Annotated in this window: 53 protein-coding genes, 2 tRNA genes and 1 other RNA gene (2 of these 56 running past the window's edge); 23 read left to right on the plus strand and 33 right to left on the minus strand. The window is 63.9% G+C overall.

All coding sequences use genetic code 11. From position 1 onward, the window contains the following. Positions 1-1,293 carry the 5' portion of an amidohydrolase family protein gene (locus OIK40_RS06725; protein WP_273677251.1) on the minus strand. 6 nt of this gene lie to the left of the window's left edge, so 1,293 of the gene's 1,299 nt are visible here — the first part of the coding sequence; it begins with the start codon at positions 1,291-1,293; the stop codon falls past the left edge of the window. A 329-nt stretch (positions 1,294-1,622) separates the two neighbouring features. Between OIK40_RS06725 and OIK40_RS06730 the strand changes: the two genes are divergently transcribed. Beyond that, entirely contained in the window at positions 1,623-2,357 is a 735-nt protein-coding gene (locus OIK40_RS06730) for a 7-carboxy-7-deazaguanine synthase QueE (RefSeq protein WP_273677253.1), read from the plus strand. Positions 2,358-2,414: 57 nt separating this feature from the next. Here OIK40_RS06730 and OIK40_RS06735 read toward each other — a convergent pair whose 3' ends face one another. From OIK40_RS06735 to OIK40_RS06760, 6 genes are all read right to left on the minus strand, one after another. Beyond that, on the minus strand, positions 2,415-4,109 hold the full coding sequence (locus OIK40_RS06735) for an ATP-binding protein (protein ID WP_374211791.1): 1,695 nt from the start codon (positions 4,107-4,109) through the stop codon (positions 2,415-2,417). An 84-nt stretch (positions 4,110-4,193) separates the two neighbouring features. Next, a complete protein-coding gene (locus tag OIK40_RS06740) occupies positions 4,194-4,952 on the minus strand; it encodes a TIGR02186 family protein (RefSeq protein WP_273677255.1) in 759 nt (252 codons plus the stop codon). Continuing rightward, positions 4,949-5,866 carry a sulfite exporter TauE/SafE family protein gene (locus OIK40_RS06745; RefSeq protein WP_273677257.1) on the minus strand — a complete coding sequence of 306 codons (918 nt, stop codon included), beginning with the start codon at positions 5,864-5,866 and terminating at the stop codon, positions 4,949-4,951. Before OIK40_RS06745 ends, OIK40_RS06740 begins: the two co-directional genes overlap by 4 nt. Positions 5,867-5,963: 97 nt before the next feature. Further along, complete coding sequence (locus OIK40_RS06750; RefSeq protein ID WP_273677258.1) at positions 5,964-7,076, minus strand: hypothetical protein; 1,113 nt, start codon at positions 7,074-7,076, stop codon at positions 5,964-5,966. A gap of 23 nt (positions 7,077-7,099) precedes the next feature. Beyond that, the gene (locus tag OIK40_RS06755) at positions 7,100-8,524 is read right to left on the minus strand and encodes a glycosyl transferase family protein (protein ID WP_273677259.1); all 1,425 of its coding nucleotides are present in this window, start codon (positions 8,522-8,524) and stop codon (positions 7,100-7,102) included. Positions 8,525-8,648: 124 nt separating this feature from the next. Next, positions 8,649-9,086 carry a VOC family protein gene (locus OIK40_RS06760; protein ID WP_273677429.1) on the minus strand — a complete coding sequence of 146 codons (438 nt, stop codon included), beginning with the start codon at positions 9,084-9,086 and terminating at the stop codon, positions 8,649-8,651. A 77-nt stretch (positions 9,087-9,163) separates the two neighbouring features. Between OIK40_RS06760 and OIK40_RS06765 the strand changes: the two genes are divergently transcribed. Beyond that, entirely contained in the window at positions 9,164-9,916 is a 753-nt protein-coding gene (locus OIK40_RS06765) for an SIMPL domain-containing protein (protein WP_273677261.1), read from the plus strand. Positions 9,917-9,958: 42 nt separating this feature from the next. On the opposite strand, the gene OIK40_RS06770 is transcribed toward OIK40_RS06765, so the two are convergent. Beyond that, entirely contained in the window at positions 9,959-10,942 is a 984-nt protein-coding gene (locus tag OIK40_RS06770) for a TorF family putative porin (protein WP_273677262.1), read from the minus strand. A gap of 309 nt (positions 10,943-11,251) precedes the next feature. Between OIK40_RS06770 and OIK40_RS06775 the strand changes: the two genes are divergently transcribed. Next, positions 11,252-12,058 carry a metallophosphoesterase family protein gene (locus OIK40_RS06775; RefSeq protein ID WP_273677431.1) on the plus strand — a complete coding sequence of 269 codons (807 nt, stop codon included), beginning with the start codon at positions 11,252-11,254 and terminating at the stop codon, positions 12,056-12,058. Positions 12,059-12,118: 60 nt separating this feature from the next. Next, entirely contained in the window at positions 12,119-13,429 is a 1,311-nt protein-coding gene (locus OIK40_RS06780; protein ID WP_273677263.1) for a UDP-glucose dehydrogenase family protein, read from the plus strand. Here the strand turns inward: OIK40_RS06780 and OIK40_RS06785 are convergent. The 5 genes from OIK40_RS06785 to OIK40_RS06805 all read right to left on the minus strand — a co-directional run bounded on the left by OIK40_RS06785 (position 13,426) and on the right by OIK40_RS06805 (position 16,519). Next, on the minus strand, positions 13,426-14,079 hold the full coding sequence (locus tag OIK40_RS06785) for a TspO-related membrane protein (RefSeq protein WP_273677264.1): 654 nt from the start codon (positions 14,077-14,079) through the stop codon (positions 13,426-13,428). The two genes, OIK40_RS06780 and OIK40_RS06785, sit on opposite strands and share 4 nt — an antisense overlap. Positions 14,080-14,265: 186 nt before the next feature. Further along, positions 14,266-14,693, minus strand: an RNA gene (rnpB, locus tag OIK40_RS06790) — RNase P RNA component class A. Positions 14,694-14,729: 36 nt separating this feature from the next. Further along, positions 14,730-15,461: an N-acetylmuramoyl-L-alanine amidase gene (locus tag OIK40_RS06795; RefSeq protein ID WP_273677266.1), complete on the minus strand. Its 732-nt coding sequence runs from the start codon at positions 15,459-15,461 to the stop codon at positions 14,730-14,732. Positions 15,462-15,472: 11 nt separating this feature from the next. Further along, positions 15,473-16,126: a histidine phosphotransferase family protein gene (locus OIK40_RS06800; protein WP_273677267.1), complete on the minus strand. Its 654-nt coding sequence runs from the start codon at positions 16,124-16,126 to the stop codon at positions 15,473-15,475. Between the two features lie 9 nt (positions 16,127-16,135). Next, positions 16,136-16,519: a M67 family metallopeptidase gene (locus OIK40_RS06805; protein ID WP_374211793.1), complete on the minus strand. Its 384-nt coding sequence runs from the start codon at positions 16,517-16,519 to the stop codon at positions 16,136-16,138. 28 nt (positions 16,520-16,547) lie between these two features. On the opposite strand from OIK40_RS06805, the gene OIK40_RS06810 reads away from it, so the two are divergent. From OIK40_RS06810 to OIK40_RS06840, 7 genes are all read left to right on the plus strand, one after another. Beyond that, on the plus strand, positions 16,548-17,501 hold the full coding sequence (locus OIK40_RS06810; protein WP_273677269.1) for an RluA family pseudouridine synthase: 954 nt from the start codon (positions 16,548-16,550) through the stop codon (positions 17,499-17,501). A 113-nt stretch (positions 17,502-17,614) separates the two neighbouring features. Beyond that, complete coding sequence (rpoH, locus tag OIK40_RS06815) at positions 17,615-18,520, plus strand: RNA polymerase sigma factor RpoH (protein WP_273677270.1); 906 nt, start codon at positions 17,615-17,617, stop codon at positions 18,518-18,520. A 96-nt stretch (positions 18,521-18,616) separates the two neighbouring features. After that, on the plus strand, positions 18,617-19,288 hold the full coding sequence (mtgA, locus tag OIK40_RS06820) for a monofunctional biosynthetic peptidoglycan transglycosylase (protein ID WP_273677272.1): 672 nt from the start codon (positions 18,617-18,619) through the stop codon (positions 19,286-19,288). A gap of 5 nt (positions 19,289-19,293) precedes the next feature. Further along, positions 19,294-20,244 (plus strand): cation diffusion facilitator family transporter, encoded by a 951-nt coding sequence (locus OIK40_RS06825; protein WP_273677273.1) that lies wholly within the window; start codon positions 19,294-19,296, stop codon positions 20,242-20,244. Then, complete coding sequence (locus tag OIK40_RS06830; protein ID WP_273677276.1) at positions 20,244-20,831, plus strand: sigma-70 family RNA polymerase sigma factor; 588 nt, start codon at positions 20,244-20,246, stop codon at positions 20,829-20,831. The genes OIK40_RS06825 and OIK40_RS06830 overlap by 1 nt, the downstream gene beginning before the upstream one ends. After that, on the plus strand, positions 20,828-21,604 hold the full coding sequence (locus OIK40_RS06835) for an anti-sigma factor (protein WP_273677277.1): 777 nt from the start codon (positions 20,828-20,830) through the stop codon (positions 21,602-21,604). Before OIK40_RS06830 ends, OIK40_RS06835 begins: the two co-directional genes overlap by 4 nt. Positions 21,605-21,745: 141 nt before the next feature. Continuing rightward, positions 21,746-22,300 (plus strand): fasciclin domain-containing protein, encoded by a 555-nt coding sequence (locus tag OIK40_RS06840; RefSeq protein WP_273677278.1) that lies wholly within the window; start codon positions 21,746-21,748, stop codon positions 22,298-22,300. A gap of 123 nt (positions 22,301-22,423) precedes the next feature. Here the strand turns inward: OIK40_RS06840 and OIK40_RS06845 are convergent, their stop codons facing one another. The 3 genes from OIK40_RS06845 to clpP form a co-directional block, all read right to left on the minus strand. Continuing rightward, positions 22,424-22,825 carry a hypothetical protein gene (locus OIK40_RS06845; RefSeq protein WP_273677280.1) on the minus strand — a complete coding sequence of 134 codons (402 nt, stop codon included), beginning with the start codon at positions 22,823-22,825 and terminating at the stop codon, positions 22,424-22,426. Between the two features lie 3 nt (positions 22,826-22,828). Next, the gene (clpX, locus tag OIK40_RS06850) at positions 22,829-24,094 is read right to left on the minus strand and encodes an ATP-dependent Clp protease ATP-binding subunit ClpX (protein WP_273677281.1); all 1,266 of its coding nucleotides are present in this window, start codon (positions 24,092-24,094) and stop codon (positions 22,829-22,831) included. Between the two features lie 210 nt (positions 24,095-24,304). Beyond that, on the minus strand, positions 24,305-25,009 hold the full coding sequence (gene clpP / locus OIK40_RS06855) for an ATP-dependent Clp endopeptidase proteolytic subunit ClpP (RefSeq protein ID WP_273677282.1): 705 nt from the start codon (positions 25,007-25,009) through the stop codon (positions 24,305-24,307). 153 nt (positions 25,010-25,162) lie between these two features. Here clpP and OIK40_RS06860 point away from each other — a divergent pair, with 153 nt between their 5' ends. Beyond that, positions 25,163-26,707 (plus strand): amidase, encoded by a 1,545-nt coding sequence (locus tag OIK40_RS06860; RefSeq protein WP_273677283.1) that lies wholly within the window; start codon positions 25,163-25,165, stop codon positions 26,705-26,707. 21 nt (positions 26,708-26,728) lie between these two features. Here the strand turns inward: OIK40_RS06860 and OIK40_RS06865 are convergent, their stop codons facing one another. The 3 genes from OIK40_RS06865 to OIK40_RS06875 form a co-directional block, all read right to left on the minus strand. Then, a complete protein-coding gene (locus OIK40_RS06865) occupies positions 26,729-27,994 on the minus strand; it encodes an acyltransferase family protein (protein WP_273677284.1) in 1,266 nt (421 codons plus the stop codon). A gap of 258 nt (positions 27,995-28,252) precedes the next feature. Next, positions 28,253-29,809 carry a trigger factor gene (tig, locus tag OIK40_RS06870; protein WP_273677286.1) on the minus strand — a complete coding sequence of 519 codons (1,557 nt, stop codon included), beginning with the start codon at positions 29,807-29,809 and terminating at the stop codon, positions 28,253-28,255. Between the two features lie 63 nt (positions 29,810-29,872). Next, a tRNA-Leu gene (locus OIK40_RS06875) sits at positions 29,873-29,957 on the minus strand. Between the two features lie 130 nt (positions 29,958-30,087). Between OIK40_RS06875 and OIK40_RS06880 the strand changes: the two genes are divergently transcribed. Genes OIK40_RS06880 through OIK40_RS06890 form a run of 3 tightly spaced genes read left to right on the plus strand, consistent with a single transcriptional unit; the run spans position 30,088 to position 32,363 of the window. Continuing rightward, on the plus strand, positions 30,088-30,396 hold the full coding sequence (locus OIK40_RS06880) for a DUF3297 family protein (protein WP_273677287.1): 309 nt from the start codon (positions 30,088-30,090) through the stop codon (positions 30,394-30,396). Positions 30,397-30,447: 51 nt separating this feature from the next. Next, positions 30,448-31,860 (plus strand): ribosome biogenesis GTPase Der, encoded by a 1,413-nt coding sequence (gene der, locus OIK40_RS06885; protein ID WP_273677288.1) that lies wholly within the window; start codon positions 30,448-30,450, stop codon positions 31,858-31,860. Further along, complete coding sequence (locus OIK40_RS06890; protein WP_273677290.1) at positions 31,860-32,363, plus strand: DUF2721 domain-containing protein; 504 nt, start codon at positions 31,860-31,862, stop codon at positions 32,361-32,363. The genes der and OIK40_RS06890 overlap by 1 nt, the downstream gene beginning before the upstream one ends. A gap of 67 nt (positions 32,364-32,430) precedes the next feature. Here OIK40_RS06890 and OIK40_RS06895 read toward each other — a convergent pair whose 3' ends face one another. From OIK40_RS06895 to OIK40_RS06915, 5 genes are all read right to left on the minus strand, one after another. Beyond that, on the minus strand, positions 32,431-32,895 hold the full coding sequence (locus OIK40_RS06895) for a hypothetical protein (protein ID WP_273677292.1): 465 nt from the start codon (positions 32,893-32,895) through the stop codon (positions 32,431-32,433). Between the two features lie 280 nt (positions 32,896-33,175). Continuing rightward, complete coding sequence (gene bfr, locus OIK40_RS06900) at positions 33,176-33,658, minus strand: bacterioferritin (protein ID WP_273677293.1); 483 nt, start codon at positions 33,656-33,658, stop codon at positions 33,176-33,178. A gap of 150 nt (positions 33,659-33,808) precedes the next feature. Further along, positions 33,809-34,000, minus strand: coding sequence for a (2Fe-2S)-binding protein (locus OIK40_RS06905; RefSeq protein WP_273677295.1), 192 nt, complete (start codon positions 33,998-34,000; stop codon positions 33,809-33,811). Between the two features lie 76 nt (positions 34,001-34,076). Then, a complete protein-coding gene (locus tag OIK40_RS06910) occupies positions 34,077-35,372 on the minus strand; it encodes a DUF418 domain-containing protein (RefSeq protein ID WP_273677296.1) in 1,296 nt (431 codons plus the stop codon). Positions 35,373-35,468: 96 nt separating this feature from the next. After that, positions 35,469-36,464, minus strand: a complete 996-nt coding sequence (locus OIK40_RS06915; RefSeq protein WP_273677298.1) for an SPOR domain-containing protein — start codon at positions 36,462-36,464, stop codon at positions 35,469-35,471. 274 nt (positions 36,465-36,738) lie between these two features. On the opposite strand from OIK40_RS06915, the gene OIK40_RS06920 reads away from it, so the two are divergent. Genes OIK40_RS06920 through OIK40_RS06930 form a run of 3 tightly spaced genes read left to right on the plus strand, consistent with a single transcriptional unit; the run spans position 36,739 to position 39,566 of the window. Next, positions 36,739-37,458 (plus strand): AAA family ATPase, encoded by a 720-nt coding sequence (locus OIK40_RS06920; RefSeq protein ID WP_273677300.1) that lies wholly within the window; start codon positions 36,739-36,741, stop codon positions 37,456-37,458. 24 nt (positions 37,459-37,482) lie between these two features. Continuing rightward, on the plus strand, positions 37,483-38,154 hold the full coding sequence (locus OIK40_RS06925; RefSeq protein ID WP_273677302.1) for a hypothetical protein: 672 nt from the start codon (positions 37,483-37,485) through the stop codon (positions 38,152-38,154). Positions 38,155-38,210: 56 nt separating this feature from the next. After that, positions 38,211-39,566 (plus strand): tetratricopeptide repeat protein, encoded by a 1,356-nt coding sequence (locus OIK40_RS06930; protein WP_273677304.1) that lies wholly within the window; start codon positions 38,211-38,213, stop codon positions 39,564-39,566. A 59-nt stretch (positions 39,567-39,625) separates the two neighbouring features. Here OIK40_RS06930 and OIK40_RS06935 read toward each other — a convergent pair whose 3' ends face one another. Further along, positions 39,626-40,861: a dihydroorotase gene (locus OIK40_RS06935; protein WP_273677306.1), complete on the minus strand. Its 1,236-nt coding sequence runs from the start codon at positions 40,859-40,861 to the stop codon at positions 39,626-39,628. Further along, complete coding sequence (locus OIK40_RS06940) at positions 40,858-41,874, minus strand: aspartate carbamoyltransferase catalytic subunit (protein ID WP_273677308.1); 1,017 nt, start codon at positions 41,872-41,874, stop codon at positions 40,858-40,860. Before OIK40_RS06940 ends, OIK40_RS06935 begins: the two co-directional genes overlap by 4 nt. Positions 41,875-41,982: 108 nt before the next feature. Here OIK40_RS06940 and sppA point away from each other — a divergent pair, with 108 nt between their 5' ends. Together sppA and OIK40_RS06950 are read left to right on the plus strand one after the other, a co-directional pair. Further along, the gene (sppA, locus tag OIK40_RS06945) at positions 41,983-43,875 is read left to right on the plus strand and encodes a signal peptide peptidase SppA (protein WP_273677310.1); all 1,893 of its coding nucleotides are present in this window, start codon (positions 41,983-41,985) and stop codon (positions 43,873-43,875) included. A 106-nt stretch (positions 43,876-43,981) separates the two neighbouring features. Then, positions 43,982-44,056, plus strand: a tRNA-Val gene (locus OIK40_RS06950). 472 nt (positions 44,057-44,528) lie between these two features. On the opposite strand, the gene OIK40_RS06955 is transcribed toward OIK40_RS06950, so the two are convergent. From OIK40_RS06955 to OIK40_RS06965, 3 genes are all read right to left on the minus strand, one after another. Further along, positions 44,529-45,286 (minus strand): IS5 family transposase gene (locus OIK40_RS06955; protein WP_273677311.1). Its coding sequence is split into 2 segments (ribosomal slippage): positions 44,529-44,950 and positions 44,950-45,286, totalling 759 coding nucleotides; the frame shifts between segments, so codons are not numbered across the junction. Positions 45,287-45,439: 153 nt separating this feature from the next. Further along, positions 45,440-46,282 (minus strand): 23S rRNA (adenine(2030)-N(6))-methyltransferase RlmJ, encoded by an 843-nt coding sequence (locus OIK40_RS06960; protein ID WP_273677313.1) that lies wholly within the window; start codon positions 46,280-46,282, stop codon positions 45,440-45,442. Positions 46,283-46,332: 50 nt separating this feature from the next. Further along, positions 46,333-46,881 (minus strand): pseudouridine synthase, encoded by a 549-nt coding sequence (locus OIK40_RS06965; protein WP_273677315.1) that lies wholly within the window; start codon positions 46,879-46,881, stop codon positions 46,333-46,335. Between the two features lie 226 nt (positions 46,882-47,107). Between OIK40_RS06965 and OIK40_RS06970 the strand changes: the two genes are divergently transcribed. Next, positions 47,108-49,735 (plus strand): M14 family metallopeptidase, encoded by a 2,628-nt coding sequence (locus tag OIK40_RS06970; RefSeq protein ID WP_273677316.1) that lies wholly within the window; start codon positions 47,108-47,110, stop codon positions 49,733-49,735. A gap of 39 nt (positions 49,736-49,774) precedes the next feature. Then, positions 49,775-50,545, plus strand: coding sequence for a hypothetical protein (locus OIK40_RS06975; RefSeq protein WP_273677318.1), 771 nt, complete (start codon positions 49,775-49,777; stop codon positions 50,543-50,545). Here OIK40_RS06975 and OIK40_RS06980 read toward each other — a convergent pair. The 4 genes from OIK40_RS06980 to OIK40_RS06995 form a co-directional block, all read right to left on the minus strand. Continuing rightward, on the minus strand, positions 50,489-51,166 hold the full coding sequence (locus OIK40_RS06980) for a Fe2+-dependent dioxygenase (RefSeq protein ID WP_273677320.1): 678 nt from the start codon (positions 51,164-51,166) through the stop codon (positions 50,489-50,491). The genes OIK40_RS06975 and OIK40_RS06980 overlap by 57 nt on opposite strands. A gap of 62 nt (positions 51,167-51,228) precedes the next feature. Next, a complete protein-coding gene (locus OIK40_RS06985; RefSeq protein ID WP_273677323.1) occupies positions 51,229-52,239 on the minus strand; it encodes a DUF6607 family protein in 1,011 nt (336 codons plus the stop codon). 18 nt (positions 52,240-52,257) lie between these two features. Then, entirely contained in the window at positions 52,258-54,531 is a 2,274-nt protein-coding gene (locus OIK40_RS06990; RefSeq protein WP_273677325.1) for a TonB-dependent hemoglobin/transferrin/lactoferrin family receptor, read from the minus strand. 200 nt (positions 54,532-54,731) lie between these two features. After that, positions 54,732-55,391 (minus strand): TetR/AcrR family transcriptional regulator, encoded by a 660-nt coding sequence (locus OIK40_RS06995; RefSeq protein ID WP_273677327.1) that lies wholly within the window; start codon positions 55,389-55,391, stop codon positions 54,732-54,734. 120 nt (positions 55,392-55,511) lie between these two features. Between OIK40_RS06995 and OIK40_RS07000 the strand changes: the two genes are divergently transcribed. Next, on the plus strand, positions 55,512-56,867 hold the 5' portion of the coding sequence (locus OIK40_RS07000; RefSeq protein ID WP_273677329.1) for a TonB-dependent receptor. It continues 966 nt past the right edge of the window; only the first 1,356 of its 2,322 coding nucleotides appear in the window; the start codon lies at positions 55,512-55,514; its stop codon lies beyond the right edge, outside the window.

The following is a 56,867-nucleotide window of genomic DNA, read 5'->3' on the forward strand; positions in this document are numbered from 1 at the left end:
CAGATCGATAACCTTGCCGCGCGCCATGACAAACTGGACATCCTTGTAAACCGAAACATCCGTCAAAGGATCACCGGCAACCGCGATGATGTCCGCGCTTTTGCCCGGTGCGATCGTGCCGATCTCTTCAGACAGGCCAAGCAGATCAGCGGCGTTGATTGTGGCTGCGATCAGGGCGCTTTCGGGCGTCATCCCGTTTTCGACCATCAGTTCAAATTCGTCGGCGTTGCGGCCATGTTTCGACACGCCGGCGTCGGTGCCGAAGGCAATCCGGACACCGCGCGGGACCAGCACCTGAAGCGTTTTGCCGGTGATGCCGATACGCCATTGGATCTTGGCAAGGACATCCGGCTCATAGGCAGCAGAATTGGCCGCCAGCCTTTCCTTGTACCCGTTCACTGTCGACAGCGTCGGGACATAGTAGGTCTTGCTCTTCGCCCACAAGGCGATGACGTCGTCGGTCAGCATCGTGCCGTGTTCGATCGAATCGACACCGAGTTTCAGTGCCTGAAGAGTCCCGTCTGCGCCATGCGAATGGACCGCCACCTTGCGCCCGAACATCCGCGCGGTGGCCACGATCGCCGCCGCCTCGTCATCGAACATCTGGCTGCCCAGGCCTGCGCCTATTCGGCTGTTGACCCCGCCGGTTATGGTCATCTTGATGACGTCAGCGCCGCGCCCGATCTGTTGCCGCGTCGCGCGGCGGCAGTCTTCTGCCCCGTCACAGGTATTCGCCGCTCCCGCAAAGAACGGGCGCAGTTCGTCACGATAGCCAAGCGCGTCGTCGGAGTGGCCGGCTGTGCCCGACAGGCTGCTGCCGGCATCGATGATCCGCGGCCCCATCGCCTTGCCGGCGTTGACCGCATCGCGCAGCGCGAAGACCGCGCCGTCGCCGTCGCCCAGATTCCGCACCGTGGTAAAGCCTGCGCGCAGCGTCTTGATCCCGTTCGCCTGCGCATTGAAGGCCTGCGCAGCGGGAGACAGGGTGACGGCCTCAAGCTGTCCGGCCAGCCCGCCGGCATCACTGGTCAAATGCACATGGCTGTCGATCAGTCCGGGCAGCACGGTGTGATCGCGCAGGTCGATGACCCGGGCGTCCGCGGGAACGTCCGAATGCCCGTCTGTCACCGACAGGATCCGGCCATCCTCCACGATAATCGTTGCTGGTCCACGCGGCGCTTCGCCGGGCACGTCGATCAAGCGGCCTGCGTGAATGACGGTTGTCTGCGCCACCACCATCGACGGCAAAAGGGCTGATATGGCAACAGCAGCCGCAAAAATTCCCGCTTTCATAGATTTTCCCCGTTCCCTGAAGACCGTCTAGCTCCTGCCCCGGTTTCGCTCAAGCGGCATTGTCCGGCCGCACCCTGCGGCGAACGGTCCCCAACCATTCTCGATGCAATCGGCCACCCCGCGCCAGCCAAGGCGCCGGAAATTTCCTACCGGCGGGATTCGTGGCATAGGCCGGGGATGATCCGGCGCTGCGACACCCGAAATGCCTCTTGCCCCCGTGTTCGTCCGCATCGGAAGGAGAAGTCTATCCCAATGATTATAAGCCATTTTTTCTTATCTGCAGAAGTATACACCGTGTATACTTCGTCACCTTTGGCAGATAAGCCGGCATGAACCTTGTCCTTGCCACGGACGATGCGGGCGGGCCGGAGATTTTCGCCAGCTTGCAGGGCGAAGGGCCGAGCGCCGGGATGCCGGTCGCCTTCGTGCGCGTCAGCCGCTGCAATCTCGCCTGCACATGGTGCGACACGGCCTATACTTGGCGGTTCGAGGGCGACAATCGCCCGCATCGCGACGGGGTGGCCTATGACCGCAAGGCCAACCAGTTGACGCTCTCGCCTGCCGAGACTGCCGAACGGATTGCGATGCTGGGCCAGAAGCGCCTCGTCATCACCGGGGGCGAGCCGCTGTTGCAGGCGGGCGCGCTGGCCGAGATGCTCGGGCATCTGCCGGATATCGCCGTGGAGATCGAGACCAACGGCACCGTGGCCCCTCCGGCGCGGCTCGACGTGCGGGTCGATCAGTACAATGTCAGCCCCAAGCTGGCGCATAGCGGCAATCCGGCCGATCTGGCGCTGATCCCCGAACGGCTCGACGCATGGGCGGGCGATCCGCGCGCCTTCCTGAAGTTCGTGGTTGCTTCGCCCGACGATGTGGCCGAGGTGGCGGCGCTGCAAGAACGCTACCGCTTCCGGCCCGAGCGCATTTTCCTGATGCCCGAAGGCACCGACAGCGCAACGCTGCGCGTGCGCGAGGCGTGGCTATCGCAGCTGTGCCTTGCGCACGGCTTCAGGATGAGCGACCGGCTGCATATCCATCTGTACGGGGATACGCGGGGAACATGACTGTTTGCGGGCCCGCCTCTGCGGGTCCGAACCAAAGCGAGAAGGAGACCCTACCCCTTAACCCTGGCTTCTCCAGCGCATCACCACGCGCTCGACCAGTTCTTCCTCGCCGCCGTCCTTGCTCCACAGATCGACGAAGCTCGGGTCTTCCGAAGCGGGGCGGCGGTGTTCCTCGAGCGTGTCGAAAGTGACGCGGACCGGGATCGCCACGCCTTCGCCGCAGATGATGCATTCGCGGTTTCTGAGCGCCGGGATCGAATCGAGGAACCCGCGCGAGCCTTCGGGCATGGCCGAGCGCACGAAGGCCTGGTCGCGATCGTTGTTGAGGCGCATCGCGATGATCGTGCCGCACTGCGACAGCACGCCTTCGGCAAGGTCCGAGGGACGCTGGGTAATGAGGCCAAGGCTGATGCCGTATTTACGCCCTTCCTTGGCGATACGGCTGAGAATCTTGGCGACCGAGGAACCGTCCGAGTTCTTCTCGTTCGGAACATAGCGGTGCGCCTCTTCGCACACCAGCAGGATCGGCCGGGTCTTTTCCTCGCGTCCCCAGATCGCGAAGTCGAACACGAGGCGGCTGAGCACCGCCACCACCGTCGAGGTAATGTCCGAAGGCACGCCCGACACGTCGATGATCGAGATCGGCTTGCCTTGGCCGGGCATGCGGAAGATTTTGCTGATGAAGGCGGTCATGGTGTCGCCGACCAGCATGCCGGAGAACATGAACTGGTAACGCGGATCGGCCTTCAGTTCGTCGAGCTTGCCCTTGATCCGCATGTAAGGTGCGGACGAGGTCGCCTTGTCGAGCTTGCCCATCTCGTCCTGCAGGATGTTGCTGAGGTCCGACAGCAGATAGGGGATCGGCGAATCCACCGTGATCTTGCCCAGGCCCTGTGCCAGACGGTTCTTGGAGCGCGCGGCGAGCAGGCACTTGGCCAGAATGTCGGCGTCGACCTGCCGTTCGTTACCGCTGCTGGAAAGGAGCACTTCGCAGTGTTCCTCGTAATTCATCAGCCAATAGGGCATCTGCAGGTTGGAAACGTCGAGGATCTGCCCGGTCTGGCGGAAGGCGGCGGAATATTCGCCGTGGGGGTCGATCATCACGATGTGACCCTTGGGCGCGGCCTCGCAGATCTTGTGCAGGATCAGCGCAGCGCTGGTCGATTTACCGGTACCGGTCGAACCGAGCAGTGCGAAGTGCTTGCCCAGCATCGCGTCGATATAAAGCCCGGCGCGGATATCGCGGGTGGGGAACACCTTGCCGATGGTGATGCTGGCACGCCCGTCGCTGGCGTAGATCTGTTCGAGATCGCGGGTCGTGGCGGGATAAACCATCGCGCCCGGCACGGGGTAGCGGGTAACGCCGCGCTTGAATCCGTGGATACGCCCAGTCAGCTTTTCCTCGCCGCCTTCGCCGAGGAAGTCGATATGGGCGATAACCCCGCCTTCGCTGCGGCGATCCTTGCGCTGGTCGCGGACGCTGGCAAGCAGCCAGGCATCGCCCACGCGGATCTTGATCTGACTGCCGACCTGACCTGCCAGGGCCACGGAAGGATCGGGGTCCTTCATGCAATCATTGATGCGCTGTAGGTCAAAGGCGATCTGCGAGCCGGAGCCGGAAATCTCCAGCACCACGCCGATCGGCAGGCGCGAATTGTCGGGCATGCCGCCGGCCTGCGCGGACATGTCGTCCTCGCCCTCGATCGCCGGACCGGTAAAGCGTTCGAAATCCTGCCTGCCGTGATCGGTCATTCGCGCCTTTCCCTGCGCCAGATGCAACAATTGCACGCAGGGATAGGAGAAGCGGGGTTAAGATCGGGTCAACATGGCGGCGCCTCAGCCGCGCGCAAACAGCCTTCCGGCAATCCAGCCCATCGCCAGCGACAGGACAATCGCGCCCAGCCCGTAGATGAACGACCATCGCTGCGCGGCGATCACCACCTGCCCTTCCAGGCCGACCTTCTCGACTGCAATCCGCGCCGTCGCGCTCGTGAGCACGCGGCCGCGGGCAATGGCGAAGGTTTCGGCGGTATAGTTGCCGGTGGTGACGTTGGACGGCAGCACGATGCGCGCCTGATAGAGCACGCCTTCGCTGATCCGCACGCCCTCCGGATTCTCCTGATACAATCCCTGCTTCTCGCGCAGGACGACCAGCCCGCGCGCGAACCGCGCCTGTTCCTCGGGATCGATCTGGCCGGAGGGGGAAAGCTGGATGAAGTCGGTCCCCAGTTCGAAGATCGCCGCGGTGCGTTCATCGACGATCTCTTCGATAGGGCGCGAGGAGGCGACCGCGAAGAACGAGGGCGCGGAGCGGAAATCGCTGCCTCCGGCGTTCATCCAGATGCCGGCGATGCGATCCTTCTCGCGGATCCGCACCGGTTCGGTCGGGCCTTTCACCACCACCACGATGTCGTAGTCGTCGGACGTGCCAGGGGGTGCAATCACCGCGCCGTAGAGCAGCAGATTGGCGCCGGTGAAGCCCTGCCGCACCTCGATCCGCGACTGGCTGACTTCGGGCACCAGAATCGGTTCGCGCTGCCCGGACAGCAGCGGCGCGGCCAGCAGCAACAGCAAGGCGGCAGCGATGCGTCTCACAGCGGCGCCACCGTGTAGATTTCATCAGGCTGCACACCGAGCCCGTAAAGCATCCGCAAGGCGATCACGATCACCAGCGCGGCGAGCGCGAGGCGCAGGTATTCGGGCCGCGCCTTCAACGCGATCTGGGTGCCGAACTGCGCACCCATCACCGATCCCAGCAACAGCAGCGCGGCCAGTACGATATCCACCGCCTTGGTGGTCAGCGCGTGGGTCATGGTGGTGACCATCGTCACAAACAGGATCTGGTAAAGCGAGGTGCCGACCACGACATTGCCGCTCATCCCAAGAATATACAGCATCGCCGGCACCAGCAGAAAGCCGCCGCCCACCCCCATCAGCATGGTCAGGATACCCACCAGCATCCCGAGGATCAGCGGCGCCAGCGGGGAAATGTATAGGCCCGAGGCATAGAACCGCCAGCGATAGGGCAGGCTCGCGACCAGCGGATGGTGCCGCCGCTTGCGTACCGGCGCTCCGGCTTTGCCCAGCAGCGAGGGCCTGAGTGCGCTTACCGCCTCGCGCATCATCAGCGAGCCGATCGAGCCCAGCATCAGCACATAGAGGATGTTGATGACCACATCGATCTGGCCCAGCGCCTGCAGCAGCCGGAACAGCGCGGCGCCGATCAGCGCACCTACAATCCCGCCGCCGACCATTACCGTGCCCATCCGGTAATCCACCCCGCCGCGCCGTGAATGGGCGAGCACGCCCGATACGCTTGCACCCGTCACCTGCGTGGCGGCGGAAGCCGCGGCGACCGTGGGCGGAATGCCGTAAAAGATCAGCAGCGGCGTGGTCAGAAACCCGCCGCCCACGCCGAACAGCCCGGACAGGATACCCGTCAGCACGCCCAGCAGCACGATAAACAGGCCGTTGACCGACAGATTCGCAATGGGCAGGTACACGTCCATGCTTTGCGATTAGCCGAGTGGCACAGGCGATGAAAGCCGCAGTAACGGGGTTATTTCACGCAAAGCCATCCCGGTTGCGGATTGGCGCAGGCAAATGTCATAAGCTGGTCGAAAGCGTTACCGCCAACCCCGAATCCGGCCCGGCATTGCCCTCAACCCGCTCGCGCCAGTCCACCGCGAGGCGGGCGGGCACATCGCCCAGCGTCAAATCGAACCGTATGGTCGGGCCAAGATCGACGCGGTGCGCGCCTTCCTGCGCCCCGCCCCATGCGCCGACGCCGAGGCTGAACCGCAGGGCATTGTCAAAGGCGGGCGCTACAGCGTCGATCTCGCGGGTCAGGCTGGCCTGTCCGTCGGCGAACAAGGTTGCATCGGTCCCGCCAACCCAACCGGCCTGGACATAGGTTTCCAGCCGGGTGTCGAGCGGAAAGTCTACCGGTGCGATCTCTGTCACAGCAAAGGCGGCAGGACGGGTTTCGGAACGGAAAGCGCTTTCGGTGTAGCGCAGCTCGCCAAAGGCACGCACAGGCAGCTCCGGTAGCGGCCGAGCGGAAGCACCGAGCGCCAGCTCGCTTTCCCCGCGTCGCACCAGCGCACGATACGCCCGCGCATATAGCCGAGGATCGCGGGGATCATCAGGGGCAACACGATATTGCAGCACAGCGCCGACCTGACTCGCGCCGTAGATCGGCACCCGCCCCTGCGATATTGGCGCAGCGTTGGATCCCTGCCGCAAGAAGCCCCAGCCCGCCGCCGACCAACGCCCTTGCCCCTTAGCCTTAGCCTTGGCCGGCGACGCATCGGGAAGGAACGGCGGAGCCTCGCGCATCGCCCACGACGCCATCACCGGCATGGCATTTACCGGCACTCGCCTGGCCGGCCTGCGCATGGCCTTGCGCCACAGCAATTGGTGCGCGGCGGCCATACTCGGGTCCATTCCCACCGACAGTCCGCTACCCAGCATAGCGAAGGCCCCGTCACTGCCGATCGCTCGTTCGGGTGTGCGGGCCAAGGGCACGCGCGCAGGCGCGGCGGTCGCCTGCATGCGCGCAGGCGGCACAGCGGCGGGCTGTATGGTTTCTGGCACCTGCGCCCCGGCGAAAGGCGCGAATGGTGCGGGCACCGCAAACGGACTTTCCCAGACCAGCGCCCGCCCGCCGATCCACGCGGCAAGCACAAGCCCGATCACCGCCACCGGCGCGCCGCGCATTCGTGCAGGTTTCGCCGCGGGTGTCATCTGCCAGAAGCTCCCGCCGCGAGGCCCAACCGCAGCGGATGCACGTCATGTTCTGTCTTGTCCCACGCTGCGGCGCTTCCCCTCAGTGTGCGGATATAGGCAAACACCGCCCTGCGTCCGGCGATAATTGCGACCAAATTGGCCAGCGGCAGCCGCAGCACCGCCCGCGCGCCTTCGGAAACGCCATATTCGCGTGCGGCAAAGGCAAAGCGCATGGCCGCACGCCAGCCGAACGCAGCCAGATTGGCGATCAGCAGCGCTTTTAGCAGCGGGGTCAAAGGCACCGGCTCCCCCGCGCCTGCGATCAACGCCACGCCGCCGAGCGCGGTGAGCCCGACCAGCGCGTAGCCGGTCAACAGCACCAGCGCGGCAAGCGGGCCGCGCCGGTCTCGCGCGCGCATCCAGCCCTCGAGCAGCCCGCCCGCCCAGCCGATCCGGTCCCATCCCTGCAAGGCGATACCGAGCACCCAACGGCCCTTCTGGCGCACTACATGATCGAAACGGTTGGGAAAGAAAGCGCGGGTTGCCACGAGGCTTCCGTCCTCGCCGCGCATGCGGACGAACCGGCAACGCCCCCCTGCCGCCGCAATGCCCAGTCCGAGTTCGTAATCCTCGGTCAGCGAGCCACTGGCGAAGGGTTGCCCGTCCGCATGAGCGGCTGCCAGCCGTTCAAGCGCGCCGCGTCCGGCCGCGCATCCCACGCCTGCGCCCGGCAAGCCTGTGCCGAGCCAGTCACGCACAACCATCGCCTTGCCGTGTGCCTCGGCGAATTCCTCGCAATAATGGCTGCCGAGCTGGTTCGAGAACCAGGTGCCGTGCCGCTGCACCAGCGGCTCGACCGGCAGCTGGACGAAGTCCGCACCCTCGGCAACGGCCTCATCAAGCAGGCCGAGCGCGGCGGGATCGACCATGTCCTCGGCATCGTGGAACACTACCATCGCATAGCGCCGGCCCGAGCGCACCTCGTCGGTTGCCACTGCGGCATAAAGGCGGTTGAGGCAGTCGGCCTTCGTGCTCGGCCCGTCGCGGTCATGGATAACCAGCCGCAGGCGCGGATCGCCCTTTGCAGCCGCCGTCGCGGCAGCCAGCGTCGCGGGATCATTACGGTAACAGCCGACATAAAGCCGCATCGTCGCTTGCGGCCAGCTTGCCAGCAGGTGCGCGATCGTATCGCCGATCACCGCGGCTTCCTGCCACGCCGGGATCAGCACCGCTGCCGGCGCGTGCAGCGGGCGGTTGACCAATGCGGCACGGCGCCGAACCGGCGCTTTCCCCCGCCCGGTTGCGCGCAGCCACAGCCACAGCCCGTCAACCGCCAGATCGTCAGCCGCACCGATCAGGAAAAAGATCCCGGCGAACAGCAATAATTCATGCTGAAGCAGTGCGAGCCACTGCCACAGGCCAAGATCTCCGATGGACAAGGCGACCCCCCTTCTCCCGTGTAAGTCGCCAGACTATCGCGGCCCTGCATAATATGCAACGGCTTGGAATATTTTGATAGTTTAGGGTCGGTTTACTTTGTGAAGGAGATTTGGCCCACCGGCTTTACCAGCTACCGACATTCTCCATGCTGGCCCAGGGCTCGGCCGGTTCGAGATAGCCTTCCTGTAGCAGTTCGACCGAGATCCCGTCGGGCGACTTCACGAATGCCATGTGCCCGTCACGCGGCGGCCGGTGGATGATATGACCGCCATCCCGCAGGCGCTGGCAGGTCTCGTAAATATTTTCTACGCGGTAGGCGAGGTGGCCGAAATTGCGCCCGCCATCATAAGCCTCGGGCGCGCTGCCGTCCTCGGGCGGCCAGTTGTAGGTCAATTCGACCTCGGCCACGCCTTCCTGCCCCGGCGCGGCAAGAAAGATCAGCGTGAAACGCCCTGCCTCGACATCGAAGCGGCGCACTTCCTCCAGACCGATCAGCCTGAAGAACGCGACCGTCGCATCCGGATCGGTAACGCGGATCATGGAGTGGAGATATTTGACCATGGCAACCTTCATTCAAAAACGGTTCATCGACAGTGATGCACAACTCGTCGCACCAACACTTCGAGGAGGACAATGCGATGAGCGAGCCTGCGGCGCAACCCGCGATTGATGAACGCCCCTTTCCGCGCGACGCAGCCACACTGCGCTGGTTCGGTACCGCTGCAATCGCAGGTCTCGGGATCATCGGCGGGGGATACCTGCTCGGAGACGGTTTGCTGCGGGCCAAGGACGCCGAACGCGCGGTGACGGTGCGCGGCCTCGCAGAACGCGATGTCACCGCAGACCTTGCCACCTGGACGATCTCCTATTCCGCCTCATCCACCAGCCTTGCCCAGGCGCAGGACAAGGTCCGCCGCGACACGCAGGCCATCGAAGCTTTTTTCAAGGATCTGGGCTTTCCAGCCGACGCCCTGCAACCGACCGGCGCGAACGTTTCGAGCTACAGCAATGAAGGCGTCACGACCTACACCGTGCGGCAGCGGCTCGCCTTGCGGAGCGAGGATATCGCCCGCGCGCAAAAGGCGGTTGCCCGCCAGTTCGATCTGGTCGGGCGCGGGGTGTTCCTCGAAGAAGGCTCGGGGATGAGCTACACCTTCACGAGGCTGAACGACATCAAGCCCGAGATGGTGGCCGAAGCGACCAAAGACGCGCGCGCCGCAGCACAGCAGTTTGCCGAGGATTCGGGCTCTGACGTGGGCAAGATCAGGGACGCCACGCAGGGATACTTCACCATCGAGGCGCGCGACGGGGAGTCCGGTGGCTGGGGCATGGCCGACAGCCCTTACAAGAAGGTGCGCGTCGTCACCACGGTCAGCTTCTCGCTCGATTGAGGCGGAACGGGGACGGGCCTGAGCCCGCCCCTGCCCCCTGCATCAGAACGAAGCGGTGACCGAAAACACTACCGTCGCATCGGCGATCTGCCCGCCTGCCAGCTTCGAGAAGTTCGGCAGCAGATAGGCGCTTTCGGCAGCGGAAATGTCGGTATCAATATAGGCGACCGACAGGGTCAGCCCCTCGATCGGCGACACGTCGGCACCCAGCGACCAGTCGAAATAGGTGCCGGTCGGCGCAATGCTGGTGCCGTTCGGACCAAGGCCCGCATTGCCGTCGGAATAGCCGAGGTGCGCCTTCAGGCTGATCGGCGTGTCGGCAATGCCGTAAACCACATCGCCCGACAGGTAGAGGTTGTCTTCCTTGTCGCCCGGATCGTCGGGAAGCCCGGCAGCGGCAGCCGCGCCGGTCAGGAACACCTTGCCCAGCGCTTCCTGATTGGGCGCATAGGCGACGCCCGCCGTCAGCGAAAGCGGGCCGATATCACCCGAAAGCTTGGCATAGAGTTCGGCGAAGTCGGTGGTGTCAGCCCCGCTCGGGTACATGTACCACACAACGCCCGTATCCAGCGTGCCCTCGCCGACCGGGAAGGCGAAACCGGCGATCAGATCGAGTTCGGTATTGGTGCCGCCGAAGGTACCCCAACCCGCCAGGTTCGAACCCCAGGCGCCGACGTAGAAACCGCTTTCGTGGCTGATGGTGATACCGCCCTGCACCGCGAGCCCCTCGTCAGTCTGCGAGACACCGCGGAAACGATAGTCGGAAGTCAGCGTCGCGCTGCCCGAAACGGTAATGGCAGATGCGGGTTCGTCATCGGCCCGGCTGGCGTCAGGTGCGATTGGCGCAATGGCGCGTTCGCTTGCAGCAAGCGCGAAAGTCGATGTGGAGGGCGCAGATACGGGAGCGGCTTCGACTACGGTGAACGAATCGTCGGCGCTCTGTTCATCGGCCGCAAAAGCGGGCGCAGCGCCGGCAAGACAGATGACGACGGAAACGGCGGAGAGGCCGCGAAAGGTATAGGACATGACAACTTCCTGTTTTGTTGTAGGTCGTTGTCCCACCTGCGTGCCCGACCGTCATTTCGTTTGGCGAATGACCCCATTCAGGCTGGTAATATTCATATCCTTGAAGATAAAGGAACGCAAGATATGACATATCCGAAGGTTCGAATTTGACCTGAACGCACAATTTGCACTCTCCGGCCGAATTCCCGCTCGCTCGGTTGCAGTTGCGCGGCATCATGGCTAAACGCCCGGCCATTGCAGGAGATCAGGCGAGCAGGCTTGCCCTTACCGTCCTGTCGGCCCTCTCCGAACCGGATCTGCAAACAGCCCATGCTCAACAAACTGCGCGATCTCTTCCGCACCAAACAGTCGCCGCGGCTGCCCGCAGTGCCGGCAGGCACGCGCTATTACGTGATCGGCGATATTCACGGACGGCTCGATCTGTACGATGCCTTGATTGCCGCCATCGAGGAAGACGACCGGAGGGAGTCGCCCGCCGAGACCCGCATAGTGCTGCTCGGCGATCTGGTCGACCGCGGGCCGGACAGCGCCGGCGTCATTGCCCGCACACGCGTGTGGCAGCAGAGCCGCAAGGTTCGCGTTCTGGCCGGCAATCACGAGGAAATGTTCCTCGCTGCCTTCGAAAAACCCGAAGCGCTGCGCCATTTCCTCAAGCACGGCGGGCGCGAGACAGTGCTGAGCTACGGCTTGTCAAAAAAGCAGTTCAACGCGCTCTCGCTTGAAGAGATCTTTGCGCTGTTGCCGAAGCTCGTGCCCGAGAGCGAGCGTGACTACATCGCCAATTTCGAAACCATGGTTCGCGCAGGGGACTATGTTTTCGTGCACGCCGGAATCGATCCCGCCCGCCCGCTGTCCGAACAGAAACGGTCGGACCTGCTGTGGATTCGCGAGCGCTTTCTCAACCACGAAGGCCCGCTGGAGAAAGTGGTTGTGCACGGCCACACCATTTTCGAAAGCGTGATGGATTGCGGCAACCGCATCGGCATTGACACTGGCGCTTTCCGGTCCGGTGTGCTTACAGCGCTAGTGCTCGAGGGTGACCAGCGACGGATCCTCCAGGCCTGTGCCAGCAATGGCGGACCGGTGGAGATCTCTCACGGCGACCGGGCGATCTAGCTCTGCGGCGCAACATTCGGGGCCGCGTTTTTTAGACTTTTCGCGCAAGGGCGGCTGTTCATGAAGATTGCGATGGTGGGTTCGGGCTATGTCGGGCTCGTATCGGGGGCCTGTTTTGCCGATTTCGGGCATGACGTGGTCTGCATCGACAAGGATCAGGGCAAGATTGACCGTCTGCACGCCGGGATTATGCCGATCTACGAACCGGGGCTCGATGCGCTGGTCGAGAACAACGTCAAGGCCGGGCGCCTTGCCTTCACCACCTCGCTGGCAGAAGGGATCAAGGGCGCGGACGCGATCTTCATCGCAGTCGGCACGCCCAGCCGTCGGGGTGACGGTCATGCCGATCTGACCTTCGTCTATGCCGTTGCCGAGGAAGTGGGCGAAAGCCTCGCCAATGACGCGGTGATCGTCACCAAATCGACTGTGCCGGTCGGCACCGGCGACGAGGTTGAACGGATCATCCGCGAGACGGGCACCGCACACCGCTTCTCGGTCGTGTCCAACCCGGAATTCCTGCGCGAAGGCGCGGCGATCGGCGATTTCAAGCGGCCTGACCGCATCGTCATCGGTGCCGAGGATGACTTCGGCCGCGAGGTAATGCGCGAAGTCTACCGTCCGCTGTTCCTCAATGAATCGCCGCTCCTGTTCACTTCGCGCCGCACCAGCGAGTTGATCAAATACGCCGCCAATGCGTTTCTTGCGACCAAGATCACCTTCATCAACGAGATGGCGGATCTGTGCGAGAAGGTCGGCGCGAACGTGCAGGACGTTTCCCGCGGGATCGGGATGGACAACCGCATCGGGCCGAAATTCCTGCATGCCGGCCCCGGCTATGGCGGATCCTGCTTTCCGAAGGATACGCTGGCGCTGCTCAAGACGGCAGAAGATTATGACAGCCCCACCCGCATCGTGGAGGCGGTTGTGAAGGTCAATGACAGTCGCAAGCGGGCGATGGGCCGCAAGGTGGTCGATGCACTGGGTGGGCCGGATGCGGCTCGCGGAAAGAAGGCGGCACTGCTGGGCCTGACCTTCAAGCCCAATACCGACGACATGCGTGATAGCCCCGCAATCGCTGTCGCCCAGACGCTGATGGACGCAGGCGTTGCGGTCGCCGCCTATGACCCCGAAGGCATGGAGCAGGCCCGCCCGCTGCTGCCGGACGTGACCATGTGCGACAGCCCCTATGCCGCGATCGAAGGCGCGGACGTGGTGGTGATCGTGACCGAGTGGGACGCGTTCCGCGCGCTCGACCTGAAGCGGGTCAAGGAACTGGCGAACGCGCCGGTGATGGTGGATTTGCGCAATATCTACAATCCCGAAGACATGCGCGCTGCCGGCTTCACCTATGCGAGCGTCGGCCGGGCCTAGGCTCCGAACCAGTGGCGGCGGTTGGCGGACTGCGCAAGCTGCCACCCCAGCGCGCCCAGCACCATTGCTCCGCCCGCGATCGCCGCCCAGCCGATGGCGGCAAATTGCTGGCCTCCGCGCGCATAGATCGCGAGCAGCGCCCAGCAGAACACAAGACCGTAGAGCGGCGCGCCGCGCACCCGCGCGGTGGCGACAGCGGCAATCGCCGATCCGATGACGACCATCACAGCCGCGACCAAGGGTTGCGACGCTCCCCCGCCAACGCCGTAATATTTCAGGGTGGCCGAGATGTTGACGATGCTGGCCGCAGTCAGCCACGCAGCAAGCGCGCTGAATACCGGCGCCACCAGCCAGCGTTCCCCGCGTGAAAGACCGGGCGCCGCGACCAGCGCGCGCAGCACCACCAGCAGCCCTGCAAGCGAGGTCAGGATGATGAGCGCCGAGATCGCTGTGAGATTGGCGAACTGGGTGTAGGTCGCCCACACGCCCTGCGCTGCCAGCGCGACCGCAGCAGGCCAAGCGATGCGATCCAGCAGGGCATTGCCGCGCTGCCCGGGTAGCGCCTGCCACAGCGCAAACACGGCCGAGCCCGTGAACAGCAGCCCCCAGATTGCAAAGGCCCAGCCTGAAGGCGTCACCAGCGTGCGCACGCTGTCCGACCGGCTACCAATCGGCTCTCCAAGGCCCAGTTACGGCAAAAAGGTTGCGCCAATTTGCACCACCACCGCAAGGATGACGACAAGGCGCTGCATCAAAGGGCGAGTGATGGAGAGTGTTCGATTCATGCTGATCAGAACCATGGCGCTTGGCCGCGGTTCCCGCAGCGGGAGGATGGATATCAGGGGGCCATCATAAGCCGGGTTCTGTCTCCGCAGGCGGTATCCCGAAGGACCGGCCCCGCGGTGGCAGCCATTCATCTGGGCCGCCCATTGCTGGACGGCTCAAGCAGCCAACCCGGGCCGCTCGGGGCGAAACACCCCTACCCGCCATTGCTGACGGGCGCGCGGCCCCTATTCGGCCTTGCTCCGGGTGGGGTTTGCCATGCGGACCCCGTTGCCGGAGCCCCGGTGCGCTCTTGCCGCACCCTTTCACCCTTGCCTGTGCCCGCAAGCGGGCCATCGGCGGTTTGCTCTCTGTGGCACTTTCCCTTGCCCCCCTTGCGAGGAACCGGCGGGCGTTACCCGCCACCCTTGTTTCGTGGAGCCCGGACTTTCCTCGCCCCCCTTGCCTTAACAAGAACGCGCGCGGCTGCCTCAGGCCCCCTGATGCTGCGGCATATAGGGGCAGGTTCAGGGAAAAACTAGCGCGTCCGCCCCCGATCGCGATCAAGCAGCAATTGCCACAGGATTGCGGAGATCTCCCCGTCAACCACCCCGGTGATGTGTTCGGGCCGCCAGCGTCGCTCGAAGGCCTCCACCGCCTTGCGCTGATCGGTGATGTCGTAGCCGAAGCGTTCGAGCGCGAGGAAGAACGCGCCCTCGTTGTGGAAGGGGTCGCCCGCGGCAAGACTGGTCGGACGCGGCAGGCACAGCTTGTATTCGGCCAGCCGTTCCCACGGGAACAACTCGCCCGGATCGACCTTGCGCATCGGCGCAACGTCCGAATGGCCGACCACATTGGCGCGCGGAATATCGTACCGCTTCACGATTCGGCCCAGCAGCGGGATCAGTGCGTCGATCTGCGCATCAGCGAAGGGGCGGTAGCCAAGTCCGTGACCCGGATGATCGAGCTCGATCCCGATGCTTGCCGAATTCACGTCGGGTATCCCGCGCCAGTAGGAAACGCCTGCATGCCATGCGCGGCGATCTTCGGACACCAGCCGGATCACCTCGCCTTCCTCGGTTATGCAGTAATGCGCGCTGACGGAAGCTTGCGCGTCGCACATCCGCGCAATCGCATCCTCGACCGGCTTCATTTCGGTGTAGTGCAGCACCACCATACTGATCGGCAGCGTGCGCTCATTGTGATTGGGCGATGGCACCTCGCGGTGCACCAGTTCGTCGCGCCCGTCGCCGTCATTGCCCCCCAGCATCGACGACGCCCCTAACCAATCATTCCGTCAGGCTCGGGCAACACCGCGCCGAGCACCAGCACCCCGTCGCCCAGCTTGTATTGCAACCCGCCGGCCATTTCCTCGGCTACCAGCGCGATCATATGCGCGGCAGCGGTACGGCTGGTGATTTCACTTTCAGCGAGGTCGCCCTGCAGCGCACGGCCGATGGTCTCGTCGAAGGCGATCCTGTCGCCGCGCGCCCGCGCGACGATCTCCACCGCGCCCTCGCGCCGCTCGGCGCCGATATCAAGCGTGCCGCCCCGGACCAGTGCATCAAGTGCGATCTGGGCAAGGTTCAGCAGCACCTTGACCGCCGGCTTGGGAAGGCTCGGCTCGGCAATCGCCCAGTTGATTTCCACCCGCTTGGCGTCGCTGGCCAGCGCCGAGATTACCGCTTGTGCCTCGTCGATCGGGATCGCCTCCCCGAACCCGCCGGCAGCCCCGAAGGCGAGGCGGAAGAACTTCAGCTTGTCGGTGCTGATCCGCGCCGATTGTTCAAGCAGTTCCATACAGCGCGCACGCATTTCCGGATCCTGCTCCTCGGCGAGCAGTTCAAGCCCGTTGGCGAGCGCGCCTACCGGCGAAAGCATGTCATGGCACAGGCGCGAACAGAGCAGCGCGGCGAGATCGGTTTGCGAGATCATGCGCCTGTCCTAGCTTTCGATTCGCGCAAAGGAAAGTGCAGCAAAGCCCTCCTCCCCGTCCCTCCAGAACGTTACGTCGTCGGCTGCCACGATGGCCCAGATGCGTCCGTCACCAGCCGCACATTTGCGATCAGTTGCGGAAGGCGTGGCAAGGCCGTTGGGGTGGGAGTGGAAATAGCCCAGCACCTGCGGCCCGCCGGAGCGCGCAGCGCGGTGCGCGTCGATCAGCGCCTGCGGGTCGATCTCGAAATGGGTGGCGGGTTCGGGATGGGCATTGCGCGTTTGGCAAGCCTCGGCAATCCGCCCGCCCTCGCCAAGCAGGATGCCGCAGGCCTCTCGTGGGTGAGCCGCGCGCGCTGCGGCATGCATCGCAGCAAGGGCTGCGCTTGTCACTTCGACGTCCATCGCGCATGGCCATACCATGTCTGCAGGCGAAATCATCACCGGCACTATCGTTGCGCCCGCCCGCCTCGACAAGGCGCTGGCCGAGGCCACCAACCTCAGCCGCGCGCGGGTGCAGGCGCTGATCGAGGAAGGCCGGGTCGAGGTAGCAGGCAAGCCTGCCGCCTCCGCTTCGATGAAAGTCGCGGAAGGCGCGCCGTTCCGGATCGCTGTGCCCCCCGCCGCCGAGGCCGCCGCCGCGCCAGAGGCGATACCGCTGGTGATCGCCTATGAAGACGAACACCTGATCGTGATCGACAAGCCCGCCGGAATGGTCGTCCACCCGGCGGCGGGCAATCCGGCGGGCACGCTGGTGAATGCACTGCTGCACCACTGTCGCGGGCAGCTATCGGGAATAGGCGGGGTGGCGCGGCCCGGGATCGTCCACCGCATCGACAAGGACACATCGGGCCTGCTGGTGGTGGCCAAGACCGACGCCGCACACGAAGGCCTGGCCACCCAGTTCGCCGCGCACACCGTCCACCGCCGCTATCTCGCGGTCTGTGCAGGGCATCCTTCGCCCGAAGAGGGCACCATCGACGCGCGGATCGGGCGTTCCGACAGCGACCGCAAGAAAATGACGGTGCTGCCAAAGAATTCCTCGCGCGGGAAAACGGCCGTTACCCATTACAAGGTGCTGGAGCGGTTCGATGCGGCGGCGCTGATCGAATGCCGGCTTGAAACTGGACGTACCCACCAGGTGCGCGTTCACTGTGCGTCAATCGGCCATGCCTTATTGGGAGACCCTGTCTATGGACGCACCCCCAAACCGCTCCGCCCGCTGGTCGAACGACTCGGCTTTGCCCGTCAGGCGCTGCACGCCGCCGAGCTGGGCTTTATCCACCCGGCAAGCGGCGAATCGCTGCGGTTTCGGGCCGATCTGCCGCCCGACATGGCGGAACTCATCGACCAACTGCGACGTTGTGATCGATGAAAAGCGCACACACGGGGCGTCGCTTCGTGTATATACCGGCTTGTGGCCCAGTCCGCCGGATGCCCATCAGGGGTCCGGCGCAAGCGGTCGACGCTAGAAAGGTTAGGTAACAAGTGACCAAGTCAAAGACCCCTTCGGTCCCGGCATTGAGCGGTGAGCAGAGCCTTAACCGCTACTTGTCCGAGATTCGCAAATTCCCGGTGCTGACCGCAGAGCAGGAATACATGCTCGCCAAGCGCTATCAGGAACATGAAGACCCTGATGCCGCCGCCCAGTTGGTGACCAGCCACCTGCGCCTCGTCGCGAAGATCGCGATGGGTTACCGCGGCTATGGCCTGCCGGTTGCCGATCTGATCTCCGAAGGCAATGTGGGCCTGATGCAGGGCGTCAAGAAATTCGAACCCGATCGCGGCTTCCGCCTCGCGACCTACGCGATGTGGTGGATCAAGGCCTCGATCCAAGAATACATCCTGCGTTCGTGGAGCCTCGTGAAGATGGGCACCACCGCCGCGCAGAAGAAGCTGTTCTTCAACCTGCGCCGGATGAAGAAGAACCTCGACGCCTACGAGGATACCGATCTTCACCCCGACGACGTGACCAAGATCGCGACCGATCTCGGCGTGCCCGAACAGGAAGTCGTCAACATGAACCGCCGCATGATGATGGGCGGCGATGGCTCTCTCAACACGCCGATGCGCGGGGGCGAGGAAGGCTCGGGCGAATGGCAGGACTGGCTGACCGACGATCGTCCGTTGCAGGACGAGACCGTGGCCGACGCCGAGGAATCGCAGATGCGCCACGATATGCTGGTGCAGGCGATGGACAGTCTCAACGAACGGGAGCGGCACATCCTCACCGAACGCCGCCTGACCGACAAGCCGCAGACGCTGGAGGAACTCAGTCAGGTCTACGACGTCAGCCGCGAACGCATCCGCCAGATCGAGGTGCGCGCCTTCGAAAAGCTGCAGAAGGCGATGCAGCGAATTGCGGGCGAGCGGCTGCTGCCCGGGGTCGCATAAGCCCTCGCGTCACAGCAATCACCAGACCCTCTCCGGCATCGTGCCGGGGAGGGTTTTCTTTTGCCGCGTCTGCGCGCTGCGACTAAAGCGCCGGTCATGGCGAAGACATTCTTCCGTATTCTGGCCAAGGCGATCCTCGGTTTTGTCGGTCTTACGCTTGTGCTGGTGGTGGCCTTCAAGTGGCTGCCCGTGCCCGTCACCGCGACCATGCTAATGGACGAAAACGGCATCACGAAAGACTGGGAAAGCCTCGACAATATCGACCGCAATCTGGTCGATGCGGTGATCGCGGCGGAGGATTCGCGTTTCTGCGAGCATTTCGGCTTCGATGCAGAGGCGATCGAGCAAGCGATGCGGGAGAACATGGAAGGCGGGCGCATCCGCGGCGGATCGACCATCAGCCAGCAGACCGCTAAGAACGTCTTTCTGTGGCAGGGCGGCGGGTTCTTCCGCAAAGGCTTGGAGGCGTGGTTCACCTTCTGGATCGAGACGATCTGGGGCAAGCGGCGGATCATGGAAGTCTATCTCAACGTCGCAGAGACCGGGATCGGCACCTACGGGGCCGAGGCCGGATCGCAGCGCTATTTTGGCCATTCTGCCGCGCGCCTTTCCGCCGACGAGGCAAGCCGCATGGCGGCCGCCCTGCCCAGCCCCAAAAAGCGCGCGGTGAAGAACCCGGGCGGATGGCTCGCGCGGCACGGCAATGCGATCGAACGGCGCATCGGCATCGTCAGACGTGACGCGCTTGATGCTTGCGTCTACAACTAGCGCGAATGGCTCACGCGCACACCCACCATCACCACGATCACGCCCATGATGGCGCGGGGCATGGTCATGGCCATGGTGGTCACCATCATCATCACGCCCCTGCCGATTTCGGGCGCGCTTTCGCCATAGGCATTGCGCTCAACACCGTATTCGTTCTGGTCGAGGCGGTGGCGGGCATCCTCTATGGTTCAATGGCACTGATCGCGGATGCGGGCCACAACCTGTCCGACGTGCTGGCCCTTGCGCTTGCATGGATCGCGGCCATCGCTGCGCGGCGGCCGGCAACGGGCCGCTTCACCTATGGCTATAAAAGCTCGACCATCCTTGCCGCGCTTGCCAACGCGCTGCTGCTGGCGATCGCGATCGGGGCGATCCTGTTCGAGACGATTCACCGCCTGACCGAGCCGCAACAGCCGCAGGGCATGGCGATGATCGTCGTTGCCGGGATCGGGATCGCGATCAACACGTTGACAGCCATGCTGTTCGTCCGGGGCCAATCCGATCTCAACATTCGCGGAGCCTTCCTCCACATGGCCGCCGATGCCCTCGTTTCGCTTGGCGTGGTTCTGGCAGGCGTTGCAATCTTGCTGACCGGCCTTGCCTGGATCGACGCAGCGGTGAGTATCATCATTATTGCGGTAATCGCCTGGAGCACATGGGGCCTTGCGCGTGACAGCGTGGCAATGAGCCTGCAGGCAGCCCCGCCGGGGATCAACCTTGACGACGTGCGCCGCCACCTCGCCGGCCTGCAAGGCGTGGCCGCTGTCCACGATCTGCACGTCTGGCCGATGTCGACCACCGAAACCGCGCTGACCGCCCATCTGGTGATGCCCGAAAAGCCTGTGTCGGACAGTTTCCTGCGCGATGTCGCCGCCGGCCTGCGTGATCGCTTCGGCGTGAACCACGCCACCTTGCAAATCGAAAACGGCGAGAGCCAGTGCGAGCTCAGCTGCTGATGGCTGCCCGCCCGCGTCCATCTTCCGACGAAGCACGTGAGGCCCTGCGCGATGCGATGGCACGTCTGGCCGAAGGCGATCAGACGGCGCTCGAGGAAATTTATCGTATGACCCGGGTGAAGCTGTTCGGCATCACCTTGCGTATATTGGGCGACAGAAAGGAAGCCGAGGACGCCTTGCAGGACGTCTATGTCAATCTCTGGCAGCGGGCCGACCGCTATGATCCCGCGCGGGCAAGCCCGATTTCGTGGCTGGCGACGTTCGCCCGCAACCGTGCGATAGACCGGCTGCGCACGGGCAAGGTGCGTGGCGGAGCTGTGGGGATCGAGGAAGCGGCGCCGCTTCCCGACGAGGCTCCGCTGGCCGACGCGCTGCTGGTGGATGCCGAGCAGGCCGCACAGATCCACAAGTGCATCGAAACCCTCGACGAACGCACCCGGACGCACATCCGTGCGGCGTTTTTCGACGGTTACACCTATGCCCAACTGGCCGAGCAGGCGGATGTGCCGCTCGGCACGATGAAAAGCTGGATCCGCCGAGGGCTGCAACGTCTGCGCGCGTGTCTTGAAGCGAGCGAACGGCCGTGAGTGCGCCCGAAGACACTGGCCCCGAAGCGACGCGCGACGATCCGGTGATCGCCGCCGAGTGGGCGCTTGGTCTGCTCGAGGGCGAGGAACTGCTCGCCGCGCGCGGGAAGTATGCGACCGATCCCGACTTCGCGTGGCGCAAGGAGTGGTGGGACAACTGGTTCGCGCCATGGACCGACGACATGGCTGGCGCAGTCGAGCCGGGCGCGCATGTGTGGGACGGCATCGCAGCCCGACTGACCACGCAAACCGGCATTGCCAACGCGCCCAACGCCACGTCGGGGGGCGAAGTCGTCGCGCTCAAGGCGCGGTTGCGCCGCTGGCAATGGGCCGCAGGATTGACCTCGGCCGCTGCGGCAGTGGCGCTGGCGCTGCTCGTCCTGAATCCTGCCGGCGTTCAGGCGCCGAACACGCAGCCCGCGCAGATCGCCGCCGCGCCGATGATAGCGACCGTCCCTATCGGGGAAACCGGCCTCAGGCTCGACGTCACCTATATCCCCGAAGGCGAGCGGATGCTGATCGCGGCTATCGGTCTTGCTCCCGACGGGGTGCATGATCACGAATTGTGGCTGGTGCCCGATGATGGCAGCGCAGCAAAGTCGCTGGGGGTAGTCGCACCGGGCGAAGTGCGCTCGATGGAAGTTCCAGCCGAGGTCGTGGCCGAACTGCACGACGGTTCGCGCCTGCTCCTGACCCGCGAGCCGCTAGGCGGCAAGCCCGCCGATGCCGAGGCCGGGCCGGTAGTGGCCGAAGGCGCCTTCATCCGCGTCTGAGGCGGCCTCGCTTCGCCGCAGTCACGCGGCAATTCATCCGCATTAGCATTTTCCCCCGCATCCGCTGCATCCGCTACGCCGTAACTACGCGTGCAAGTGGGAGGGCTTGCAGACGAGACACCCCAAGAGGAGATCCCTACTGTGACCCCCAAGACCAAGCTTACCGCTATTATCGCCGTCGCTCTTGCCGCAACTGCCGGCATCACCGCCGCGCCGGCGCTGGCCGATCACCACATGGAAAAGAAGGCCGAAGCGAATATCGTAGAAACCGCGCAAAGCACCGGTGTGCACAAGACCCTCGTCGCGGCCGTAACGGCAGCCGGTCTTGGCGACACTCTGGCTACGACCTCGCCCATCACCGTCTTTGCGCCGACGGACACTGCCTTTGCCGAACTGCCCGACGGGACGGTCTCGACGCTGCTGAAGCCGGAAAACAAGCCGCTGCTGACAAATATTCTGAGCTATCACGTCGTGAAGGGCCAGATTACCTCGGAAGGCCTTGTCGGCTTGATCGGTAATGGCGGCGGCAAGGCTACGCTCACAACGCTTAGCGGCGGCACGCTGACCGCCGCGATCGAGGGTGGCAATGTCGTGATTACCGATGCCAAGGGCGGCAAGACCACCGTGGTCAAGGCCGACGTGATGACCTCGAACGGCGTGATCCACGTCACTGACGGCGTGTTCCTGCCCGCCTGACAGCCGAGGCCCAACGGCTAGCGCCGCCTCCCACTTCCCCATCCCCTCCCGTCGGGGGGACGGCGCTGCTCCCGACCCCGTCCGGCCCTTCCTCCAAGGCCGGACGGGGTTTTGGTATGGGCATCAGGATGCTGGTGGGGCTGCCTGTCCTGCTGCGGTCGCCTCGGCGTGGAGAGCGCGCAGTTCCTCTTCCGTCATGGCCGAGAGCGCCTCATAGGCCGGGCGCGTCAAGGTCTTGTCGCCGTTGCCTTCGCCGCGGAGCTTGTAGACCCCGTCCTTGGGAAAGATGATGAAATAGAAGCTGAGGTCGCTCGGCGACTTCGGGCCGGTGACCACAACGATGCTGGCATCGTCATCGCAAGCAAACACATACCACTGCACGCCATCGAAATAGCGTTCGACGGGCCCAGCCTTGCAATCGAGGCGGGGCCGTTCGGTCCCTGAAGTTGCCTGACCTTCTGCTGGAACAGCCTGAGCAATGCAGGCGGCAAGCCCGCCAAGCATTGCTACAAGCGCGACGCGCATGAGTTACGCCGCCTCTTCCTTCTTCTCTTCGCCGCCCAGGACGCGGATCGGGTCCTTCTTGCCCTCGACCACTTCCTTGTCGATGACAATCTCGGTCACGCCTTCCATATCGGGCAGGTCGAACATCGTATCGAGCAGCAGGCCTTCGACGATGGAACGAAGTCCCCGCGCGCCGGTCTTCCGCTTGATCGCACGCTCGGCAATCGCCTGCAGCGCGTCATCGGTGAAGGTCAGTTCGACGTCTTCGAGCTCGAAAAGCTTGCGGTACTGCTTCACCAGCGCGTTCTTCGGCTCCTTCAGGATCGTCACCAGCGCATCGACATCAAGATCGTGCAGGGTCGCGATCACCGGCAGGCGGCCGACGAATTCAGGGATAAGGCCGAACTTCAGCAGGTCTTCCGGTTCGCTCTTTTCGAGCAGTTCGCCCACGCGGCGCTTATCCGGATCGGCGACATGCGCACCAAAGCCGATCGAACGCTTCTGCAGGCGGTCGGCGATGATCTTGTCGAGGCCCGCAAAGGCGCCGCCGCAGATGAACAGGATGTTGGTGGTATCGACCTGCAGGAATTCCTGCTGCGGATGCTTGCGCCCGCCCTGCGGCGGCACGCTGGCGGTGGTGCCTTCCATCAGCTTGAGCAGCGCCTGCTGCACGCCCTCGCCCGAAACGTCGCGGGTGATTGAGGGGTTTTCGGCCTTGCGGGTGATCTTGTCGATCTCGTCGATGTAAACGATCCCGTGCTGCGCCTTCTCCACGTTGTAGTCGGACGCCTGGAGCAGCTTCAGGATGATGTTCTCCACATCCTCGCCCACGTAGCCCGCTTCGGTCAGCGTGGTGGCGTCGGCCATGGTGAAGGGCACGTCGAAGGTGCGCGCCAGCGTCTGCGCGAGCAGGGTCTTGCCCGAACCGGTCGGGCCGACCAGCAGGATGTTCGACTTCGCCAGCTCGACATCGCCGGCCTTGCCCGAGTGCTTCAGCCGCTTGTAGTGGTTGTGCACCGCGACCGAGAGCACGCGCTTCGCCCGATCCTGACCGATCACGTAATCGTTCAGGGTCGTGAAGATGTCCATCGGCGTGGGGATCTCGCCTTCCTTCTTGCCGGCGATCCCTGCCTTGGTTTCCTCGCGGATGATGTCGTTGCACAGCTCGACGCATTCATCGCAGATGAACACGGTGGGGCCGGCGATAAGCTTGCGCACCTCGTGCTGCGACTTCCCGCAGAAGCTGCAATAGAGGGTGCTCTTGCTGTCGGATCCGCTCAATTTGGTCATTCCTGTGTCCTCGAATCCGTGCAGGATAGCATGGCAATGCCGCCTGCGGATTCGGCAAATGTATCCCTTGCACCGCATGAATCAACACATGGCGCAAGTTTTAATCCCTCCGGCATGGCACCGGATGGCGTGAAATACCGGAAAATGCGCAATGTTCCGGAGCCTGCCCCATGCAGGGACAGGCGCTGGCCAAGGCCTGACAGGCGGAGCTTATTCAGGAGCGCCGCCCGATCCGTCCTCGCCCGGGGTTTCCTCGGTTTCGGGGCGGGTTTCGAAGACCTTGTCGACCAGACCGAAGGCCTTGGCTTCCTCTGCCTCGAGGAAGGTGTCACGATCCATCGCCTTTTCGATCTCTTCAAGGCTGCGGCCGGTGAACTTCACGTAAAGATCATTCATCCGCGAACGGATGCGCAGGATCTCACGCGCCTGAATTTCGATATCCGACGCCATCCCGCGGGCCCCACCCGAAGGCTGGTGAATCATGATACGCGAATTGGGCAGCGCGATCCGCATTCCCGGCTCGCCCGCCGCCAGCAGGAAGCTGCCCATCGAGGCTGCTTGACCGATGCACACGGTCGACACGCGCGGCTTGATGTACTGCATGGTGTCGAAGATCGACAGGCCCGCCGTCACCACCCCGCCGGGCGAGTTGATGTACATGCTGATCGGCTTGGAAGGATTTTCGCTTTCAAGAAACAGCAGCTGCGCGACGATCAGCGAGGCCATTCCATCCTCCACCTGCCCGGTCACGAACACGATGCGTTCGCGCAGCAGGCGGCTGAAGATGTCGAAGCTGCGTTCGCCGCGGCTGGTCTGCTCGACCACGACCGGCACCAGCGCGCCGGTGACGGGATCGCGCGTGAACTGGCCCTGAGTGCCAAAGGTTTCGCCGGAATTGCCGAACAGATCGATCATGGGGATGCCGTTTCCTTCGTAAGTGTCGGATTGGCTATGTCGGAGGCTGGGGGGCAATTTCAAGGGCGTTTACCTTGTCGCCTGTGAATTGACGGTGGCTTGCCTGCGCTCGTGCCGCTTGCATCGCCGCGCAGAACAGGCAAACCTGCGCCCATGACCACGCCGACCTTCGCGCAACGCGCGCTTGCCGCACTCCTCGCCACCACGCCGATCGCGGCCTTCGCACAGGATGCGGCCCCGCCCGCAGACACCTCTCCCGATCGTGAGGCGATTGGCGAACTGTTGGCTGTCGATGAATATATCCTGCGTATTCAGGCGCTGGACGACAACGGGCCGCGCCTGAATGCCGTGATCGATTATGATCCCACTGCCCCGGTCAAGGCCCGGCAGCTGGCAACCACTGGGCCACTGCACGGACGCACGGTGCTGGTGAAGGACAATATCGACACCCGTGACTTTCCCACCACTGCGGGCAGCCTTGCACTGAAGAACAATGTCACCGGCCGCGACGCGCCGCTGATCGCCAAGCTGCGCGCGGGCGGCGGCGTGGTGCTAGGCAAGACGAATCTGTCCGAATGGGCGAATATCCGCTCCGACGGTTCGACCAGCGGTTGGAGCGCGGTCGGCGGGCTGACCCGAAACCCCTTCGCCATCGATCGCAACACCTGTGGTTCATCCTCGGGCAGCGGCGCGGCGGTCGCAGCCGGCTTTGCCTGGGGCGCGATCGGGACGGAAACCAATGGCTCGATCACCTGCCCGGCGAGCATCAACGGCATTGTCGGCTTCAAGCCCAGCGTCGGGATCGTCAGCCGCACCCACGTGGTGCCGATCTCCAGCACGCAGGACACCGCCGGGCCGATGACCCGCACCGTTTACGATGCCGCGCTGTTGCTCACAGCCATTGCAGGCGAGGACAAGTCCGATCCGGCAACGCTGGGTGCCAAGCGGGTAAAGGATTATACCGAGGGGCTCGACACCTACTCGCTGCAAGGCGTCCGGATCGGGGTAATGCGCGACCAGATCGGCAACCGTGAGGATCTGAAGGCGGTGTTCGAAGCCGCGCTGGCCGATCTCGAACGCGCGGGCGCAGTGCTGGTCGACATCAGCTTCCAGCCCGACCGTCAGATGTATGGTGACAGTTTCACCGTGCTGATGTTCGAACTGCGCGAGGAAATGGGGAAGTATCTCGCTTCGATCCCCGCCTTCGCCGACGGCGAGACGCCGCGCAGCCTGGCCGACCTGATCGCCTTCAACAAGGCGCACGCCGACAAGGAAATGCGCTGGTTCGGGCAGGAGCTGTTCGAACAGGCCGAAGCCACCACCGACCGCGAAGCCTACGAAAAGGCGCGCGACAACGCGGTACGGATCGCGGGCAAGGAAACCCTCGACAAGCTGCTGGCCGACAACAAGGTGCAGTTCCTCGTCGTCCCCACCCGAGGGCCCTCATGGGTCAGCGACCTTGTCAACGGAGACAATTTCAACGGTTCGGTCGGCTTCGGCAGTCCGGCGGCAATCGCTGGCTATCCGCACCTTACCGTGCCGATGGGTGCGATCGAGGGCCTGCCGGTGGGCCTTTCCATCATGGGCGCCAAGTGGGACGACCACGCCGTGCTGAAAGCGGGGGCTGCCTACGAAAAAGCGCGGACGGCCAAGCTGCCGACGCCGACATTCCGTCCGTGGCGACCGGCCGCGCAGTAGCCGAAGGTCCGAGCCGGATCATCAGTGCGGCGCGATTGCCTTTGCAGGTCGGGCAGCCTTAGTGCGATTGTCCGCACCGGCAAACACCGCGAACAGGCCCGGGGCTTTGCGCACCTCTTCGATGTCGGTCTTGCCGTTGAACAGCAGGCGGATGATCGCATACCTGCGCACGAGCAATTCGTGGATCGCAATGACAGTAGCGGCCGCCAAGACCGTCAGCACCGCAAACTCCAGCCAGACTGGCCATGCCACGTGAGTCAGCGCCCGGCCGAAAATGTAAACGAAGCAGTGGTGGAACAGATACATCGACAGCGCACAATCGGCGAGCCAGCGCGTGCGCGGGCCGCCAGCCGCAAAATAGCGATGAAAGAACTGTAGGATGAACAGCACCAGCGTCCAGATTGCCAGCTGGTTCAGGAACAGCGTCACCTGCCCCAGCAACGGGCCATGTTCAACCTCCGAATAGGGCTGGAAGAATAGGGCGGCAGCAGCAGCCATCGGCATCCACCAGCGCCATTCCAGCAGTGCTGTCAAAAAGCGGGGGCTCAGCGCTGCCATCACACCAATCACGAAAAACGGAAATTCCGAAATCAGCTTGTTGTAACTTTGGAAACCCGGCGCAATCAGGTCGTAGGACCCCGGCATAACCATTGCCACGGTAAAATTGGCGGTGTTGGCTAGGCCGAGCGCAATCAGTGCGATTGCAAAGGGAAAACTTCCCGCGATCCATCGTGCCGAACGATCGATGAGGGCCACCACGCGGCCGCGGATGGCCGCATCAGCGGGCACGATCGCCTGGACCAGCGCTGCCAGAGCAAACATCGGCATCAGGCTGACCAGAAACCACAGGTGCAATTGCCATCCGCCCGAAGCCCAGAGTTGCCCGAATGCAGGGCTGGTAATCCAGTCCATCATCGACCCTGCACCACCCGCGTCGCGCCAGCGCAGATAACTCTCGATCATATTGAATGTGAGTGCGATTACGACCAACGGCACTGCCGTTCGCAGAAAGCGATTCCACATGAAATCGCCGACCGTGCGGCGCGACAGCAGCAGCACGGCAAAAAAGCCTCCGACAAAGAAGAACGTCGGGGTAATGAACAGGTGAAAGCCGAAAATCAGCCAATCGAAAAAGGCGTGCCGGTCGACATTGGCGGTGATCCATGGCCGCGCCGGGGCGTAGACGGTCCCGGCATGCAGGGCGACCGAAAGGAACATAAGAACCGAACGCGCTCCGTCGATATCGTGGTAATGTTTGCGCGCTGCAGGAGCGGGTTCGGTAAGCATACGGCCTCACGGTTGAATGTCGAAGGAACAGCCCGGCGTAGGTTCCCGGAGACGACTTTCTGCATAATTCGAGGCAGTGCAACGAGCGGTCCAGACCGGGTCCTTAAATGATACAGTCGGTGCTCGAGAATTAAACGGGCACGCGCCCCTTGCGGGCTGTCAGCCGTGCGCCAAACGAAAGAGCGCGGACAGCCTGGCTGTCCGCGCTCATTTTTCGGCACAAGCGTCCGGCGGGGAACTGATCCCCGCCTGCACTGATCACTTCTTGGCAGCGGCCTTTTTCGCCGGGGCCTTCTTGGCCGCCGGCTTGGCTTCGGCTTCCTCGGTCTTCTTCGCCGGAGCCTTCTTGGCAGGTGCCTTCTTGGCAGGCGCCTTTTTGGCGGCCGGCTTTTCCTCGGCAGCGGCTTCGGTCTTGGCTTCGGCCTTCTTGGCCGGGGCCTTCTTCTTGGCCGGCGCCTTCTTCGCAGCCGGCGCGGCCTCGGCGGTTTCGTCCGCCTCGATCGCAGCCTGCAGTTCCTCGACCGTCACTTCACGCTCGGTGACGTCGGCCTTGTCGAACAGGAAGTCGACAACCTTGTCTTCGTAAAGCGGCGCGCGCAGCTGGGCGGCGGCCATCGGCTCGGACTGGATATATTCGACGAACCGCTGACGATCCTCGGGGCGGTACTGCGACGCGGCCTGCTGGATCAGCATGGACATTTCCTGCCCGGTCACTTCCACACCATTGGCCTGACCGATTTCCGACAGCAGCAGCCCCAGACGCACGCGGCGTTCGGCGATCGCCTTGTATTCGTCCTTCTCGTCTTCGATCTGCTTGAGCGCAGCGGCCGGATCCTCGTCACGCGCGGCTTCCTGCTGGAGCTGCGCCCAGATCTGGCTGAACTCGGCTTCAACCATGGTGCCCGGCACTTCAAAACTGTGGCCCGCGGCGAGCTGATCGAGCAGCGCGCGCTTCATCTGGGTGCGGGTAAGGCCGGCAGTCTGCTGTTCCAGCTGCGCCTTCATGATTTCCTTGAGCTTGTCGAGGCTGTCGAGGCCCAGGCTCTTGGCGAAATCTTCGTCGATCTTGGTCTCGGTTTCGACCTTCACCGCCTTCACGGTAATGTCGAAGGTCGCTTCCTTGCCGGCAAGATGTTCAGCCTGATAGGCTTCGGGGAAGGTGACGGTGATGGTCTTTTCCTGACCGGTCTTCACACCCACCAGCTGGTCTTCGAAGCCGGGGATGAACGTGCCCGAACCCAGCACCAGCGCGGCGTCTTCCGCCTTGCCGCCGTCGAACTCGACGCCGTCGAGCTTGCCAACGAAGTCGATGATCAGCTGGTCGCCTTCGGCCGCCTTCTTGGTCTTGGCGGCGTCCTTGTAGCTCTTGTTCTGCGAAGCGATGCCGGCCAGCGCCTCGTCGATCTGGGCATCGGTCACCGGAACGACCAGCTTTTCAAGCTTCAGGCCTTCGATGCTGGGCGCTTCGATCGCAGGCAGCACTTCAAGGCTGACGGCAATCTCGGCATCCTTGCCCTGTTCGTAATCTTCGCCCAGCGAAATCTCCGGCTGCATGGCCGGGCGCAGGGCCTCGTTCTTCATCAGCTGGTCGACCGATTCGCGGATGGTGTCGTTTACCACCTGCGCATGCAGCGCCTCGCCGTGCATCTTCTTGACGAGATTGGCCGGAACCTTCCCGGGACGGAAGCCGGGCATGCGCACCTGCGGCGCGATCTTTTTGATCTCGGCATCGATCTTGGCGGCCAGATCGGCGGCCGGGATCGTGATCGAATAGGCGCGCTTGAGCCCTTCGTTGACAGTCTGCTTGGTCTGCATGGGAACTGGTCTTTAGCCTTCTTGAAGAGAATTCCGTAAGGCCGGGCAAGCCAAGCGGCGAATTGGTGCGGGCGAAGGGACTCGAACCCCCACATCTTACGATACCAGAACCTAAATCTGGCGCGTCTACCAATTTCGCCACGCCCGCATGCCCGAACGAAGCCGCGCGGGAAGCATGGCCCCCCGCGCGTATCAGCCGCCGCCCTTATCCCCCTCGCGCCAAAAGGGCAAGCGCAACACGCTTGTCGGGCGGGCAAAGCACCATTAAGGGCGCGCGAATGAGCGAAGAAACCCCCGAGAACCCCGCCGTGACTTCCGGCGCCGACGTCCCGCCCGATCACCTGTCGGTCAATCCGCGCAGCCCGCATTTCGATGCGGAAAAGCTCCAGCGCGGCATCGGCATCCGATTCAAGGACCGCGTGCGCACCGATGTCGAGGAATATTCGATTTCCGAAGGCTGGGTGCGGGTGCAGGCGGGCAAGACGATGGACCGCAAGGGCCAGCCGCTGACCATAAAGCTCACGGGCCCGGTCGAGGCATGGTACGAAGACCTGGGTGACAACCCGCCGGTTGCCAAAAAGGGCTGAAGCCCGCCCACGCTTGCCAAATCGGGGATTTGCGCCCACTTGGCGGCGGATATGTCCGCCCCCAAGAAACCCGAAGTCGTCATCATCGGCCGGCCAAATGTCGGCAAGTCCACGCTGTTCAACCGGCTGGTGGGCAAGAAGCTCGCGCTGGTCGACGATCAGCCGGGGGTGACGCGCGACCGGCGCATGGGCGATGCTGTGATTGCAGGCCTGCACTTTACCATCGTCGACACCGCCGGGTGGGAAGACGAGGACGAATTGAGCCTGCCCGGACGGATGCGCAAGCAGACCGAGGCCAGCCTTGCCGGTGCGGACGCGGCGATCTTCGTGATTGATGCGCGCGCCGGGCTGACTCCGCTGGACGAGGAAATCGCCCGCTATCTGCGCGAGCAGGAAGTGCCGGTGGTGGTGGTCGCCAACAAGGCCGAGGGCAAGGCGGGAGAAAGCGGCGCGATGGAGGCCTACGCTCTGGGCCTTGGCGAACCGCTCGCCATGTCCGCCGAGCATGGTGAGGGGATTGCCGATCTGTTCGGCGGGCTATGGCCGATCATCGGCGCGAAGGCCGAGGAATGGGAAGAAGCGCAGGATGCGGCCCGCGCCGAGGTTGAGGCGATGGACGAGGAAGATCGTCCCTCAGGCCCGCTCAAGCTTGCCATTGTCGGACGGCCCAATGCCGGCAAATCCACGCTTATCAACCGCCTCTTGGGTGAAGACCGCCTGCTGACCGGACCGGAAGCCGGGATCACGCGCGATTCGATCGCGATCGATTGGGAATGGACCGATCCCAAGACAGGCGAGACACGCGAAATCCGCCTGATCGACACGGCGGGCATGCGCAAGAAGCGCAACGTCACCGAAAAGCTGGAAAAGCTTTCGGTGGCCGATGCCCGCCGCGCCGTCGATTTCGCTGAAGTCGTGGTGCTGCTGCTCGATGCGACCCAGGGCCTGGAACATCAGGACCTGAAGATCGCCTCGCTGGTGCTCGAAGAAGGCCGCGCGCTGATGATAGCGATTAACAAGTGGGACGTAGCCGAGGACGCGAGCAAGCTGTTCAACGGTATTCGCGGCGCGCTCGACGAAGGGCTGGCGCAGGTGCGCGGCTTGCCGCTGCTGGCGGTCTCGGCCAAAACCGGCAAGGGACTGGACCAGATGCTTGGCGCAGCATTCGAATTGCGCGACAGCTGGTCGAAACGTGTGCCGACGTCGGCATTGAACCGCTGGTTCGACGATGCGCTCGAAGCGAACCCCCCGCCCGCGCCCGGGGGCAAACGCATCAAGCTGCGCTACATTACTCAGGCAAGCACCCGTCCGCCGCGCTTCGTCATCTTTGGAAGCCGGCTTGACCTGCTGCCCAAGAGTTACGAGCGCTACCTCGTCAATGGCATCCGCGCCAAGCTCGGCTTCGATGCGGTTCCGGTGCGCGTGACGCTCAAATCCCCGAAAAATCCCTACGCCAAAGACTGATGCTGCTCGAAACCCTCGCCGCCGCCGTACAGACGCCCTTCGCGTTCGAGATCATCGAACGCACCGCCTCCACCCCGCGGGTGCAGCAGGTGGTGCAGCTGAGCCTCGCGCCGGCATTCCTGCTTTCGGGCATCGGGGCGATCATGAACGTCATCATGAGCCGGATGATCTGGATCGCCCAGCGGATCGAGAAGATCGAAGATGCCCGCGCGCGGGACCAACAGCCCGATGATTGGCGCGCACCAGAACTCGGATGGCTGAAGCAGCGGCGCAAGCTGGCACAGGGGGCGATCCTGTTTTCGACCGCATCGGCGGTGATCATCAGTCTCGTGATCGGCCTATTGTTCATCTCGGCATACATCACCCTACAAATCGGCACAGTGATCGCTTTGCTGTGGGTACTGACGATGGTGCTGCTGGTCACCGGTCTCGCTTTTTTCCTGCGAGAAACGAGGATGGCAGCACGCGGCGTGCAGCCGGACAAGGACGCCCAGCAGAATTGACGGGCTCCATGTGCAGCGGGCGGAGCATCGCTGCCCCGCCCGCCGTCTTTCGATTCCCTAGCAGGACCTATTTGGTCAACTTCATCTCGCGCAGGATGTAGGTTCCCTGAATCTTGCGGATCCGGTTGTAGAGTTCCAGCACGGTCTTGTTCGACTGGTCGATCTTGGTCTTCCCGTATTCATCGAGGAACTTCATGTAGCGCGCCTTGTTCGGGCCAAGCATCTCGGTGTTGGGAAAGCTCACGCGCAGAACCATGTTGAACTCGTTGTCGCCATAGGGGACGGCATAGATGGCATAGCTCGACACGTAACCGAGCTTCTTCTGCAGCTCGTTGGCGGCCACCCAGGTTGACTTTAGACCTTCGAGATAGGTCTCAAGCTGGCCTTCATCGACCTTCACGAAGGTGAGCTCCACCACTTCGTCCGCAGGCACGTAGTCCTCGTAGAGCTCCATTTGCGCCGCCGCGGGAACGGCAAGCGCCAGCGTCGCCGCTGCGAGGCCGCCGCTGATCGTCTTCATCAATGCTTTCATCGTAAGTTTCCCCCATTGTGTGTTGCCACATGGCATGGGGGATGGGCAGCACAACGCACCCGCGGGCTTGCCGGATCGCTTTCCGAGCTGCCTTTCCCCCAATCGCGAGAGTGGGCAAGCAGGCGCGACGGGTCAAACCCGCGAAGCCGCCGAAAGCGTCAAAAAAACGTCAAATCGCCACCTGGCATGCAGTCATGGCAAAGGGCGACCGGCAATCTTGCTTGCCGGTCGCCCCAGTCAGCTCTTCTGGAGCCCTCGCAAATGCGGAGCGCGACAGGGTTCAGCTTTCGCCTGCCGCCTGACTTTGCAGCTGGCAGTAGTTCTGCAGCCCCATGCGTTCGATCATCTCGAACTGGGTTTCGAGGAAGTCGACATGCTCTTCCTCGTTCTTGAGGATGTCCTCAAAGATCTGGGCCGAAGTGTGATCGCGCACGCTGCGCGAATATTCGGCGGCTTCGCGCAGCAAGGGAATGGCTTCGTGTTCGAGCGCGAGGTCGGCCTTCAACACCTCTTCCACGGTCTCGCCCACCTTCAGCTTGTGGATCGCCTGAAAGTTGGGAAGCGCCTCAAGGAACAGGATGCGTTCGGCCAGCTTGTCGGCGTGCTCCATTTCCTCGATCGATTCGTGACGCTCGTAGGCGGCCAGCTTCTTCATGCCCCAGTTGTCGAGCACGCGATAATGCAGCCAGTACTGGTTGATCGCCGTCAGCTCGTTAGTGAGCGCGGCGTTGAGAAAATCGATAACCTTGGGATCGCCCTTCATGGCGGGGTTGCTCCTTGCGAAATGTCAAAGCCGGTAGGCGGCAATGCGTTACTGATAGACGCTGCCGGGGCCTGTCCGCAAGGGTTGGGTCAGAAATTTTCTTTGTGAATCAGCGGTTTGCGAAGGGTTCGCAATCGCGGGTGGGGATGCTTATACTGCGAGTACGTCGCAGAAAGCAGCAGCGCGTTCTTCTTCGATAATTTCCTGGGCTTCCTCAAGGCATTGGCCGCAATTGGGCCGCTTGCCGAGGCAGGCATAAGTCGCTTCGGCGTCGCCGTCACAGGTCAGTGCGGCTTTCCGCAAATCACTCTCACGGATGGCGTTGCAAATACAGATGTACATGGTCGCTCGAATCACTCCTGCGAAGCGTTTGCAAAAGCGAATGTATGCGAATTATTCTCAATAACAAGGAGGAAAATTATTTCCTCAGCGGAAATACCTGCCGGTAGGTCAGGCAGCGCCACAGCCATTCGAGCGGTCCGTAGCGATAGCGCTCCAACCACGGCTTCGACCACGCCAGCATGAGCACCCATGCCAATGCCACCACGATATAGAGCTGCGGGCGGTTCAATTCGCCGAACAGCCCCAGCGCCCAGCCCTGGAACACGAACATCATCAAGATCGAAGTACCGAGGTAATTGGTGAAGGCCGCCCGGCCTGCAGCGCGGATCCGTTCCCCCAGCCAACCGGTCGCGGACGGGGAATAGACGACCAGCAATGCCGCCAGACCCAGCACCATCCAAAGCCGCGGCAAGGGGCTCCAGCCTACGAAAGCGGCGAGCGTGCCGTAATAGCTGAAACCGTCGGCGCGCATCGCCAGTCCGATCAACAAGTGCGCCAGCCCGCCGAGAATCACCGCTGCCCAGCCCCAGCGCAGCATCTTGCCGCGATCGAACCCCCCACTGAAAAAGCCCATCCGGTAGAGCGCCATGCCGAGCAACATCAACGGGAAGGTCTCGAATCCGAACAGCAGCGCATTGCCGAGCGGCTCGCTCCACTGCTCGGTCAGGCGGTGCATCACCAGCGTGGCGTAATCGCCCGATGCCAGTGCTGCGTTGGGTACCGCACTGTGGGCCAGGGTCTGTTCGATTGCGGCGATCATTTCAGCGCGGGCGCCTGCCAGCTCCGGGCTGTCTCCCAGCGGCGTTTGGACAATCGCCCACGGCGCGGTCATGGCGACGGCGTAGAAGATCACCCCGAGCATGTAACCGCCCAGTCCGACCGCCAGCTGCGTCTTCACGCGCCAACCGACACAGGCCAGCACGAGAAAGCCGAACAGCGCGTAATAGAACAGGATGTCGCCCGGCCAGATGAAGAAGAAATGGATCATTCCGAAGATCATCAGAATGAACAGCCGCCAGGCCTGAAGCTTGCGGGTGGCACCCCGAGCCCAGGCTTTCTCCATGAACAGGTAGACACCCGCGCCGAACAACAGCGTGAACAGCCCGCGCATCTTTCCGTCGATCAGAATGAATTGCGCGATCCACATCCACCCGCCCGGATCGCCCGGATCGACCTTGAAGGCGGCGGGGTACATGTAAGCGTCGAACGGCTGACCGAAGGCGACGATATTGGCGGAAAGAATGCCCATCACCGCCAACCCGCGGATGAAATCGAGCGTGTCGATCCGCTCGCCCGCAGCAACCGGAGCGACCGGCGCCTGATCGTCGCTGAAAACCGCCTGCGCCACGGGCGCGCTTACCGTATTGTCCATGGCTGATCCCCCCGCCTGATTGCGCGGGCAGTCTAGCAAATCATAGCTTTATGGGAAGCGCACCTTGTCGGGGCGCGCAGGCGTTGGTGGATTGGCCTAACCCTGCCCCATGACCAGACAGGCCTGCCCTTGCCGCTTCAGGCTGGCGCAGGCACGCGCGGCATCGGCCTCGCTGGCGAATCCGGTCGCGAGCAAGCGGGTTAAGCGGCCGCTGGTGAGGAGGGTTTTCTCGGTTCCGGCAAGCACGGGATTTTCCGAAAGCTGCTTCCAGAGCCGGTCGGCATTGCCGGCGACGCCGAAGGCACCCAGTTGCACGCGCCATTTACCGCCGACCCGCAGGGGCCGCGAGGCACGCTCGGCAGGTGCAGGTACAGCTGCCGCAGCGGGAGCTTGTGCGACGGCGACGCGCGCCGGAGCTGGCGAAGGCGCCGGTGCCGTAAACACCGCCGGCTGCGAAGCAACGGTTGCAGGTGCTGGCTGGCCCGCACCCAGTTCCGCAGCGGCTAGCTCGGCGGAACGCGCGGCTTGCGCCTCGCTCTCCAGCTTGCGGGCGAGGGATTGCGCCTGCTGGCGCTGCACCAGCGGAACATAAACGTCCATCTGCGCGAGAGCATCGCCCGCCTGCGGCAGCCCCTGCCCCTGCGCCAGAGTCATCAGCGCATAGGCACGAACCCAGTCGCGCGGGGCGTAATCGGCATTGAAGTGCGATAGGCCCAGAACATATTGTGCGCGCGGATCGCCGCGATCGGCGGCAGCGCGAATCAGCGGCATTGCCTTTTCCTGTTCGCCTTCCTGGAACAGCATCAGCCCGTAATTGTCGGCCGCCTTCACATGCCCGCGGCGCGAAGCTTCGTCATAAAGCTGGCGGGCGCGAGCACTGTCAGCCTCGACCCCGCGTCCGAGACGATAGGCCTGTGCGAGATTGAACAGGGCATCGGCATCGCCTTCAGCGGCCGGGCCTTGCCACTCGGCCACGGCGCGTACGAAGTCGCCTTCGGTCCAGGCATCAACCCCGGCCTTGACGTCGGCCAGCACCGGCCCGGCGGCCAGCGCCAGCAACGCCGCTCCTGCAGCCGCTTTCGTTCCTGCCAAATTCCAACCCATAACGCGCCTCGCATCCCCATGCGGTTTCGGTGGCGCTTTCTTAAGCACAATAGGGTTAGCAAACCCTTGCCGCCCTGCCGGCACTTAATCCGCTGGGCAGAGGCGTTGATCCCGGCCGGTTCGGCGGTTGCCGCGAATTATGACAGCGTCACCCATGTTAACCCAAAATTAGGGGTATCCTGCGATCCCCTCCTTATCCAGCCGCAAGTCGGGGTCGCAATGGGGTGGCCCGCAGCGGAACAATACCAGGGGGACCCAGGCGTTGCGTGTACTCGCTTTGGCATCGCAGAAAGGCGGATCGGGCAAGACGACCCTGTCCGGACATCTCGCCGTTCAGGCCCAACGTGCGGGCGCTGGCCCGGTCGTGTTGATCGACATCGACCCGCAAGGCTCGCTGGCGGACTGGTGGAACGAGCGCGAGGCGGAATATCCCGCCTTCGCCCAGACCACGGTATCGCGGCTCGCCAATGACTTGCAGGTGCTGCGGCAGCAGGGCTTCAAGCTGGCCGTGATCGATACCCCGCCCGCAATCACCATGGCCATCCAGTCGGTGATCTCGGTCGCCGAACTCATCGTTGTGCCGACCCGCCCCAGTCCGCATGATCTGCGCGCCGTCGGCGCCACGGTCGACCTGTGCGAACGCGCGGGCAAGCCGCTGGTGTTCGTCGTCAACGCCGCCACACCGAAGGCCAAGATCACGTCGGAAGCCGCAGTCGCGCTGTCGCAGCACGGCACGGTCGCACCGATCACCCTGCATCACCGCACCGATTTCGCCGCGTCGATGATCGACGGACGCACTGTGATGGAAGTCGATCCCGAAGGCCGCAGCGCCGCCGAGATCGGCGCGCTGTGGCGCTACATCGCGGACCGGCTCGAAAAGAATTTCCGCCGCACCGTGTTCGCACCCACTCCCAATGGTGCGGCGCAGTTGGGCGGCGTGCAGCGTCCTGCCGGCGGCTTCGGTCGCCGGGTGGCGCAGTAAGCGCGGAAAAAGGGAACAAGGGCGATGTCCGAACCCGGTTTTGCCTCGCTCGGCCCCACCTTGCTCGCGCGCAAGGGCGGCGCCAAGCCTGCCATGCGTCCGCAGCTTGCGCCGCTCGTCAATGACGAGGCGGAACTTGCCGCACTGGCAGACGAACAGCTCGAGGATCTCGGCTGGAACGACATGGGCTCTGACGAGCATGGCGAAAGCCATGGCGAAATCAGTGCCGATGTGGTGCCGATCAATGCAGGCGTGGCCTCCCCAGACGGAGCAGCCTCGCACAGCCCGATAGTGCGCCGGCAGCAGCGCCGCCTCGAAGAGCGCGTGCTCGCGGACGCGGTTATGACGGGGCCGGAGGACGAGACCGACGAGCCGTTCGAAAGCTACGCGGACGACGGCGAATCGATTTACGATCTTGATGCCGAAGAAGCCGGCAGGCCCGAATCGCAGGACAGCCCCGCCCCGGCAGCGAAGGCCGTGCCGGCCCAGGCTGCTGCGGTGCGCAAGCCAGCACGCAATAGCGAGCGCCGCGCCGCCTTCACGTTGAGGCTCGACTCCGAACGCCATCTCAAATTGCGCCTTGCCGCGACCATGCAGGGCGTCAGCGCGCAGGTGCTGCTCACCGAAGCGCTCGACCGGCTGCTGGAGGACTTCGACGATCTCGACGTCATCGCCGCCCACCTCAAGCGCCACTGACACCAACGCAAGACGACCGAAGCGAATCAGCAGGATCAAATCAGGGGACCAAGATCATGGACCACAGCACCAAGACCGGCTTCACCGCACCGCGCCTCGCGCTGGCCGTTACCACCGCGCTCGCCGGACTGGCGCTTGCCGGATGCAGCACTTCGGGGGCGCCCCGCGCCGACCTATCGTTCTCCGATGCGCAGACTGCGCTGGCGAAGGGGCAAACCGACAAGGCAATTGCCCATGCCGAAGCTGCCGTGCTGGCCGAACCGCGCAACCCGGGCTACCGCGCACTGCTGGGTGCAGCCTATCTCGAGGCCGGACGCTTCCAGTCGGCGGCAACCAGCTTTGGCGATGCACTGGATCTTGGCGATGAAGACCCGCGCACGGTGCTGAGCTTCGCGCTCGCCAAGACCGCGACGGGCGAAGGTCGTGCGGCGGTGCAGGTGCTGGACGAATATGCCCGTGTGATCGATCCGGCCGATCTCGGTCTTGCCTATGCGCTGGCCGGTCAGCCGGAGCGCGGCGTGCATGTGCTGGTCAATGCGGTGCGTGACAGCGCAGAGGCGACCCCCAAGCTGCGCCAGAACCTTGCCTACACCTATGCGCTCGCGGGCAACTGGCGCGCGGCGCGGGTCATGGCTGCGGAAGACGTGCCCGCCGATCAGCTCGATGCGCGCCTGACCGAATGGGCAACCATTGCCGCACCCGAACATTTCCAGCAACGCGTCGCGGCAATGCTCGACGTGACGCCGCGCGTGGATGCGGGCCAGCCGCAGCGTCTGGCGCTGGCGAACTACCCGGCCGCCGCAGTGCTGGTGGCAGAATCGGCTGCGCAGGCCGAAGTGCCCGCGGTCGCACAAGCCGCGCCCGCACCGGTGGCGGCAGAAGCCGCGCCGACGGCGACCCCGAAGCCTAGCGTGGCTGAGGCTTTCGCCGCCCCGGCGCCTGCCGCAGCACCGGCTCCTGCCCGCACGGCCGCCGTGCGATTCGTCTCCAACCCGGTGGTGCAGAAGCTGCCGGAACGCAGCGCAACCCCTGCGCCTCGCGTCGCCGCCGCCTCGCAGCGCCGCATGGCCGCCACTGCCGCCCCCGCACCTGTCGCGAGCGACAAGGCCGCCAATACCCATCTCGTCCAGCTTGGGGCCTATGACAGCAAGATCGAGGCCGAACGCGGCTGGACTGTGCTCAAGCGCAAGTTCCCGCAGCTGAAGGATCACGACGTCGTCATCACCGAAGCGGTGGTCGATGGTCGCACCTTCTGGCGCGTCGCAGCGGCGGGCTTCGGCCCGAAGAGCGCACGCAGCATGTGCGGCACCGTCAAGTCGAGCGGACGCGGCTGCTTCGCCTATGCCAAGGTGAACCCGCCCGCGGGCGCCGTCGACAGCGGCGTGCGCTTGGCAGCCAATACGCGCCGCTAACCCGTTTCATCCGACGAAAGAGATTGCTCCCGGACGGCCATCGCCTTCCGGGAGTTTTCTTATGCGCCGAGCTTGACCCCGCCCTTCCACAGGCCGAGCACGCGCCCTTGCGCGCCCTGACGATCGAACGGGGTGTTGTCGGCGGTGGCTTCCATCTTGCGGCGATCAATTATCCACGGCGCATCCGGGTCGATCAACGCGATGTCGGCCTCCAGTCCTTCAGCCAGTTCGCCGGCCGGCACGCCAAGCAGGCGTGCAGGGTTACGGGCGACCAGATCGAAGGCGCGGGACGTATCGATTACGCCGTCGCGAACCAGATTGAGAATCATCGCCAGCAGGGTTTCGGCCCCCGCCATGCCCGGTGCGGCATCGGCAAACGGCAGGCGCTTGTCTTCCGGCCCGCGCGGATCGTGGCCGCTGGCAATCACGTCCACCGTACCGTCGGCGATCGCGGCCCGCGCTGCCTGACGGTCCTCCTCGCTGCGCAAGGGCGGGGAGAGACGGAAAAAGGTGCGGTAATCGACGGTCGCGAGGTCCGACAGCATGAAATGGGCAGGCGTAATCCCGCATGTCACCGCCACTCCGCGGGCCTTGGCTGCCCGGACCAGTTCAAAGCCCTGCGCCGTCGTCACCTGCCGGAAATGAAGCTTCGCCCCCGCCAGTTCCGCCAAAGCAATATCGCGTGCAATCGCCAGATCTTCGGCTTCCGCGGGAGCGGAGGGCAGGCCCAGCCGTGTCGCAATCTCGCCTGCGGTTGCCACCGCGCTGCCTGCCAGACCGGCATCCTCGGCATGGGTCACAACCACCAGATCGAGCATCGCGGCATATTGCAGCAGCCGCAGCATCACCCCCGAATCCGCGATCCAGCGCCGCCCGGTGGCAATCCCGCGCGCACCCGCCTGCTGCATAAGCGCGAGTTCAGCCAGCTCCGTACCTTCGAGCCCGCGTGTCGCAGCCGCGAGCGGGTGGACCCACAGATCGGGCTTCCCGCTCTTGGCGATAAAGCCGACCCGGCTCGGCAGATCGAGCGGGGGTGACTGGTCGGGCATCAGCGCCGCGCGCGTGATCCCGCCGAAATGGAACGCGGGCTTGTCGACAGCAAACACGCCCAGATCGACCAGCCCCGGCGCGACCAACTTGCCGCGTGCGTCGATCACCTCGTCGCCGTCCAACGCCCGCGCATCAGCGCCGATTGCGGCGATAGTCCCGTCCACGCAGCGAATCGCACCCGGCACCACGCCTTGCGAGGTCACCAGCTGCGCGTTGATGATGGTGAAAGGCCGCGCCTGCTTCATGCCCAGCCCTCCACGCCCCGCGCCTCGCGCGTCAGGATATCAAGGCAGGCCATGCGGATCGCCACGCCCATCTCCACCTGACGGGTAATCAGCGAACGGCCCGCCATGTCCGCCACTTCGCTGTCGATCTCCACCCCCCGATTCATCGGCCCGGGATGCATTACCAGCGCATCGGGCCGGGCAAGCGCCAGCCGATCCGTCGTCAGACCGTAGAGATGGCGATATTCGCGCGCCGAGGGAATGAACTGCCCGCTCATCCGTTCGGATTGGAGCCGCAGCATCATCACCACATCCGCCCCTTCGAGCGCCGCGTCGAAGCGGTGGAACACGCTCACGCCCATCGCCTCGACCCCGGCAGGCATCAGCGCAGGCGGCGCGCAGACCCGCACGTTCGCCCCCAGCACGGTCAGGCACAGGATATTGGAACGCGCAACGCGGCTGTGCAGGATGTCGCCGCAGATCACCACGTTGAGGCCGGTGAAATCCTCCGCGTTCTCCCCGCGCTCGCGCAAGGCATGGCGCAAGGTTAGCGCATCTAGCAACGCCTGCGTCGGGTGTTCATGCTGGCCGTCACCGGCATTGAGCACCGGACAATCGACTTTGTCGGCAATCAGCCCGGTCGCCCCCGAAGATCCGTGCCGGATCACAATCGCGTCGGCGCGCATCGCATTAAGGGTGATGGCGGTGTCGATCAGCGTCTCGCCCTTCTTCACCGAGCTTTGCGCCGCGTGCATGTTGACCACGTCGGCCCCCAACCGCTTGCCCGCGATCTCGAAGGACAGCAGCGTGCGCGTCGAATTCTCGAAGAAGGCGTTGATGATGGTCAGGCCCGACAAAAGGTCGGTATGCTTGCTGCGCTGACGGTTGAGCTGAACCCATTGTTCGGCTTCGTGCAGGAGATAGAGAACCTCGTGCCGTTCAAGTTGGCCAATGCCGGTCAGATCGCGGTGGGGAAAGGCCATGCGCCCTGCCGGAAAACGCCCTGTCGGCGCTGGATGTTCGCTCGCACTCATTAAAGCAATGCCCTTAGTCGAGCGCCATGCGCTGCTCAACCCGGTTTCCCATGGAAGTTGCCGTGCAAACCCCCTAGATCGGCAGAACTGACGAAAAAGGGGCATTTGATGAGTTTTGTCGGCAAGGTCTGGAAGGTTCTGGTCGGGGTCAAGGATGCCCTGGTGCTGCTGTTCATGCTGCTGTTCTTTGTGGCGCTGTTCGGCATCCTGTCGGCCCGCCCCAGCCCCGGTCAGGTGCGCGAAGGCGCCTTGCTGATCGACCTGTCGGGCTTCGTGGTGGAAGAAAAATCGGTCATCGACCCGCTTACTGCGCTGCTGAGCCGCTCTGCGCCGATCGAGGAATACCGCGCCCGCGACATCGTGCGCGCACTGGATGCCGCTGCAACCGACGAACGGATCAAGGCGGTGGTGATCGACATGACCACCTTCATGGGCGGCGGGCAGGTCCACCTGACCGAAATCGGCGAGGCAATGGACCGGGTCCGCGCCGCAAAGAAACCGGTGCTGACCTTTGCGCTCGGCTATGCCGACGATCACATGTTGCTAGCCTCGCACGCCAGCGAGGTCTGGCTCGATCCGCAGGGCGCGGCACTGGTGACCGGTCCGGGTGGCAGCTTCCTCTATTTTGCGGACCTGCTGCAAAAACTCGGCGTGAATGCGCGGGTCTATCGCGTCGGCGAATACAAGTCGGCGACCGAACCCTATGTCCGCAACTCGATGTCGCCCGAGGCGCGCGAGAATATCGGCGGAGTCTACGGCGCGCTGTGGGAGGAATGGCAGGCCAAAGTCAAGAAGGCCCGCCCCAAGGCCGATCTGGCACTGGTAACAGGCGATACAGCAGGCTGGATCGCATCGGGCAACGGCGACCTTGCTGACGCCGCGCTCAAGGCCGGACTGGTCGACAAGCTTGGCGACCGCACGCAGTTCGGGACGCGGGTGGCAGAAATTGTGGGCAAGGATAGCTGGAACAAAAAGCCCGGCGCCTTCGCGGCAAGCGAACTTACCCCCTTTCTGGCCGATATAGGCCCCGAGCGGGACGGCAAGAAGATCGGCGTCGTCACCATCGCGGGTGAAATCGTCGATGGCGAGGCCGGTCCCGGCACTGCCGGCGGCAAGCGGATCGCAGACCTGCTCGACGGGGCGCTCGACGATGATCTGGCGGCGCTGGTGGTGCGGGTCGATTCGCCCGGCGGTTCGGCCACCGCTTCCGAAGAGATCCGCCGCGCGATCCAGCGCTACCGCGACCGCAATATCCCGGTGGCGGTGTCCTTCGCCAATGTCGCGGCGAGCGGCGGCTACTGGGTAGCCACCTCCAGCGACCGGATCTTCGCACAGCCCGAAACCATCACCGGTTCGATCGGGGTGTTCGCTGTCCTGCCGAGTTTCGAACGGGCAGCGGCGAAGATCGGCCTCAACTCTGATGGCTATCGCACCACGCCGCTGGCCGGCCAGCCCGATATCGTTGGCGGCTTCTCGCCCGAGATCGATGCCGTGCTGCAGGCAGGCGTGGCATCGACCTACCGCGACTTCCTTGCGCGGGTTTCCAAAGCGCGCGGCCTCAGCGTGGAGAAGGTCGACGCCATCGGACAGGGCCGGGTTTGGGACGGCGGCACAGCGCGCCAGAACGGGCTGGTCGACCAGTTCGGCGGGTTGGAGGATGCACTGGCCTGGGCTGCCGGCAAGGCAGGACTCGAACAGGGCAAATGGCATCCGGTGTTCCTCGGCGCCGAGACGGATAATTACGATCCGTTGATACGCCGCCTGTTGACCAACGCAGTTGCACCGGCGAGCGCGCTGCCTGCCCGAGACGGTTTTGCCCTCGTCGCCCGCCGCCAGAACGAACTCTCTGTGCGCCTAGCCCGCGATGTCGAACGACTGACGGGTGTCACGGGCGTGCAGGCCTTCTGCCTCGAATGTCCGGGACGGCCGGTCGCACCCGCGTCGCGCACCGAAGGACCGAGCGGCTTGGCTGCATTGGCAAAGCTGCTGCTCGCGGACTGAGCGGGTACGGCAAAAAGTCGGAACGCCGGGCGCTACCAGTGCTTGCCAAGCGCCGACGGGCACAGTAAAGGCGCGCCCCTGTCCGGGCCGCACGGCCTAAACGGACGGGCGCGTAGCTCAGCGGTAGAGCACACCCTTCACACGGGTGGGGTCACAGGTTCAATCCCTGTCGCGCCCACCATCTTTTCAATCACTTGAGAAAGATGGTGCCGGTTTTCATAAGAGAACATGAAAAACGCGGTGTGAGCACGCACCAATCAACCCAAGATGATTTTCTCTGGCAACGATATTGTTGCGCCGCATTTCCTTCATTCTGCGTCGATTTTCTCCGGCTCAGAACCCACCCAATCGGCTTATGATCGAAGCTGGCAGCGCAAAAAGCGGATGAACTCGTAGCTCGTGGACACCTCAGGCTCCGACAAACACCGCTGCCCAGCAACAACAGTCATTTTCCCTGCACCGCTAGAAGGCCCGAGCTTCATCCAGATGAAGAACGCAAAGGGGCGCGCCGCCCAGAAAAGCTTGGAACTTGTGAGACATGGGACTGATCTTTGACCTAATCCTCTCGCGAAGAGATGAAACTCCGAAGGCCAAAATCAAGGGCGAATTTGGTTCGATTCCATGCAAGCATCCAAAACTAGGGTCCGGACTCATTAGAGCCACCATGTGACGAAGGCGGCGATGGCGATGGTTGCCATGAAGGTCTTGATGTTGCGGTCGAACCGAGTTGCTACGCGGCGCCAGTCCTTGAACCGGCAGAACATGCGCTCGACGACGTTGCGCTGGCGGTAGATCTGCCGGTCGTGCTCGACTTGGATCTTGCGGTTGGACTTTGAGGGGATGACGGGCGTGGTGCCGCGCTCGATCAGCCAAGAGCGCAAGGCGTTGCTGTCGTAGCCTTTGTCAGCGACCAGATAGTCCGAGGGCGGCACGGCATTGATCGCCAAGATCGCGACCTTTGCGTCGTGCGTGTTGCCGGGCGTTAGCAGGAGGACGTAGGGACGGCCCTTCTCGTCGCAGATAGCATGGAGCTTGGTGTTCCTTCCGCCTTTGGTGATGCCGATACCATGAGCCAAGCCCCCCCTTTTGCGCCGCCAGCAGTGCGGTGGACCTTGATGCACGAGCTGTCGATGAACAGCTTCGATGGCACGCCGTCGATCCCGGAAAGATCGGCCAAGATGCGCTCCCAAACGCCGCGCTCGGCCCAGCGCCGGAAGCGGTTGTAGAGAGTCTTATTGGGGCCGTAGACGTGTTCGGGACAATCGCCCCAACGAACGCCGCTTTTAAGCGCATGGACAATGCCGGAGAGCACCCGCCGATTATCGACCCTCGGCATCCTGCGCGTATCCTGCGGTAGGAGCGGCTCAATCCGCGCCCACTGCTCATCAGAAAACCAGAAGAAATCCGCCATCTGCCATGCCTCCTCACTGGAAACACATGAATCACATCCCGGCGCTGCTGGGAATCCTGTTTATGGGTCCGGACCCTAGATGCCATTGAAAAGTTACGCGCCAAAGCTGACGGTACCCCGGAAGAGGGTGACGTCACAGCGATCGGGGCAATTCTAGTCGCCCAGCCAATCGGCTGTGATCTCGCCCCTGTGCCCTTCCGGTGCTAGCGCGGCGCGCAGTGCCCCCAGCAGCGGCGGCAGTCCCTGCGTGAAGGCGTAGGGCGGGTTGATGATGAACAGGCCGGCGCCGTTATAGAGTCCGGGCTGATCGGCATCATAGAGCCAATGCTCCACTGTGAGGAACTTTGGGATGCCAAGCCTGCCGAGCTTGTCCTTCCACCGCAGATGCGCCGCCCGGTCTTTCAGCGGATACCAGATCACCGTGACGCCATGTGCCCATTTGCGGTGCGCGGCGGCGAGGGTGGCGGTGATACGGGCACGCTCGTCGGTCTGCTCGTAGGGCGGATCGACCACAACCACGCCGCGCGGCGATTTTGTCGGCAGTAGTGCCAGCCATAGCTCGTAGGCGTCGCGCTCATGCACGGCAGCGGGCGTGCCGCGCATCGCACTGCGCAGAGAGCGGGCGTCCTCCGGGTGTTTTTCATTGAGGATCAACAAATCCTGCCCTCGCAGGAGTTGCGACAGAATGTGCGGGCTTCCGGGATAGAGGCGCGGCCCCCTCCCTGCGTTCATCCCTTCATTCACTGCCATCACGGCTGTGCGGTAGTCGTCCAGCAGGGGGTTCGGATCGGCAAAGGCGCGCAGCACGCCTCCGGCGGCCTCTCCGGTGCGCTGGGCTTCGTTACCCTCGAGATCATAAATCCCGCAGCCGGCATGGGTGTCGATCAGGGTCAGCGCGCTCTCCTTGATCTGCAAGGCCCGCACGAGGGCGATCAGCAGAGCGTGCTTCACGACATCGGCGCTATTGCCGGCATGGAAGGAGTGGCGATAATTCATGGGACTCCGGAATCCTGACGACGAGCCTTTAGACGAGTTCTATTTCCCGCCTAGACCGAGATTTCCGCAAAGTGCCCCGGTTCCAGTCCCGCGACAGTCCAGTCGCCGATCGACCAGCGCACCAGCCTGAGGGTGGGGAATCCCGCCGCTGCCGTCATCCTTCGCACCTGGCGGTTGCGCCCTTCGCGGATGGTGATTTTGAGCCAGCTGTCCGGAATGGATTTGCGCTGGCGTATCGGTGGATCGCGCGGCCACAGATCCGGCGCATCAATACGGGCAACTTCGGCTGGCAGGGTCATGCCGTCCTTCAGCCGGATGCCCTGCCGCAAGCTTTCCAGCTCCTGCTCCTGCGGATCGCCTTCGACCTGCACAAGATAGGTCTTGGGCAGCTTGAAGCGCGGATCGGCAATGCGCGCCTGCAATCGCCCGTCATCGCATAGGAGCAACAGGCCCTCACTGTCCCGATCCAGCCTTCCGGCGGGATAGACGCCCTTCACCGCAATGAAGTCCGACAATGTCGATCGAACCGTCGGCGACCCGCGATCGGTGAATTGCGACAACACGCCGAAGGGTTTGTTGAACAGAAGCAACCGGGCCATCCCGAGTTCATACCGCTCGATTGCGGCTATGTCTGCAAGTCCATGCCACCGCCGGACAGGCTGATTGCTTTACCGGAAGTCATTTCGGCAATCCGCACGCCCTTTTCGGACAGTGTGAAATAGTCCGCTTCGGGATAGGCCAAACACCCCTCCCCGCTTGACCCGGCGCACGACTTCGCGGCAAGGCTCGCGCTCTCATTCCATGCGGGCAAAGCGAGGATATCTGATGCGGAACAAGCTGTGGGGCCGGTGCCTCGTCGTGCTGGCGGCACTGTGGGGGGTGGCTGCGCCCGCGCAGGCGCAGTCGTTTGCGCAAGGGACGTTCGATCCTACAATCCCGACCCTGACCGAAACGGTCGGCCATGCGCCGGGCACCCGCATCACCTCGCCCGACCAGACCTATGCCTATCTCAAGGCGCTGGTCGCCGCCGCGCCCGACCGCACGCGCATGGTCCAGTATGCGAGCACCTGGGAAGGCCGCCCGCTTTACTACGTGATCCTTTCCTCGCCCGACAATATCGCCCGACTCGACGCCATTCGGGCCGATCTGGCCAATATCGCAGCCGGGCGCGCCTCAAACGGCGCAGCACTGCCGGTGACGTGGCTGGCCTATGGCGTGCACGGCAACGAAATCTCCTCGACCGATGCCGCGCTGATGACCGCCTATCATCTGCTCGCCGCGCAGGGCGATGCCCGGGCCGACAAGATCATGCGCGAAACGATCGTGGTGATCGACCCGATGCAGAACCCCGACGGGCGGGCGCGGTTCGTCAACAATTTCCTTGCCGCGAGCGGAATCGATCCGGCAGCGGACCGTCAGGCCGCCGAGCATGACGAGCCTTGGCCGAGCGGGCGGGTCAATCACTACATGTTCGATTTGAACCGCGACTGGTTCACGCTTTCGCAGCCCGAGACCCGCGGCAAGGTCGCCGCGATCCGCAGCTGGAACCCGGTGGTGGTGGTCGACCTGCACGAGATGGGCGGGGACGAGAGCTATTTTTTCAGCCCCGCCGCGCAGCCTTTCAGCCCCAATCTCACGCAGGCACAGATCCGCGCCTACGAGCTGATCGGCCGCGCCAACGCCGCCGCTTTCGACGCCATGGGCGAGCCCTATTTCACCCGCGAGGTCTATGACCTGTTCTACCCCGGCTACGGCGATACCTGGAACGCGCATCAGGGCGCGATCGGCAGCACCTACGAACAGGCCTCCGCACGCGGTCTCGTGTTCGAACGGCGCGACGGGACCGAGCTGACCTATGCTGACGGGGTGCGCAACCACTTCACCACCAGCCTTGCCACGGCAGGAGCGGTGGCGGACAATCCGCAGCGGTTCCTCAGCGACTTCGCGCAATATCGCGCCGCCAATGCCAATGGTGCGGCAGGACGCGGCACCTACCTGATCGATCTTTCCAAGCGGCGCTGGAATGCCGAGAGCCTCGGCCGGCGGCTCGCCGCGCAAGGGATCACCGTGCTGCGCCGCGAAGGCCCAGCAAGCGCATGCGGCAAGAGCTTCCCGCAGGGCTATCTCGCCGTCCCGCAGGCGCAGCCCGCTGCGCGGCTGGTGAAGAGCCTGCTCGACCGCGACACCCCGCTGCCGCCCGACTTTCTGGAGGAGCAGGAGCGTCGCCGCTCGCAAGACCTGCCGCACGAGCTTTATGATGTCACCGCATGGTCGGTCGGGTTGATGGCGGGAACCGATGTCACGCTGTGCAACGCCGCCGCGACCGGCGATGCGCTCGCTGCCGAAACACCGATCGCGCCGCTGAACGAAGGTTCGGGCGCCTTTGCGATTGCCGTGCCGTGGACCGACAGCGGGCAGGCACGCCTCGTTACGCTCGCGCTGCGCGACGGGATCAAGGGCCGCGTCACCGACAAGGCCTTTACCTCCGGCGGAAACACTTTCCCGCGCGGTACGGTGGTGTTCCCGGCGGGCGACAACTCACCCGAGAATATGGCCCGCCTCGCCATGCTTGCGCGCGAAGTCGGCGCGCATACCGTGGCGCTTGCTTCAGGCTGGGTGGACAGCGGCCCGAACCTTGGCAGCGAAAGCTTCGTGCGGCTGAGCTTGCCGCGCGTCGCGATCGCGTGGGACGATGGCATCTCTCAGCTGAGCGCGGGCGCGATGCGCTATGTGCTCGAACGCCGGCTTGGCCTGCCGGTTACGCCGATCCGCACCCAGCGCCTCGCGCGCGCCGATCTGTCGGAATATGACGTGCTGCTGGTGCCCGAAGGCGATCCTTCCGCGATCCTCGGCGAAGGCGGGCAGCGCACCATCCGCGATTTCGTCCGCAAGGGCGGCGTGCTGGTGGCAGTGGGCGACAGCCTCGAAACCTTCAGCGGTGGCGACAGCCCGATGCTCGCGGTCAAGCGCGAGGCGGCCCTTGGGCGCGATCCGGGCGCAGGCGGGGACGACGCGGAGGCAGGCCTTGCCGAAGCGCTCGAAATTGCGACCGACGCCGAGTATCGCGAGGCGATCAAGGACGAAAAGGCGCTGCCAGACACCCTGCCCGGCGCGTTGCTCAACGTTGTGGCCCAGCGCGACCACTTTCTGTCCGCAGGTTACGACGACGGCGGCGTGGTGCTGGCAACCGGAACGCAGATTTTCACTCCGCTCGATCGTGCCGACGGGGTCAACGTGCTGCGCTTTGCCGCGCCCGGCAACCTGATTGCCAGCGGTTATGTGTGGGACGAAAACCGCCGCCAGCTGGCCTACAAGCCCTATCTGATGGCGCAGCGGCAGGGGCGCGGGCTGGTGATCGGCTTTGCCCATGACCCTTCGACCCGCGCCTATCTCGACGGGCTCGACCTGTTGATTGCCAATGCGGTGCTCGTCGCGCCCTCACGGGTGCGCTGATCCGCCTTGCGCCTCTAGGCTAAGCGGGTCGATTGTGTCATGCCTGCGGGCATGGCGCTGTTCGAAGCCCTTGTCGCCCTTCATGTCGCCACCGGAGCGGTGGGGCTGACGGCATTCTGGGGGCCGATCGTCACACGCAAGGGCGCGGCCAACCACCGCAAATGGGGGAAGGTCGCCTGCTACGGCTTCCTCGGCGCGGGCGCGCTGGCGATCGCGATGGCGCTGCTATCGCTTTACGGGCCGGAACAGCGGCATCCGGAGGTTACCGACCGTCAATTGTTCGACGGGTTGTTCGGGTGGATGATGCTCTATCTCGGCGTGCTCACCATCGGCTTTGTCGACTATGGCCTTGCGGTGGTGCGCCACAACCGTGACCGCCGCGCGCTGCGAGCCCCGCGCTATCAGGCGGTGATAGCGGCCGTGGTGATTTCCGGCGCCTGGTGCGGCTATTTCGGTGTCTTGGTCGGGCATCCGCTGATGGTGCTGGTGGCTTTCATCGGCATCGTCGCGATGCTTATCCAGCAACGCTACATCTGGCGCACAGGCGAGCCCGCGCGCGGCACGCACGTCGGCGAACATTTCCGTGCGCTGATCGGCATGGGCATCTCGGCCTACACCGCGTTCCTTTCGGTCGGGTTGATCCGGCTGGTGCCCGAACACGTGTTCAACCCGGCGATCTGGGCCGGCCCGAGCGTAATCGGGGTCAGCCTGATCATCTGGTTCACGATCAAGGGCAAACGCCCTGCCAAACCGTCAGGCGTGCGCCCACATCCGCAACAGGTTGGCGATGGTCTTGTCGAGCGTCAGTAGCTCGCTCGATTGCGCGGGCAGCTTCTGGCGCAGGGAAGTGCGCAGGTTTTCCAGATCGAACAGCATTTCCCGGCGCGCCTGATCGGCAACAAGGCTTTCGATCCAGCCAACGCACACCACCCGCTCGCCCCGCGTCACAGGCTTCACCTCGTGGATGCTCGTGGAAGGGTATAGCACCAGTTGGCCGGCATCGCCTTTCACCTCCTGGCTCATCCCGGCGGCGTGGATCAGCAACTCGCCGCCGTCATATTCCTCCCGGGGCGTGAGGAAGAGCGTGAAGGACAGATCGGTGCGCAAACGGGCAGCGCCCTTGCCCATCAGGGCATTGTCGACATGCGCGCCGTATTGCCCGTCCACACCGGTCTTGCTGACGATCAGCGGTGAAAAGCGGCGTGGCTGGGCGGCGGCCTTCACCACTGCGTTTTCGGCGATCAGCGGCAGCAATTCGTCATGCACCCGCTTTCCGGCGGAGCTGTCCATGGCCGCCTGCAGGTTGCGCTTCACCTCGCGCGCGACCGCGCCTGCCGTCTCGCGTCCGTCGCGCCATTCGAGCATGGCGATGCGTTCGCGCAGCGCTGCGAGATGCTCGGCATCGTCAAGAGCATTGATGACAAGGATCATGGCCGAAGGCTGTATCTTGACCGGCGCGCCAAGGAAAGCGCGCCGGTCGGCAAAGCCAGCGTTCAGTCGCCGCCATTGGCTGTGGCGGTGCCCTCCGCAATCATCGCCAAGGCCTTGTCCCGCGCGGCTTCGGGCGATTCCTTGCCTGCCTTGATGAGATCGGCGAGGATCAGCAGTTCGTTGGCAATCGCGGTGCCTGCGCCCGGCTCCTGTTCGATGCGAAGGCCGCCATTAGCTTCCGCGACTTCATCCCACTTGCCGCGTACCGCGTCCCAATAGGCTTTGGTCTTGGCCCAGTAATCCTCTGCTGCGGCGACATTGTAGCCGTCGAACCGCTCATAGGTATTGAGAACATATTCCTGCACTACGGGCACCAGTTCGCCGCTCCCGTCCTTAGCCGGCATCAGCTTGGTGTTGTCCTGCCAGTGGATCCAGCCGTTGGGGGTCAACTGGTGGCGATTGATGCCCACATAGCGATCATAGACCGGGTTGCGGATTGCATCGCGCCGGGCGAGCGGGCGGGTGGTCCAGTTGGAACGCCAGCGCTTTACGCCAAGGGTCGTCTCCCACTGACCCCAACCGGCATAACGCGGACTGTCGTCAACCTGATAAACCGTTTGCGACCAGCGCCCCTTGCGCAGTTTGTCCGGCACCGCAGTCCATTCCCAGCTGTCGCCGCCCGCATAGGCGAGGATCTTTTCGGGCTCGTATTGCCAGTCCTGGCGCCAGTGCTTGACGACGTAGGGGTTGGCATCGTCGCCGGTCACCAGAAGATGCTGGAGCACGATGCGTGTGCCGGTATCCTCGATCACGCGGACGGATTCGTAGCCGCCGGAAATCTTGCGATCGAGCGGTTCGTAATCCTCCATCCAGGGGGTCGATTCCTGCATGTCGAAGGTCACCTTGAAATCGCCCGCCATGGCGAGAATGGCTTCTCGGTCGGCTTCAAACGCGGCCTTGGCTGCATCATCGGTGCGGATGATCGGATCGTCGGCCAGTGCAGGTGCAGGCACCGCAACGAGCGCGAGCGCGGCGAGGCCGGAGGCGAGGAATGTCTTGGTCAGTCGGTTCATGTCAGTCCTCCTTTAGGGTCAGAAGCGGTAGCTGGCCGAGACGCTGAAATTGCGCCCCGGGCGGGTAAAGGCGTCGAGGATTCCGGCATCCTCAGTGCGCAGACCGCGCACGTCGGACCACAGCGCGTATCGCTCACCGGTGAGGTTGAAGAGGCCCGCGCGCAGCTTCAGTTGCTCGGTCACGGCATAGAATGCGGTGAGGTCGAGGATGGTCGAGGCCGCCGGACGCACGAACAGGTCGGTGCCGTCTGCCGCGCGCTCGAGTTCGTCGCCCCCTTTGCGCGCGTTGTGCGTGAGGATCAGTTCGCCCCCGAAGCGTCCTTCCGGATCGCGATAACCAAATCCCGCGACGAGGTTGAACGGATCGATCGTGTCGAGCGGAGTGCGGCTGCCGCCGGGCGCGATGATATCGCCATCGGCATAGGCCATCGCCAGCCGCGCGTTCCAGCCGCTGTCGAGCTTCATCTCGGCACGTGCTTCCAGCCCCTCGATCTCGACCGCGTTGAAATTGACAAACTGGAAGATCGCCGGGTTTTGCGGCGTGAAGCTGCCGCTCACCACTTGCTGGGCGATGAAATTGTCGTAATCGCCGCGAAAGCCGGTGAGCTGTAACGAGAAGACATCGCCCACATAGCGTGAACCCACTTCCCAGCTTTCGCTGGTTTCGGGCCGTAGATCGGGATTGGGCACCGAGGTGTAGCCGCCCGCGATGAATTCGAAGAAATTGTTCACCTGCGAAGGGGTCGGCGCGAGGAAACCCTGTGCGTAGTTGCCGAAAAGGATCACGTCGCCTGCCAGCTTTATCGTCGCACCGAATTTGGGACTGAGGCGGCTGTCGCTTTGGCCTTGCGGGTTGAAGCTGGTCAGCAGCGGGTCATCGGTCGGATCGAGATCGTAAAAGTCGAAGCGCAGAGCCGGAAACAGGGTCAGCGCCCCATCCAGCAAGGTGATTTCGTCCGACACGAAGATGCCGCCCAGCGTGAAGTCGGTGACGGGGAAAGCGCGGGTCGGGAAGCTCTCGCCGCGACCGGGGAAGGTGCCGTCACGCAGACCCTGCTGGCGGGTCCAGCTGACATCGCCGCCGAATGCGATGCGGTGCTGCATCCCGACGATTTCGAACGAGGAACGCGCCTCGCCGACGACGCCGTAGATCCGGTTTTCAAAGGTGTTCAGCCGCTCGCGGTCGGGCGCAGGTACGAATCCGAGCGCAGTGCGTTCTTCGAAGGTGAACTGACGGTCCTCGGCATCCTGCCAATAGGCCGACACGAAAGCATATTCGATCGCATCGTCGGGACTGCCGTCATAGGTCCAGTCGAGCGAAGCACGAACGCGTTCGTTGGTGTCGCGCGCATTCAGGGCATCGACTGTCCAAACCGGCGCGGGGCCGAACAGGAAGGCGGGACCGAGGCCGGTCAAAACTTCGGTTTCGACTGCTGCATCAAGCCATTCGCCGGTCAGCCGGACACGGTGCGGGCCATTATCCCAGACGAGCTTTGCGAGCACCGCATTGCTCCGCCCGTCCTGCGGGTTTGGCACAGTGCGGTCCGGGCCAATGCCGTCGTTGCGCCCTCGGTTGTCGATCTCCTGAAAGTCGCGGCGGGTATAGGCGACCATGGCCGAAAGATCGCCGCTTTGCCCGGCCAGCGTCGCGGTCTGCGCGAATTCGTTGTCCTCGCTCGAGAACTGTGAGGTGACGAAGCCGCCGAAACTTTCAGCTGCGATAAGATCGACCGGATCGGCCGTCACAAAGCTGACCGCGCCGGCCAGCCCGTCGCTGCCGTAAAGCGCCGAGGCCGGGCCGCGCAGGATTTCGACCTGCTTCACGAGGCTGACGTCGGTAAAGCCGCCGCGCCCGGCATCCTGCGCGCCGAAGGCAAAGCCCTGCGGGCTGCGGATTCCGTCGACCTGGATCAGCACACGGTTGCCGCCGATCCCGCGGATGACGAAGTCCTCGTTGCGGGCGCGGCCCGTCGATCCGAAGGCTGCACCGAAGCGGGCCGGCGCACGGCGAACAGTGACGCCGGGTTCGAACCGCACCAGATCGCGGATGTCGGTAGCGAGCTGGTCGGCAATGTCTTCGCTGGTGATGACGGTGACGGTGGCCGGCGCCTCTTCCTGCAACACGGGCGTCCGCGTCGCGGTGACGGTGATGCGCCCTGTCTGCTGCTGGTTTTCGGCTTCGGCTGCGGTGCTTTCGGTAACTTCGGCTGCCGAAGCTGCATGAGCGGTCGCAAGCGCAATGCCGACGGCAGCAAGAGAGGGACGTGCGATGGTGGAACGCAAGCTGTTCAAAACGGGGGCTTCCTACTGGAGGGAGAGGGGATGCCCGCCTTGTGACGTTATTGCGAATGAGAGTCAATAGTGCTGCTAATGCGAATCGCTCGCGCAATGATCTGCGCCAAAGGGCGCACACAAAAGGCGCCTGCATCGCGGCATATCCGACAGAGTTTCACAAGATTTTCGGTCGGCGCAGCACGCCTGCCGCAGAGCAATCAGCGGCGCAGTACGCCGTCGGCCAGCAGGCGGTTGATCCCGGCCGCCACTTCGTCGGGGGACATCTCCGCCCCGCCCCACACCACGTATCGCAGGCCGACAAAAACGTTCATGCCCATGACGGCCCACGCCTCGAGCTCGCCCAGCCCGTCGCGAAACTCGCCGGTGGCAGACCCAGCGCGAAGGCGGTCGGCAATGCGGTCGGCGATCGTCTGGTAGTGGGTGCGATAACTTTCGGGATCGACGAATTCGGCCTCGTCGATGATGCGGTATATTTCCTTGTGCTCAGCCGCGAAGCCGAGGAACGCGGCCAAAGCGGCACGCTCGATTTCCAGCGCCCCCATGTTGTCGGACAAGGCCGAACGCGCGCTCGTGCGTACCTTCTCGCTCATGTCGGCAACCAGCGCACGGAACAGCGCATCCTTGCTGTCGAAATAGGTGTAGAAGCTTCCCAGCGCCACGCCTGCGCGGCGGGTGATCGAGCTGACCGAGGCTTCGTGAAAGCCTTTCTCGCCGAATTCCTCGGCCGCAGCATCCAGCAACTTGCGCAACGTCCGCCGCCCGCGCTCGGTACGCGGCGCCTTGGCATCGCCACACGCCGCGTCCGCGGATGCCACCGCGGATACGACCTTCGTCCCGGATGCCCGAGTGTTGCCCATCAGCTACTCCCTCCGCGCATTCGGTAGGACTTGCGCCGCTTGCGCACAAGTCTAAACTTGAAAGGTGGTTCAACTTTCAATATTGGTCGGATCACAAGAGGGCAGGAGAGGAATTACCCCATGACGAAAATGCTTTGCGCACGCGCGTTGCTGCTTGCCGGTTGCGCCGGAATTGCCACCCTGGCCGCACCGGCCTTCGCGCAGGACTCTGTTGCGGACACCGCCGCGAGCGAGGCCGAGGAAGATGGCGTGATCATCGTCACCGCCCGCCGCCGCGAGGAACGCCTGATCGATGTACCGCTCTCGGTCACCTCGCTTTCGGGCGAAAGCCTAGTGCAGCAGGGCGTGCAGGACCTGACCCAGGTCGCCCAGCAGGTTCCCAACCTGACGCTTGAGGTCAGCCGCGGCACCAACACCACGCTCACCGCCTTCATCCGCGGCGTGGGTCAGCAGGATCCGGTCGCCGGGTTCGAGGCCGGCGTGGGCCTGTATATCGACGACGTCTATCTCAACCGCCCGCAGGCTGCCGTGCTCGACATTTACGACGTCGAACGCATCGAAGTGCTGCGCGGCCCGCAGGGCACGCTCTACGGCCGCAACACGATCGGCGGCGCGATCAAGTATGTCACCGCCAATCTGCCCGAGGATACCAGCGTCAAGATCCGCGGCACTTATGGTTCCTACGATCAGGCCGACCTGATCGTGTCGGCATCGACCCCGATCACCGACAACCTCAAGATCGGCGCAAGCGGCGCGCGCCTGTCGCGCGGGGGCTTCGGCGACAACCTCACGCTGGGCACAGAGAATTACAACAAGGACGTGTGGGCAGCGCGCGGCACGATCGAATTCGACAGCGGCCCGGTATTTGTCCGCCTGTCCGGCGACTATATCAAGGACAATAGCCAGGCGCGGCAGGGACACCGCCTCATCCCCGGCCAGCTGTCGGGGGCGCCGGTGCTGGACAATGTGTTCGACACCCGCGCGGGCCTGAACATCGTCGATCAGGAAGTCGAAGCCTATGGCGGCGCGCTGAATGTCGCGATCGAGCTCAGCGATACCCTCACCTTCAAGTCGATCACCGGCTACCGCGAGGATTCGTCGACCACCCCGATCGACTTCGACAGCCTTCCCGCAGTCGACCTCGACGTGCCGGCGATCTACGAGAATGATCAGTTCAGCCAGGAATTCCAGCTGCTGTATGAAGGCGACCGCCTGTCTGGCGTGCTCGGCTTCTACTACCTCGACGCCAACGCCTTCACCGCGTTCGACGTGGCGCTGTTCACCACGCTCAACGGCCTCACCGCTCAGACACTCGGCGATGTCGATACCAAGACCTGGTCGGTATTCGGCGATTTCACCTATGATCTGACCGACACCATCAGCGTGTCGCTGGGCGGCCGCTATACCAACGACAAGCGCTCCAGCCGCGTGCTGCGCACGACCTTCCTCGGCGGGTTCTCAGATCTGTTCGGCGGC

The organism is Erythrobacter fulvus (assembly GCF_028595285.1).
Lineage (GTDB): Bacteria > Pseudomonadota > Alphaproteobacteria > Sphingomonadales > Sphingomonadaceae > Erythrobacter > Erythrobacter fulvus.

Bases quoted from the DNA above. Each gene is read 5' to 3' on its own strand.
- OIK40_RS06730 (WP_273677253.1), top strand. From the start codon at position 1,623: ATGAACCTTGTCCTTGCCACGGACGATGCGGGCGGGCCGGAGATTTTC.
- OIK40_RS06735 (WP_374211791.1), bottom strand. From the start codon at position 4,109: ATGACCGATCACGGCAGGCAGGATTTCGAACGCTTTACCGGTCCGGCG.
- OIK40_RS06745 (WP_273677257.1), bottom strand. From the start codon at position 5,866: ATGGACGTGTACCTGCCCATTGCGAATCTGTCGGTCAACGGCCTGTTT.
- OIK40_RS06750 (WP_273677258.1), bottom strand. From the start codon at position 7,076: ATGCGCGGCGCGCCGGTGGCGGTGATCGGGCTTGTGCTTGCCGCGTGG.
- OIK40_RS06760 (WP_273677429.1), bottom strand. From the start codon at position 9,086: ATGGTCAAATATCTCCACTCCATGATCCGCGTTACCGATCCGGATGCG.
- OIK40_RS06765 (WP_273677261.1), top strand. From the start codon at position 9,164: ATGAGCGAGCCTGCGGCGCAACCCGCGATTGATGAACGCCCCTTTCCG.
- OIK40_RS06770 (WP_273677262.1), bottom strand. From the start codon at position 10,942: ATGTCCTATACCTTTCGCGGCCTCTCCGCCGTTTCCGTCGTCATCTGT.
- OIK40_RS06775 (WP_273677431.1), top strand. From the start codon at position 11,252: ATGCTCAACAAACTGCGCGATCTCTTCCGCACCAAACAGTCGCCGCGG.
- OIK40_RS06780 (WP_273677263.1), top strand. From the start codon at position 12,119: ATGAAGATTGCGATGGTGGGTTCGGGCTATGTCGGGCTCGTATCGGGG.
- OIK40_RS06795 (WP_273677266.1), bottom strand. From the start codon at position 15,461: ATGCTGGGGGGCAATGACGGCGACGGGCGCGACGAACTGGTGCACCGC.
- OIK40_RS06800 (WP_273677267.1), bottom strand. From the start codon at position 16,126: ATGATCTCGCAAACCGATCTCGCCGCGCTGCTCTGTTCGCGCCTGTGC.
- OIK40_RS06810 (WP_273677269.1), top strand. From the start codon at position 16,548: ATGTCTGCAGGCGAAATCATCACCGGCACTATCGTTGCGCCCGCCCGC.
- mtgA (WP_273677272.1), top strand. From the start codon at position 18,617: ATGGCGAAGACATTCTTCCGTATTCTGGCCAAGGCGATCCTCGGTTTT.
- OIK40_RS06825 (WP_273677273.1), top strand. From the start codon at position 19,294: ATGGCTCACGCGCACACCCACCATCACCACGATCACGCCCATGATGGC.
- OIK40_RS06830 (WP_273677276.1), top strand. From the start codon at position 20,244: ATGGCTGCCCGCCCGCGTCCATCTTCCGACGAAGCACGTGAGGCCCTG.
- OIK40_RS06845 (WP_273677280.1), bottom strand. From the start codon at position 22,825: ATGCGCGTCGCGCTTGTAGCAATGCTTGGCGGGCTTGCCGCCTGCATT.
- clpX (WP_273677281.1), bottom strand. From the start codon at position 24,094: ATGACCAAATTGAGCGGATCCGACAGCAAGAGCACCCTCTATTGCAGC.
- clpP (WP_273677282.1), bottom strand. From the start codon at position 25,009: ATGATCGATCTGTTCGGCAATTCCGGCGAAACCTTTGGCACTCAGGGC.
- OIK40_RS06860 (WP_273677283.1), top strand. From the start codon at position 25,163: ATGACCACGCCGACCTTCGCGCAACGCGCGCTTGCCGCACTCCTCGCC.
- OIK40_RS06865 (WP_273677284.1), bottom strand. From the start codon at position 27,994: ATGCTTACCGAACCCGCTCCTGCAGCGCGCAAACATTACCACGATATC.
- tig (WP_273677286.1), bottom strand. From the start codon at position 29,809: ATGCAGACCAAGCAGACTGTCAACGAAGGGCTCAAGCGCGCCTATTCG.
- OIK40_RS06880 (WP_273677287.1), top strand. From the start codon at position 30,088: ATGAGCGAAGAAACCCCCGAGAACCCCGCCGTGACTTCCGGCGCCGAC.
- der (WP_273677288.1), top strand. From the start codon at position 30,448: ATGTCCGCCCCCAAGAAACCCGAAGTCGTCATCATCGGCCGGCCAAAT.
- OIK40_RS06890 (WP_273677290.1), top strand. From the start codon at position 31,860: ATGCTGCTCGAAACCCTCGCCGCCGCCGTACAGACGCCCTTCGCGTTC.
- OIK40_RS06895 (WP_273677292.1), bottom strand. From the start codon at position 32,895: ATGAAAGCATTGATGAAGACGATCAGCGGCGGCCTCGCAGCGGCGACG.
- bfr (WP_273677293.1), bottom strand. From the start codon at position 33,658: ATGAAGGGCGATCCCAAGGTTATCGATTTTCTCAACGCCGCGCTCACT.
- OIK40_RS06905 (WP_273677295.1), bottom strand. From the start codon at position 34,000: ATGTACATCTGTATTTGCAACGCCATCCGTGAGAGTGATTTGCGGAAA.
- OIK40_RS06910 (WP_273677296.1), bottom strand. From the start codon at position 35,372: ATGGACAATACGGTAAGCGCGCCCGTGGCGCAGGCGGTTTTCAGCGAC.
- OIK40_RS06925 (WP_273677302.1), top strand. From the start codon at position 37,483: ATGTCCGAACCCGGTTTTGCCTCGCTCGGCCCCACCTTGCTCGCGCGC.
- OIK40_RS06930 (WP_273677304.1), top strand. From the start codon at position 38,211: ATGGACCACAGCACCAAGACCGGCTTCACCGCACCGCGCCTCGCGCTG.
- OIK40_RS06935 (WP_273677306.1), bottom strand. From the start codon at position 40,861: ATGAAGCAGGCGCGGCCTTTCACCATCATCAACGCGCAGCTGGTGACC.
- OIK40_RS06940 (WP_273677308.1), bottom strand. From the start codon at position 41,874: ATGAGTGCGAGCGAACATCCAGCGCCGACAGGGCGTTTTCCGGCAGGG.
- sppA (WP_273677310.1), top strand. From the start codon at position 41,983: ATGAGTTTTGTCGGCAAGGTCTGGAAGGTTCTGGTCGGGGTCAAGGAT.
- OIK40_RS06960 (WP_273677313.1), bottom strand. From the start codon at position 46,282: ATGAATTATCGCCACTCCTTCCATGCCGGCAATAGCGCCGATGTCGTG.
- OIK40_RS06965 (WP_273677315.1), bottom strand. From the start codon at position 46,881: ATGGCCCGGTTGCTTCTGTTCAACAAACCCTTCGGCGTGTTGTCGCAA.
- OIK40_RS06970 (WP_273677316.1), top strand. From the start codon at position 47,108: ATGCGGAACAAGCTGTGGGGCCGGTGCCTCGTCGTGCTGGCGGCACTG.
- OIK40_RS06975 (WP_273677318.1), top strand. From the start codon at position 49,775: ATGCCTGCGGGCATGGCGCTGTTCGAAGCCCTTGTCGCCCTTCATGTC.
- OIK40_RS06980 (WP_273677320.1), bottom strand. From the start codon at position 51,166: ATGATCCTTGTCATCAATGCTCTTGACGATGCCGAGCATCTCGCAGCG.
- OIK40_RS06985 (WP_273677323.1), bottom strand. From the start codon at position 52,239: ATGAACCGACTGACCAAGACATTCCTCGCCTCCGGCCTCGCCGCGCTC.
- OIK40_RS06995 (WP_273677327.1), bottom strand. From the start codon at position 55,391: ATGGGCAACACTCGGGCATCCGGGACGAAGGTCGTATCCGCGGTGGCA.